The sequence below is a fragment of the Roseateles sp. genome (assembly GCF_019237615.1).
GTDB lineage: Bacteria > Pseudomonadota > Gammaproteobacteria > Burkholderiales > Burkholderiaceae_C > Pelomonas.
In genome coordinates, this window is record NZ_JAFAGT010000066.1 from 1 (window position 1) to 55609 (window position 55609).

Below are 55609 nucleotides of genomic sequence, written 5' to 3' on the forward strand. Positions count from 1 at the left end.
TGCTGCTGGCCGAGCGCATGAGCCCTAAGCAACTGGCCACTTCCAAGCGCGCGCCCAAGGCGGCACAAGCCAGGGGCTATGTCGAAGGCTCCATTGCTCGCTCCCATGTCTCCACCGCCCGTGTGCTCAAACTAGCCCTCGGGAAAAGACCTTGAAAGGGATGGTCCTCATGAGCAAGATCAGACAAGCACTTCAGCTACTGGCCGATGCCAGCCTGAGCGCGCGGCAGGTGGCCGCCGCCCTGGGGATCAGCAAGTCCACCGTCGGCGACATCGCGATGTACGCGCGCGATGCCGGTGTGGACTGGGCGCTGGCCCGCACCCTCGGCGACGATGAGCTGCAGGCCAGGCATACCCGCCGTCGCGTCCGCGCAGCAGTACCCGGCGCGAGCCCGACTACGCAGCGTTGCACCAGGAGCTCAAGCGCCCGGGCGTGACGCTGCAGTTGCTGTGGGAGGAGTACCCGATCTCGGCCCAGTCCAGCAACTCGTGCAACTTCATCGTCGGGGTCGGCGAGCCCTGGACCAGCGGCTTCGCACCCATCAGGAAGAAGCTTTCCATGCGGCAATTGCACCGCAGTCACCGATTTCGCGCATCCGGGAAGTTATTGGGCGCCTCCCTCCGGCACCGATAGGCGTCGCGGTGGGGGCACCCAATGCGGGAATCGATGTGCCAGAGTAAATGGCCCTCAATCCACTGGCGGAGGCTTCACCATGGACGTCAACGTGATCGCAATCGATAAGGTGTTCCAGTTGCACTGGGTCGAACCGGACAGCGGCTGCATGGAGCAGGCGAAGCTCCGACGTGCTCAGGTTCTGTCCTGGTTCGCCAACCGCTCGCCGGCAATTGTCGTGCTGGAGCCGCGCGCTGTCGAAGCTTGGGCATGACGCGCGCCTGGTGCTGCCCAAGAAAGTTCGCCCCTTCGTTCATGGCAACAAGGCCGATGCCGCCGACGCGCAGGCCATCTGGACGGCCAGCCAGCAACCGGGGATGCGCTTCGTCCCCGTCAAGAACGAGGCGCACTGGCGCTGCATCGGCTGCGCGCGCAACTGATGAAGGCGCGCATCATGCAGACCAACGAGCTGCGTGGAATCCTTTACGAGTTCGGCATCGTGCTGCCGGAAGGCCATCGCGCCTTGCTCAAGGAACTGCCGGCAGCTCTGCGGGAGGCACAAGAGCGACTGCCAGCGATGCTGATCGACAGGACGAGGACACTCCGACGAGACCGCCGAGCATCAAGCTCGCTCTGCAGATGGGAGCCTCGTCGGCGAATGCCATCAGGGCCGGCAGGCTTGTTCGCCTGCACTACAGGCCGGATATAAGACTGCAGCCCTGACTCCTGCTCAGATCGCCAAAAGCTGCTTGCAATGTAATAGTCCGACGAACACCCCTGGTCGGCCCCGCGTCGATCAGACGTCAACGAGATGTCGGAGCAATCCGAAGGCGACTCGCCATTTCTGGCCGTCGCTGTCCAGTGTGGCGGTGTGTTGATTGACGCGCACGATCAGGCCAACGCGGTGCTGCAGATTCGTGTCGGTGAAGGTCACGCGGTTGCCGACGCGGAAGTCGGTACGACCGGCGATCTCGGGTGGCGGACGCGGCTTGTCAGGTTTGACTTCCGCCGCTGAGGCCGAGTCACTCCCGGTCGATGTCGCGCCAGGGTCGGCGATGATCGCCCCGTAGTGGACCTTGAAGGGCTTGCTGTAGGCCGCATCATGGATGGCCACGTGGTCCCCGTGCATGCCGACGACTCGTCCCGAGTGCAGCTTCCCGTCTGCCCACTGCAGGTATTGGACCTGCTGGCCGGTGTGCAACTGCGCACGCGCCTGGACGATGCGTCTTGGGTCGGCCAGCAGTTGCTCGATGACCCAACTGAGCTGGTACAGCTCGGCGCTGCTCGCCATGGGCAGCTCTTCGATCAGTTTGATGCGCATGCGCACATTCTGCCGATGCCCGCTGGGCTTGCGCTCAGGCCGCCAGCGGCATGTCCTTCGCGCTGGCTTCGTCCGCCCACTGTGCCGCAACCACCCACGGCAGCAACTCGTGAGTGTCCGAACATCCCCGTCATTGCGGCGCCGGGCCTGATGGGCGAAGGCGGAACTTCAGGCTAAAGGACGTTTTCGGACGGTGGCTGCGGGTCAACGACCCGAACGCCATGAGTCTGAGCCAGTTCGGCCCGGATCGACATGGTGGGGAGATCGCCAACACGGAGATGGACCGCCTTGCAGCCGAGCGCCGGCGCCAAGGGCTTGCCTAGTAGCTGCTACTGCCTCTGTTCGGTAGCGGCCGCCAGGCCCTCACCGACCCGGGGCCAGGTGCGCTGCAAGGCCTCCAGCCCCACGTCCAAGGCCTTGCGCCAGGCCGGTCCGCGGGCGCGCGTCTGGGCGACTATCTCCACGATGCTGTCGGGATCGCGCTGCAGGAAGTAGTCGATCAGCGCGGCAGCCTGGGCGATGTCCTTCTTGGTTTTGGACCGACTGTCCCCGGTGCGCTCGGCGGCCACGAGCAGCTTGCCCGCGGCGTAGGTGGCCGGCGCCGGCAGGTTGACGACGATGGCCGAGGTACCGCCCAGCAGTGCCGCGGGGATGGGCGCCTCGAGCGCCAGCTCCATGAAGCGCCGCGGCTGCAGCGTCACGTTGAGCGCGCGGCAGTCGACCGGTTCATCGCCCGTGCGCGTCCTGGAGGTCAGCCAGTCCAGATCGAAGTCCAGCTCGTCCGGCTTGACGTAGCGCGTTCCCGAGTTCACCGGCACGAATCCCATCTGCAGCGACTCGATGGCCGAGTGGGCGTCGACACGGGCGTCAGGCGCCAGAGCCAGCGAGAGATTGCGGCCCGCATGGGCGAAGTCCAGGTCGACCGTCTGGCCCGGATCCCCCCAGATCACCCCGAGCACGTTCTGGTAGGCCAGGAAGGCATGCGTGCCCACTACGAGCGCGCCTGCAGAAAACACCCCGTGATCAGCCAGCCGCTTGAGAACTCGAAAATGCTTAGGCGCCACCGTGTAGCAGCCCAGTGCCGCGGCCGCGTTGGCCAGCTTGCGCAAGTGCTCCTGGTTTGCGCTCGCGGTCTCGTTGCGACCGGCTTCGATCAGCGTGCGGGTTGCTACGTCGTCCGGCCCGACGTAGATCTGCTCGAGGCCGGCCGGGCCCTTGCGCTGGTAATACCAGTACTGCTTGCCGTGGATCCGCTTGGACGTGAATCCGCCCGGCAGATCCGCCGGCGAGCGATTGAGCTGCGCCATGCGAGCTGCCGACAGCACGGAGGAGTAGGCGGCCTGGGCTGCCAGGCTGTTGTCGATGAACATGTTTCTATACTACCTTTTTAAGTTTGGTAGTACAGCGATTTCTCACCACAAAACCCCTCGTCACCCCACCCGCGCCGCTCACTCCACCGTCACAGACTTCGCCAGGTTTCTCGGCTTGTCCACATCCGTCCCCCGCGCGCAAGCCGTGTGGTACGCCAGCAGTTGCAGCGGCACGACGTGCAGGATGGGTGACAGCGCACCGTAATGCTCGGGCATGCGAATGACGTGCAGGCCTGCCTCGCTCTCGATGGCCGTGTCGCCGTCGGCGAACACATAGAGCTGGCCGCCGCGGGCGCGGACTTCCTGCATGTTGCTCTTGAGCTTCTCCAGCAGCGCGTCGTTGGGCGCCACGGTAACGACCGGCATCTCGGCCGTCACCAGCGCCAGTGGGCCATGCTTGAGTTCGCCGGCCGGGTAGGCCTCGGCATGGATGTAGCTGATCTCCTTGAGCTTCAGCGCACCCTCGAGCGCGATCGGGTAGTGCAGGCCGCGGCCCAGGAACAGCGCGTTCTCCTTGCGCGCGAACTCCTCGCTCCAGGCGATGACCTGCGGCTCCAGCGCCAGCACGGCCTGCACGGCGACGGGCAGGTGGCGCAGCGCCTTCAGGTGCGCGGCCTCGTCGGCCTCGCTGAGCCTGCCGCGCGTCTGCGCCAGCGCCAGCGTCAGCAGGAACAGGCCGACTAGCTGGGTCGTGAAGGCCTTGGTGGAAGCCACGCCGATCTCTGCCCCGGCGCGCGTGATGTAGGCCAGCTCGCATTCGCGCACCATGGCGCTGGTGGCCACGTTGCAGATGGTCAGCGTGTGCTGCATGCCCAGCGCGCGGGCATGCTTGAGCGCGGCGATGGTGTCGGCCGTCTCGCCGCTCTGGCTGATGGTGACGACCAGCGTGCGCTCATTCGGAACGCTGTCCCTGTAGCGGTACTCGCTGGCGATCTCGACGCTGGTCGGGATCTTGGCAATGCTCTCCAGCCAGTACTTGGCCGTGGAGCCGGAGTAGTAGCTGGTGCCGCAAGCCAGGATGAGGACGTTGTCCACCTCCTTGAAGACGCGGTAGGCGCCGTCGCCGAAGAGTTCGGGGCTGATGCCGGCCACCGCGTCCAGCGTGTTGGCAATGGCCACCGGCTGCTCGAAGATCTCCTTCTGCATGTAGTGGCGGTAGGGCCCCAGCTCGGCGGCGCCGCTGTGGGCGTGCACGGTCTTCACCTCGCGCTGCACGGCACCGTAGCGGCCCGTGGTCGTGTCCTGGCGGCTGATCCAGTAGCGGCCCAGCTGCAGGTCGACGACGTCGCCCTCCTCCAGGTAGACGATCTGGTCGGTCACGCCGGCCAGCGCCATCGCGTCGGAGGCGACGAAGTTCTCCTGCTCGCCCACGCCCAGCACCAGCGGCGAGCCCTCGCGGGCGGCGACGACGCGGTGCGGCTCGTCGCGGCAGAACACCGCCACGGCATAGGCGCCCTTCAGGCGCGGCAGGGCCTGCTGCACGGCGTCCAGCAGGTCGCCGTCGTAGAGATGGTCGATCAGATGGGCGATGACCTCGGTGTCGGTCTGGCTGGCGAAGGCATAGCCGCGGCCCGTCAGCTCGGCGCGCAGCTCGTCATGGTTCTCGATGATGCCGTTGTGGACCAGCGCAATGCGACCGACGCCGTCCGTGCCGGCGTTCGGGCCGGCCGAGAAATGCGGATGGGCGTTGTGCACCGCCGGCGCGCCATGCGTGGCCCAGCGGGTGTGGGCGATGCCGGTGCCGGCCGAGATGCCGTCCTGGTCCGCCTGGGCCTGCAACTCGGCCACGCGCGAGGTGGAGCGGGCACGCTTCAGGCCGCCGTCCTGGTGCACGGCCACGCCGCAGGAGTCGTAGCCGCGGTACTCGAGGCGCTTCAGGCCCTCGACGAGGATGGGGACGATGTTGCGCTGACTGACCGCGCCGACGATGCCGCACATGGGTGACTCTCCTTGAGGAAGGGCCCATGCTAGGCAAGCCAGCATGGCATATGCATGCAAATTTCATTAACAAATGATGGAAAATTTCTTGCATCATTCGAGATGAAACTTTCTTTCGCATTCAAGCCATGAATGAAGAGTTTGACGCCATAGACCTGCGCTTGCTGGACGCCTTGCAGGCCGATGCCTCGCTGAGCAACCAGGACCTGGCCGCCCGCGTGGCGGTGTCGCCAGCCACCTGCCTGCGGCGCGTGAAGCGCCTCGTCGATGCCGGCGTCATCGAGCGGCGCGTGGCCATCCTGTCGGCGGACCGGCTGGGCGTCGGCCTGCATGCACTGCTGGAGATCACGCTGGACCGCCAGGGCGCCGAGCACCTGGACGCCTTCGAGGCCCGGGCCGTGCAGGAGGCGGCCGTGCAGCAATGCTGGCGCGTGTCGCCGGGGCCGGATTTCGTCCTCGTCGTGCAGGTGGCCGACATGCCGGCCTATCACGCCCTCACCCAGCGCTTGCTGACCCAGGACGCCAACGTGCGCAACATCAAGGCCTTCTTCAGCGTGAAGCGGGCCAAGTTCGACACGCGGCTGGGCCTGCCCGGCGCGCGCTGACGCCGCTCAGCGCCGCAGGATGCCCAGGCCCTTCAGGTAGTCGCCCTCGGGGAAGCGCACGGTCTGCGGGTGGTCGGCCGCAGCCGACAGCCGCTCGACGATGTAGCCGTCCACACCCGCGTCCAGGCCCGCGCCGGCAACGATCTTGTGGAACAGGTCCGGCGCGATGCCGCCCGAGCAGGAGAAGGTGTAGAGCAGGCCGCCGTCGTTCAGCAGCATGAAGGCCAGGCGGTTGATGTCCTTGTAGGCGCGCGCGGCGCGCTCGGCATGGGCGGCCGTGGGCGCGAACTTGGGCGGATCCAGCACGATGGCGTCGAAGCGCCGGCCCTCGGCCAGGCAGCGGCGCAGCGTCGCGTTGACGTCGGCGTCCCAGGCCTCGTGGCGGGCCGCGTCGAAGCCGTTCAGCGCGACATGGGCCTTGGCCCGCTCCAGCGCCGGGCCGGACGAATCCACGCTGACGACCTGCCCCGCGCCGCCGGCCAGCGCCGCGACCGAGAAGCCGCCGGTGTAGCTGAAGCAGTTCAGCACGGTCTGGCAGCCGTACTGCTTCACCGCGTCGGCGAAGCGGCGGCGGCTGTCGCGCTGGTCCAGGTAGTACCCGGTCTTGTGGCCCTGGGCCACGTCCAGCGTCAACCGCCAGTCGTGCTCGCGGATGGTGATCGCGGTCTCGCCTTCGCCGCGCAGCCAGCCCGTCTGCACCGGCAGGCCTTCCCACTCGCGGGCCTGGGCGTCGGAGCGCTCGTACAGGCGCGTGAGGCCGGTTGCCGCCAGCAGCGCGTCGGCGATCACGCCCTTCCAGCGCTCGACGCCGGCGCTGGTGAACTGCGCGACCAGCGTGTCGACATAGCGGTCCACGATGAGCCCGGGCAGGCCGTCGGCCTCGCCGTGGATGAGGCGCACCGCGTCGGACGCGACCGCCAGCCGCGCCCGCATCGCCAGCGCCTGGGCGATGCGGCGCTGGAAGAAGGCGGCGTCGATGCGCTCCGCCTCGTCGAAGCTCCAGGCGCGCAGGCGGATCTGCGACTGCGGGCTGAACGCCGCCCAGCACAGGAAGGCGCCGTCGGCCGACTCCACGCGCACCGTCTCGCCCGAGTCGCCGCCGCCGCGCGCGACGGAGCTCTCGAACACCCAGGGATGGCGCTTGACGAGGGAGCGCTCCTTGCCCGTCCGAAGCGTGATCTTCTTCATCGCTGCAATGTCCCGTAGGCGTAGCTGAGCGCCAGATGGAGCAGCGGCGTGGACTGGTCGGCACCGCGCATCGTGCGGAACTCGCCGACACCGGCGCGCAGCCGCAGCCGCTCGCCGACGGGCCATTGCGCCCACAGCTCGGCCTGGGTCACGGCGCCGCCGCCCACCTTGACGCCGCCGCCGCCGGCCGCGCCCACCAGCCATTCCGCGCCGACGCGCATGTCCCCCAGCAGCGGGCGACTCTGCAGGCCCAGGCCGAACAGGCCGAAGGAGTAGGCGCCCGCGCTGCCGGCCGCCGCGCTGCCGGCCTGGGCCGCACCGTAGAGCCAGGGCGAGAACTCGCGCGACAGGTTCACGGCCAGGTGGCTGACGGCCTCGCGCCGCCCGTCCTTGAAGCGCACGCGCGGCAGGTGCATGACGCTGGCGCCCAGCTGCTGCACGCGCACCGTGCCGCCGGCGTCGTCGCCCACCGTCCAGTTGGGACGCTGGTCCAGCGGCATGCTCAGCGCGGCGCGCAGGAAGTTGGCGCTGTAGCTGCCACTGGGCGCATGGGTGCGGCCCACGTCTATGCGCAGGCTGGGGCCCCAGGGCGTGATCCAGCGCAGCGTGGGGCCGGCGCGCAGCAGCCAGCCGTTGCCGGTGTCCACATTGCCGCCGCCGCCCAGGCCCAGGCCCAGTTGCCCGCCCACGCGCAGCCGCGGCGAGCCGAACAGGCCCCAGTCCTGGCCGATCTGGCCCAGCACTTCCATGTAGCCGTCGACACCGCCCTTAGCCGCGCCGGCGGCCTCGAAGCCCCACCAGCTGCCTTCGGCGATGTATTGGCGCAGGTCTGCGCCGGCCTTGCCGACCTTGCCCGCATAGGGCGCGCCGCTGCGGGTCAGGCTGGACCCGCTCGGGCTCTCGAAGCCGCCGACCAGCGAGATCTCGTCGAAGCCCAGGCCGGTGCGCCGCGTCGCGCGCCCCGGCTGGCCGGCATCGGCGGGCGAGAAGCTGGAGAAGTCCATGGCCCGGCCCAGCGTGAACGCAAGGCCCACGCCGCTCTTCACGTTGCCGCTGGGGAAGCGGATCTGCGAGATGCCGACGCCGGAGTACCAGGCGCCGGCCTCGGTGCGCAGCGACAGCTCGGGCCTGAGCATCAGCCCGCCACCGAAGCGCATCTGCTCGTTCGACAGCCCGCCGCCGGCACCGACGTAGAGGCTGGCCGCCAGATGCGTGTTGCTCGACAGCCGCCAGCGCCGCTGGCCTGTGAAGCCGACGGTGAAGATGCCGCCGTAACTGCCCTTGGCCGCGCCGTAGAAGCCGGGGCCGAAGCCCCAGTCGTCGTCCAGCGCCATCAGGTAGCTGATGGACGCGAACGCGGTGCGCCCGCCGTCGGGCATCTTCATCCTGGTCCAGTTGCCCTCGATCGCGGCGGGGCGCACGGTCTGGATGCGCGCGAAGGGTGCGTCGTCGGGCGTGGCCCAGGTCGTCGTCGGCAGCAGGGCCACCAGCGCGGCAAGTCGGAATCTCATTTTTTGGCTCGGGGGTGCGCCGCGTCGTAGATGCGCGCCAGGTGCTGGTGGTCCAGCTGCGTGTAGACCTGGGTCGTGGTGATGTGGGCATGGCCCAGCAGCTCCTGCACCGCACGCAGGTCGCCGCTGGACTGCAGCAGGTGGGAGGCGAAGCTGTGGCGCAGCATGTGCGGGTGCACGTGGGCCGGCATGCCGGCCTGCACGGCGCGCGTGGACAGCATCGCGCGCAGCGTGGAGCCGGCCACGCGATGGCCGCGCGCGCCGACGAACAGTGCCGGCTCGCCGGCCGCCGCCAGCTGGCCGCGCACGGCCAGCCAGGCCTGCAGCGCGTCAGCCGCGGCGCGGCCCAGCGGCGTGCTGCGGCGCTTGCCGCCCTTGCCCAGCACATGCACTTCGGCGGACTCCAGGTCCACCCAGCCGGCCGCATGGCCGCTGGCCCGGACGTCCAGGCCCATCAGTTCGGCCGCGCGCAGGCCGGCGCCGTACAGCAGCTCCACGATGGCGCGGTCACGCGCCTCCAGCCGCGAGTCGGCGATCTCGTCGGGCACATGGCTGGCCAGTTGCACCGCATCGTCCACGCCCAGCGCCTTGGGCAGGGGCTTGGGCGCCTTCGGCGCGCGCAGGCCGTCGAAGGGGTTGAGCGCGACGCGGCCCTGCAGGCCCAGCCAGCGGTAGGCGCTGCGCCAGACCGACAGCAGCAGCGCGATGGACTTGGGCGCCAGGCCCTCGCGGTGCAGCAGCGCCGCCAGGCGTCGCGCCTGCGCGATGCTCAGGGAGCGCGCCTCGATGGCGCCCTCGGCCAGCATGGCCTGCAGGCGCGCCAGACCGTCGGTGTAGAGGCGCAGCGTGCGCGGACTCAGGCGCTGCTGCACGCGGGCGTGCTGCAGGAAGTCCTGGAAGTCCTGCGCAAGCTCCGTCATGCGGCGAGCAGCCCCGCCAGGCCCGCGCTGGCGATCTCGCCGACGCGGGTCAGGAAGTCCGTGCCCATCTCGGCCGTGTAGCGCGTCGGGTCGGGCGAGCCCAGCACCAGCAGGCCGAAGGGCTTGCCCTCGTGGACGCCCGGCTGGCACAGCGGGATCAGCGCCAGCGAGGTCGCCGTGCCGCCGCTCTCGCTCAGGCCCAGCCAGCGCGCCGCCTCGAAGCCCGAGTTGACGCCGCAATAGGGCTGGCTCAGGCTGGACGCGAAGCTGCGCACGTCGGCGCTGACCGAGGCGGCGAACTCCGAGGTCGCGTGCGCGGGCGCCACGCCCCACAGGCGCAGGCCGGCCTGCGGGATCAGGAACTGGTGGCGCAGCTCGGCCAGCAGCACATGCGGCAGCTCGGCCGGCGTGCCGGCGGCGCGCATGACGGCCAGCGTCCAGCGGTGCAGGCGGTCGGCGATGGCGACGTTGTCCTGGCCGTTGCGGATCATGTCGACGATGCGCAGCTCCAGGCCCTTGATCTTGTCGCGCAGCATCTCGGCCTGGCGCTCCTGCAGCGACACGGCGCGCGCGCCATGCGGGTGCTGCAGCTGCACCGTGGCCAGCAGCGCCGCGTGGCGCTCGAAGAAGCCCGGCGTGGCCGCCAGGTAGTTCGCGATGTCGGTTTCGGTGATGCCTTGCACCGCATCGGCGGCGGGGTTGGAACTCACAGCTCGATTTCTCCGTCAAAAACTTGGGTGGCCGGGCCGGTCATCAGCACGGGGTTCTGGCCGCCGGCCCATTCGATGCGCAGCTGGCCGCCACGTGTCTGCACCTCGACCGCGGCATCCAGCCAGCCGAGGCGGATGCCGGCGACGACGGCCGCGCAGGCGCCGGTGCCGCAGGCCAGCGTCTCGCCAGCGTCACGTTCGTAGACGCGCAGCGCGATGCGGTCGCGGGCCAGGACCTGCATGAAGCCGGCGTTCACGCGCCGCGAGAAGCTCGCGTGGTGCTCGATGCGCGGCCCCTGGGTCAGCACCGGCGCGGCCTCGACATCGGCCACGCGCTGCACCGCATGCGGGTTGCCCATGGACAGCACGGCCAGTTCGGCGCCCTCGATGGGCCACAGCTCGAAGCCGTTGACGACGCGAGGCTCGAGCCCGCTCGCATCGAAAGGCAGGGCGGCATGCTCGAACACCGGCGTCCCCATGTCCACCGTCACCCGGCCATCGTCCTGCAGCGTCAGCCGCAGACGGCGGTTCAACGTGTCGACCTGGATCTCGCGCTTGTCCGTCAGGCCGGCGTCGACCACATAGCGCACGAAGCAGCGCGCGCCGTTGCCGCAATGCTCCACCTCGTCGCCGGTGTTGTTGAAGATGCGGTAGCGGAAATCCGCGCCGGCATCCGTGCCGGGCTCGATCACCAGGATCTGGTCACAGCCGACGCCGAAGCGGCGGTCGCCGAGGCGCCGCATCTGCTCGGGCGTCAGGCTGAAGGGCTCTTTCGTCGCGTCGATGACGACGAAGTCGTTGCCCGCGCCCTGCATCTTGGTGAACCGCACTCTCATGGGGCCGGATTATCCGGTGCCGCCCCGATGTCCAGGCCACGTGGCTGCTTGTAACGGTGATAGCCCCACAGGTATTGGCCCGGCGCGCGCCGGATCAGGCCCTCCATCGCGGCGTTCACCGTCGTGGCGGCGTCCTCGGCGGACGCCTCCTTCGCGATCTCGGGGGCGGGCAGCACGTGCACGACGAAGCCCGCGCCGCCGGGCAGCCGCTCGCCCCAGATCAGCAGCAGCGCCGCCCCCGTCTGCTGTACCAGGCGGGCCGCCAGCGTCATCGTGTAGGCGGGCTTGCCGAAGAAGGGGGCCCAGACCCCCAGGCCGTCCGGCGGCACCTGGTCGGGCAGCAGGCCGATGACCTCGCCGCGGCGCAGCGCGCGGATCATCTGGCGCACGCCGGCCAGCGAGGCCGGCGCCGTGGCCAGGCCCGGTCGCTCGCGCGATCCGGCCATCACGTCGCGCAGGCTGGCCTGGCGCGCCGGCCGGTAGAGCACGGTGATGGGCGCCTCGGGCGTCGTGAAGCGCTCGGCGATGGCCTGCGCGCAGATCTCGAAACAGCCCATGTGCGGCGTCAGCATGACCAGGCCGCGCTTCTCGGCCAGGGCCTGCGCGATCAGCTCACCGCCGTCCCATCTCAGCTTGTCGCCCAGGGGCTTGGCACGGGTGCCCACCCACAGCCAGGGCAGCTCCGCCGTCATTCGCCCGGCCGCCGCGATCGCCGGCCGCGCATCCGCCCAGGCCACCCCGGCCTGGGCCACATTGGCCTGGAAACGGCGCCGGTAGACGCCCGAGGCGGCATAGACGACCCAGCCCAGGCCGGCACCCAAAGCGTGCAGAAAAGCCAGGGGCAAGCGGGACAGCAAGCGAAAGACCCAACCCATTTCCTATAATTGGCACATCGCCGAGTTATTGAACTACTTGCGGGGCGATTCACAAATCCTGCTAAAGCGTTCGCCGCACCCTCTGGAGCAACGGCGATCGCCGTCAACCAAGCAACCGGAGTTTAAAAGTGGCGAACGACTTCCTCTTCACGTCTGAATCTGTTTCCGAAGGGCACCCCGACAAGGTGGCCGACCAGATCTCCGACGCCATCCTGGACGCGATCTTCGAGCAGGACCCGCGCAGCCGCGTGGCCGCCGAGACGCTGTGCAACACCGGCCTCGTCGTGCTGGCCGGTGAGATCACGACCAACGCCCACGTCGACTACATCCAGGTCGCGCGCGACACCATCAAGCGCATCGGCTACGACAACACCGAATACGGCATCGACTACAAGGGCTGCGCCGTCCTCGTCGCCTACGACAAGCAGAGCAACGACATCGCCCAGGGCGTGGACCACGCGTCCGACGACCACCTGAACACCGGTGCCGGCGACCAGGGCCTGATGTTCGGCTACGCCTGCGACGAGACGCCCGAGCTGATGCCCGCGCCGATCTACTACGCGCACCGCCTCGTCGAGCGCCAGGCCCAGCTCCGCAAGGACGGCCGCCTGCCCTTCCTGCGCCCGGACGCCAAGAGCCAGGTCACGATGCGCTACGTGGACGGCAAGCCGCACAGCATCGACACCGTCGTGCTGTCCACCCAGCACGCGCCCGAGTACTCGCTGGGCGACCGCATGACGGACGCCTTCTACGAGGCCATCCGCGAGGAGCTGATCAAGCCCGTGCTGCCCAAGGAATGGCTGACGGCCGAGACCCAGTACCTGATCAACCCGACCGGCCGCTTCGTCATCGGCGGCCCGCAGGGCGACTGCGGTCTGACCGGCCGCAAGATCATCGTCGACACCTATGGCGGCGCCTGCCCGCATGGCGGCGGCGCGTTCTCGGGCAAGGACCCGTCCAAGGTCGACCGCTCGGCCGCCTACGCCGCGCGCTACGTGGCCAAGAACATCGTCGCCGCCGGCCTGGCCCGCCAATGCCAGATCCAGGTCGCCTACGCCATCGGCGTGGCCCGCCCGATGAACGTGACTGTCTACACCGAGGGCACCGGCGTCATCCCCGACGAGCAGATCGCCAAGCTCGTCAACGAGCATTTCGACCTGCGCCCCAAGGGCATCATCCAGATGCTGGACCTGCTGCGCCCCATCTACGCCAAGACGGCCGCCTACGGCCACTTCGGCCGCGAGGAGCCGGAGTTCACGTGGGAGCGCACGGACAAGGCGGCAGCACTGCGCGCTGCGGCCGGGCTGTAAGGCCCTGCCGCCGTCGCCTGGGCGACCAGGCCGCCTTGGGCTGGAGTTCATGTCGCGCGGCGACGTGAGCGAGAACCACAAGGCCTCCCCCTTCCGACACCGCCCTACGGGGCGGTGTTTTTCTTGGCCCTGCGCCTGCGCTGCGACATGTAGAGTCAGCGCACCGACAGGGTGCGCGCGACGCTGCCCGCCGTCGTCAAGGAATCACGGAGGTGACGATGAAGATTCAGTCCTTGCGGATCGGAACCCGGCTGGTGCTGGGATTCGGCATCGTGCTGCTGCTGCTGGTGATCGCGGTGGGGCTGAGCTATCGCCAGATCGGCGCGGTCGGACCTCACATCGACCTGCTGATGTCGCTGCAACGCCGCCAGGAGATGGCGCAGGACTGGCGCACGCTGACCCAGCTCAACGTGACCCGCACCGATGCGGTCGCGCGCGCCGGGGGCGCCGGCCCCGTGGCCGACTTCTTCTCGCCGCAGATCAAGACCACCAGCGCCCGCATCAACGAGCTGCAGGAGGGCCTGACCCAGCTCATCGACAGCACGCGCGGCAAGGCCTTGCTGACGGAAATCGCGGCGGCCCGCAAGGCCTACATCGACATCCGCAACCAGGTCTTCACCCAGCTCAAGGCCGGCGAGGCCGACGCCGCGCTGCAGACGCTGGAGACCAGGATGCGTCCGGCGGCCGAGACCTATGTCAGCGCGATCAGCCGCATCGCCGACTTCCAGGGCGAGCGCGTGCGCACCGAGACTGGCCAGATCATGGAGGAGTCCCGCCGCACCCAGCTGACGATGCTGGGCCTGGCCGTGGCCTGCCTGGCCGTGGGCATCGTGGCGGCCTGGCTGATCACGCGCTCGGTCGTGGGTCCGCTGCGCGCCGCCATCCACGAGGCGGAGGAGGTCGGGCGCGGCGACCTGTCGCGCGAGATCCGCGCCAACGGCCGTGACGAGACGGCCCAGCTCACGCACGCGCTGGCGCGCATGCAGCAGGCGCTGCGCGGCCTGGTCGGCTCGGTGCGGCACAACGCCGACAGCGTGGCCACGGCCAGCTCCGAGATCGCCACCGGCAACAACGACCTGTCGGCCCGCACCGAGGCCCAGGCCAGCGCGCTGGAGCAGACGGCCGCGTCGATGGAGCAGCTGTCGGCCACGGTGCGCCAGAACGCCGACAACGCCGAGCAGGCCGACCGCCTCGCCCAGGACGCCAGCCGCGTCGCTCAGCAGGGCGGCGCGGTGGTGGGCGAGGCCGTCGAGCGCATGCGCGGCATCGAGGAGAGCTCGCGCAGGATCGGCGACATCATCGGCACCATTGACGCGATCGCTTTCCAGACCAACATCCTCGCGCTGAACGCCGCCGTCGAGGCGGCCCGCGCCGGCGAGCAGGGCCGCGGCTTCGCGGTCGTGGCCAGCGAGGTGCGCATGCTGGCGCAGCGCAGCGCGGAGGCGGCGCGCGAGATCAAGGGCCTGATCGGCGACAGCGTGGAGCGCATCGAGGAGGGCGCCGGCCTCGTCAACCGCGCTGGCGAGACCATGGAGGAGGTCGTCTCGGCAATCGGCCGCGTGGCCGGCATCGTGCGCGAGATCAGCTCGGCCAGCCGCGAGCAGAGCGCGGGCGTGGCCCAGGTCGGCGAGGCCATCACGCAGATGGACCAGGCCACGCAGCAGAACGCGGCGCTGGTCGAGCAGAGCGCGGCTGCGGCCGAGAGCCTGCGCCAGCAGGCCGACGAGCTGGTCCGGCTGGTCTCGACCTTCAGGACTTGAGCGGCCGCGCATTGCGTGCCCCGTCCGCCCTGCGGGCGGGATAGGAAAACCTCAAGGTTGAAGGAGACGAGACGTGCAGCCATCTCAAGCCCCGTCGTGGGCGTCGCCCCTGGCTCTCGCGCGGGCGGCCGCGGCAGCGCTGGCAGCCAGCGCCCTGCTCTGCCCGGGGGCGCAGGCCCAGGACACGGCCTCCACCGAGGCTTCGACCCTGCGGCGCAACGAGGCGCGGCTGATGCTGGACTACCAGACCGTGCGCGTGCAGGGCGACAGCGCCATCGACCTGGCCGGCTTCCACGTCTATCTGCCGGTGGCCGAGGGCATCGCCGTCGGGGCCGGCCTGATGGCGCCGCTCGTCTCAGGCCGCTATGGCGGCTTCATGGGAGCCAGCGTCGGCGTGCAGGGCCGCTGGCGCCTCGGCGGCCCGGTCGTGGCGCTGGCGACGCTGTCGGCGGGCGGCGGCGCCGGCGGGCGCAGCCCGGAGCATGCCAAGCGGCTGTCCGGCACCGGCAGCTTCGTGCGCGGGCAACTGGCACTGGGCTATGACGCCGGCGACTACACGCTTGGCGCCGGCATTTCACGGATCAATTTCCGCCAGTCGCTCATCGACGGCAGCCAGCTGAACCTGTTCCTGGAGCTGCCCTTCAGCTACCTCAGCGGCTCCTATGCCCGGCGCGGCCAGCCTCTGTCGGCGACCGACGACGAGCGCGCCGCCCGCGAGATGGGCGAAAGCATGCTGAGCTTCTCGCTCGACAACTACCGCCAGCTCAACGCCACGGGCAGCTACGCCGGCACGGTGCGCACGGGCGAGTTCCAGTTCAGCCACTTCCTGACGCCGCAGCTGTACTGGTTCGCCAGCTTCGCCAGCGCCTACAGCGGGCTGCCCACCTACAACCAGCTGCTGGGCGGCGCGGGCTGGCGCTGGCGCGTCTCGCCGTCCTGGCGGCTCTACGCACAGCTGGGCCTGGGCTCCGGCGGTTATGCGCCGGAGCAGATCGACACCGGGCCCGGGCTGCTCGTGTATCCCAAGCTCGCGGCCGAGTATGCGCCGAACCCGACCCTGGGCGTGGCGCTGTCGGCGGGCTACCTGACGGCGCCCAAGGGCAGCTCGCGCAACCCCACGTACGGGCTGACGCTGACCCGCCATCTGCGCTCCGGCCAGGGCGGCGATGCCGGCGCGCCGCCGGCCCACTACGAAGGCCTGCGCATCACGCTGCTGCACCAGACGGACGCGCAGCTGCGCTATCGCGGCATCGAGCGGCCGGCGCTGCACATGATCGGCCTGCAGATCGACATGCCGGTCAGCGAACGCTTCTACCTGCCGCTGCAGGCGTCCGCGGCCTACACGTCCTACCTGGGCTACCCTGGCTACGCCGAGATCTTCGCGGGCCTGGGCGTGCAGACGCGGCTGGCGCCGGGCGAGCGCGTGCAGGCCTTCGGGCAGCTGATGGGCGGCGCGAACGTGCATGGCAAGGGCGGCAAGATCAACGCCGGCCTGCGCTATGTGCTCGACGACCGTCTGGCCATGAGCGTGAGCGGCGGCCGCATCGAGGCCCGCAGCGCCGGCGGTGGCCGCTATGGCGCCAACAACCTGGTGCTGGGACTGGACTACCGCTTCGCCGTGCCGGCGCGCTGAGCCGCGCCCCGGCCGCCCGTTCAGGCCGCCGTGCCGACCCCGCGCAGCGCATCGTCCAGCACCTCCACCCAATGCCGCACGGGCTGGGTGGTGCCGCTCTGCAGGTGCTGGATGCAGCCGATGTTGGCCGACACGATCTGCGCGGCCTGCAGCGGCGCCAGTGCGGCGAGCTTGCGGTCACGCAGCTGCTTGGACAGCTCGGGCTGCAGCACCGAGTAGGTGCCGGCCGAGCCGCAGCACAGGTGGCTGTCGGTCGGCGCGCAGGCAATCTGCAGCCCCAGCTCGCGCAGCGCGGTCTCGACGCCGCCCTTGAGCTGCTGGCCATGCTGCAGCGTGCAGGGCGGGTGATAGGCCAGCGGGCCCGGCCTGGCCTTGAGCCTGGCCTTGAGCTGCGGCACCAGCTCGGGCAGCAGCTCGCTCAGGTCCCTGGTCAGCTCGCTGATGCGACGGGCCTTGTCGGCATAGGCGGGATCGTGGGCCAGGGCATGGGCATAGTCCTTGACCGTGACGCCGCAGCCCGACGCGTTCATCACCAGCGCCTCCACGCGCTCGCCGCGGCCCGACACCAGCGGCCACCAGGCGTCGATGTTGCGGCGCATGTCGTCCAGCGCGGCCTCGTGGTCGCCCAGGTGCTCGCGGATCGCGCCGCAGCAGCCGGCGCCGTCGGCCACCACGGTCTGGATGCCGGCCGCGTCCAGCACCCGGGCTGTCGCGCTGTTGATGTTGGGCGCCATGGCCGGCTGCACGCAGCCCAGCAGCAGCGCCACCTTGCGGTTGAGCTGGCGCGTGGGCCAGTCGTGCGCCGTCACGGGCGGCTTGGCCGGCACCTTGTCCTTCAACGAGTCGGGCACCAGCGGCCGCAAGACCTGGCCCAGCTTCATCGCCGGCTTGAAGAGGGGCGAGGTCAGCCCCTCCTTCAGCAGCCAGCGCACGCGCTTCTCGCCGCCCGGGCGCGCCACCTTGGCGTCGACGACGCGCCGGCCGATGTCCACGAGGCGGCCGTACTCGACGCCCGAGGGGCAGGTCGTCTCGCAGTTGCGGCAGGTCAGGCAGCGGTCCAGGTGCAGCTGCGTCTCGCGCGTGGGCGTGGCGCCCTCCATGACCTGCTTGATCAGGTAGATGCGGCCGCGCGGGCCATCCAGCTCGTCGCCGAGCAGCTGGTAGGTCGGGCAGGTGGCCGTGCAGAAGCCGCAGTGCACGCAGCGCCGCAGGATGGCCTCGGCCTCGGCGCCCTCGCGGGTGCCGGCGAATTCGGGGGCAAGCGTCGTCTGCATTCAGAGGTGGGGGTAGAGGCGGCCGGGGTTGAAGACGCCATGCGGGTCGAAGGACGCCTTCAGGCGCTTGTGGATGGCCGCCAGCGGCGCAGAAAGCGGCGCAAAGGCGCCGCAGCCCTTGTCCAGCGCGCGGAACAGCGTCGCATGCCCGCCCGCGCCGGCCGCGGCCTCGCGCACCGCAGCGGGCTCCAGCGGCGTGACGACCCAGCGCTGCGCGCCACCCCATTCGATCAGCTGCTCGCCGTGCAGCTTCAGCTCGGGCGCCGTGCTGGGCAGGCTCAGCCGCCACAGCCGGGCGCCGCCAGCCACGGCACGTTCGGCGCCGACGAAGAACTCGTCGGACTGGTCGCGCAGGCCGGTCCAGAAGGGCTCGGCCAGCTCGGCCGGGATGAGGTCGCCGCCCAGCCTGGCGGTCGCCGCCTCGACGGCCGCCTGCGCACCCGCGAGGCGCAGCACCAGGGCACCGTCCCACCAGGCACTGGCCTCGATGGGCAGGGGCTGGCCGCCCCAGGCGTTCAAGGCCTGCAGCGCCGCGGACTGGGCCAGGTCGAAGCGCAACGTCGCCCCGGCCGCCGGCAGCGGCAACACCTTCAGCGTGACTTCGGCAATCAGGCCCAGCTGGCCCATCGAGCCGGCCAGCGCGCGGCTGACGTCGAAGCCGGCGACGTTCTTCATCACCGTGCCACCGAAGTTCAGCAGCTCGCCGCGGCCGTTGATGAGGACGGCCCCCAGCAGGTGGTCACGCACCGAGCCCAGCGCCGCGCGGCTGGGGCCGGACAGGCCGGCCGCCACCATGCCGCCCACGGTACCGCTGCCGCCCGGACCTCCCGCAAAGCGCGGCGGCTCGAAGGCGAAGCGCTGGCGCTGTTGCGCCAGCCGCGCCTCCACGTCGGCCAACGGCGTGCCGGCCAGCACGCTGATGAAGAGCTCGCTGGGCTCGTAGGCCGTGATGCCGTTCAGCGCCAGCGTCGACAGCACCTCGCCCCGCGGCGCCTCGCCGTAGAAGTCCTTGCTGCCGTGGCCCGTGACGCGCAGCGGCGTGCCGGCCTTCCCTGCTTCTTGCAGGCGTGCCTGCAGATCGTCGAAATTCAAAACCGCTCCAGCTCGGGAAAGGCCAGCAGGCCGCGCCTGACATGCATGCGGCCGTACTCGGCGCAGCGGCTCAGCGTCGGGATCTGCTTGCCGGGGTTCAGCGTGCCGGCCGGGTCGAAGGCGCTCTTCAGCGCCAGCATCTGCTCGCGCTCCGCGGCGCTGAACTGCACGCACATCGAGTTGAGCTTCTCGACGCCCACGCCATGCTCGCCCGTCACCGTGCCGCCCAGGGCGACGCTGCGCTCCAGGATCTCGGCGCCGAACTGCTCGCAGCGCTGCAGCTGGTCGGGATCGTTGGCGTCGAACAGGATCAGCGGATGCAGGTTGCCGTCGCCGGCATGGAAGACGTTGGCGCAGCGCAGGCCGTACTTCTTCTCCATCTGCTGGATGTCCAGCAGGATGGTGGCCAGGTGCTTGCGCGGGATGGTGGAGTCCATGCACATGTAGTCGGGGCTGATGCGCCCGGACGCCGGGAAGGCGTTCTTGCGGCCGCTCCAGAAGCGCAGCCGCTGCGCCTCATCGGCGCTGACCTGGCAGCGCGTCGCGCCGCTGGCCTGCAGCACCGCCTCCATCTTGGCGACCTCCTCGGCCACCTCCTCCGGCGTGCCATCGCTCTCGCACAGCAGGATGGCCTCGGCGTCGAGGTCGTAGCCGGCGTGCACGAAGTCCTCCACCGCCGCCGTCATCGGCTTGTCCATCATCTCCAGGCCGGCCGGGATGATGCCCGCCGCGATGATGGCCGCGACCGCGTCGCCGGCCTTGCGCACGTCGTCGAAGCTGGCCATGATGCAGCGCGCCAGCATGGGCTTGGGCACCAGCTTCACGGTGACCTCGGTGACGACGGCCAGCATGCCCTCGCTACCCACCACCAGCGCCAGCAGATCCAGGCCCGCCGCATCCAGCGCCTCGCTGCCGAACTCGATGGCCTCGCCCTCCACCGTGAAGCCGCGCACGCGCAGCACGTTGTGCAGCGTCAGCCCGTACTTCAGGCAGTGCACGCCGCCGCTGTTCTCGGCGATGTTGCCGCCTATGGTGCAGGCGATCTGGCTGCTGGGGTCGGGCGCGTAGTACAGGCCATGGGCGGCAGCCGCCTCGCTGATCGCGAGGTTGCGCACGCCGCACTGCACGCGTGCCGTGCGGGCCAGCGGGTCGATCTGCAGGATCTGGTTGAACTTGCCCAGCGCCAGCGTGAGGCCGGCCGCATGCGGCATCGCGCCTCCCGACAGGCCCGTGCCCGCGCCGCGCGCAACGACCGGCACGGCCAGCGCGTGGCAGGCCTTCAGCACGGCGGCCACCTGGGCCTCGGTCTCGGGCAGGGCCACGGCCAGCGGCCGCTGGCGGTAGGCGGTGAGCCCGTCGCACTCGTAGGGCGTGGTGCTCTCGGTGGTCCACAGCAGCGCGTGCGGCGGCAGCAGCGGCTCGAGGGCCTGCACCAGCCGGGCTTGCGCGGCGGGGTCGGCGGCGACGGATTCAGCAATCATGACGGCCCGGACTTTAGCGGCCCGCACCGCCTGCCAGGGGCCGGGCGCGAGCCGCTGACGGCGGCGTCAGGCCTTGCCGCGCTTGGCGGCGACTGCCTTGGACGCCGGCTTGCGCGCCGCGGGCTTGGGCGCGACGCCGGCCGACAAGCCCTTGGCGACGCTGCCCACCACCGCACCGGGCATGGTGGCCGCGCGCTTGAGCGTGTCGCTGGCGGCGTCGAAGCTCTGCTTGACCAGCGTGCCGGCGAGGTTCTTGGCCGCGTCGGTGGCGGTGTCCTTCATCGCCGTGGTGGCGAGCTGCGTGAACTGCTGGCTCAGCGCAGTCCACCACTGCGTCGGGTCCACGACGCCGACCGGCGCCGCCTTGGCGGCCACGCTCTTGACGGCCTTGGCGGGGGTCTTGGCCGCCGTCTTCACGGCCGCCTTGGCCACGGGCGCCGCGGCGGCCGCGACCTCGGACGGGACGCCGGGCCAGGCCGGCGCGTCGACGGGCAGCTTGAGGCTGTCGCGCAGGTCGGCCAGCGGCACGTTCATGGACTTCAGCGTGGACAGCGTCATGCGCTGCACCTCCAGCGCCTGGATGGTGGCGCCCAGCATGCGGGCGTTCTGCTCCAGCCAGAACTGCACGGTGCGCAGCTCCTCGATGCGCTTGGCCAGCTCCTCGGGGTTGATCGTGGGCGCCACCCACTGGCCTATGCCCGGCAGCGCCGAGCCGGCGTTCTTGACCAGGCTCTGCAGGAACTCGAAACCGGGCACGAACTTGGTGAAGCTGTTGTCGGTCATGGTGTGTCTCCTGTGATGGGCCATCCTACTTGCTGGGCCACAGGGCTTCGACGTCGAAGCCCTCGGCCGCCAGCAGCCGGGGCAAGGCCTGCGGCCCGCTCATGTGCAGCGCGCCGACGGCCACCAGCAGGCGCTGGCCGGCACCGTGCAGCGCGGTGATGCGGGCGGCCAGCAGCACGTTGCGGTCGTCGTTGACGCGCTTGAGCCAGGCACGCTCGGCGGCGGTGTCCGCGCAGGCGCACCAGCGCGGGTAGTCCGCCAGCGTCTTCAGGTCGCCGCGCGACCAGGCCGTGGCGAGCTTGCGCAGCGGCGCCCGCACCTGGCCGCCACGCAGCTGGCGCAGCGTGCCGTCGACGACGGCCGGCAGCTCGGCCGCCTCCGGCGCCAGCGCATCCAGCTGCTCCTCCACGCTCTCCAGCGACTGCACCGGCCGCCCCTCGCGCCGCGCCCAGGCCAGCAGCATCTGCTCCTGGCCGAAGCCGGGGTCGAAGCCGTCGCGGCGCGCCTCCAGCAGCGTCAGCGTGGCGAGCTGCAGCATCACCGGCAGCGCGCTCAGGGCCCCCGGCGGCAGGCAGGCGGCGCGGGCCTGGGCCTCGATCTGGCGGGCCTGGGCCGGCGCCGGTGCCTCGTCCTGAGGCCGGGTGGCCAGCGCGGCACCGACGTCGGCGGGGTCCAGCTCGACGGCCAGCACCTCGGTCGCCGCCCAGGCGGCACGCAGCGCCGGGCCGGGGTAGGCCCAGTCGGCCTTGCCGACATGCAGGCTGCCGAACAGATAGCTGCTGTGGCCGCCGCGGCTGATGCGCCACAGCAGGCCGCGGTCGGGCGCGCCGGTGGCCCAGGCCGCCGCCTGCCCGGCGTCGGGCAGGGTCGGCACCGGCGGGCAGGCCGCGTGGGCGCCGCCGGCCAGCAGCGCAAGAGAAAGCAGCAGGGGTCGGATCATTCTTTGGGCTCGATGCGGAGTTCGCCGGGTTTCTGGGAGAAATGCAGCCGGCCCAGCACGTCCATGCCCAGCAGTGGCGCCTCGAGGTCGGGCAGCACGGTCACAGGCAGCTTGTCGGCGCGCACGCCGCCGTCCAGCGCGATGTCGGCCCGCGCGACGAAGCCACGGGCGGTGCCGCCGGCCGTCTGCGTGCGCACCGCGCCCAGCGGCTTGAGGCCGGCGCGCTCGGCCAGGCGCTGCGGCAGGGCCGTCGACGTGGCGCCGGTGTCGACGAGGAAGTCCACTTCGATGTCGCCCACGCGGCCGGGCCAGTGGAAATGGCCGTCGTCCGCGCGCGTCAGCACGATGGCCGTGCCGGCCAGCCTGAAGCGGCTGGCCTCGCGCTCGCGCTCCCAGGCCTTGAAGCCCAGGAACAGCACGAGGAACACGAGCAGCCAGATCGTGAGCAGCTTGAAGCTGTGGGAGAGGTCTTGTTGCGCCACGGTGCGACGATGCCACAAGCCGGCCGGCGCCGGTTTGCGCGGGCCCCTGCGGCAGCCCAGAATCGCCGGCATGAAGCCCCTCATCGCCGTTCTGCTGTCGGCGGCCTGCGCCGCGGCCCAGGCCGACCCCTTCGCCCCCGTTGCCTGGCTGGCCGGCTGCTGGAGCCAGCAGGGGCGCGAGGCCGGCTCGGTCGAGCACTGGATGGCGCCGGCCGGCGGCGTCATGCTGGGCATGGCGCGCATGCTGAAGAACGGGCGCGTCGTCGAGTTCGAGTTCATGCAGATCCGCGCCGATGCCGATGGCCGGCTCAGCTTCGTCGCCCAGCCGCAGGGCCGGCCGCCGACGGCGTTCCCGCTGTTGCGCCAGGCCGAGGCCGAGGCCGTGTTCGAGAATCCGGCGCACGACTTCCCGCAGCGCGTGCTGTACCGCCGCGAGGCGGCCGACCGGCTGGTGGCCCGCATCGAGGGCCGGAGCAACGGCCAGGAGCGCGGCATCGACTTCCCCATGCAGCGCACGGCCTGCCCGTGAAGGCACTGCTCGCCGCGCTGCTGCTGGCCGGTGCTGCCGACGACGAGCGGCTGCTGAACCGCTTCGACGATCCCTTCGAGGCGGTGTCGGCCGACATCGCCGACTGCCCGGAGCCGCGCGGCCCGCGGATCACGGCCGCCGAGGCGCGCGTGCAGGCCCACCACCGCGCCGAGCGCGGCACCACCTGCTGGCTCGCCGGCCGGTGCAGCGAACCCAACGCCTACCGGTTCGACGCCGCGATCGCCGCCACGCTGCGCGAGGCGCTGCGGGACACGCCGGCCCTGCACCCCAGCAGCCTGTGGTTCACCGTGCAGGGTCGCATCGTCTACCTGGAAGGCTGCGTCGATGGCGCGGCGCAGGCGGTGGCGCTGGAGGTCCGGGCGCGCGGACTGCCGGACGTCCAGCAGGCCCTGGCCCTGGTACGGGTCGGCCCCGGCGGCCCCCTGCCCTACCGGCGCATGCCGTGAGCCTGCCGGAACGGCTCGCCAACGCCAACGCCGGCGCGGACGGCCGACGCGTCAGCGGCTGCCGAAGTCCCGGGCCGGCAGCGTCAGCAGGAAGGCGTGCAGGCCGCGCAGATCGACGTCGTTCATCTGCGACAGCGACGCAAAGGGCATGACGGCGATGGCGCCGCCGTCCGGGCGCTTGCCGCTCTTGATCATCGCGATGAAGGCATCGGCGCTGGGATAGCGCGCCATCGCACTGCCGCTGCCGGGCGTCAGGTTGGCGGCGGCCGGCCAGTCCGGCGGGCCGCCGGGGATCTTGCCGCCGCCAAAGCCCTGGCCATGACAGCCCACGCACATCTGCGCGACGTAGCGCCCATGCACCGCCGTCGGCCCCTCAGGCACCGGCGCGGGCGGCGGCAGGCCGTGGTCGATCTTGGCGGCTGCATCCTGGATCAGGCCAAGGCCGTAGAGCACGCGCACCGGCGGCGGCAGCCGGATGAGCGTCGTCTCGCCGCTGACCGCGGGCATCTGCTTCACGTAGGCGATCAGCGCGCCGAGGTCGGCGTCGGTGAAGCGGTTGTAGTCCTCGCTGGGCATGACCAGCAGCGGCCGGCCTTCGGTACTGAGGCCGTGGCGGATGGCGCGCACCCAGTCCTCGACGCGGTAGGCCGCCGTCGCCGAGCCGGGCCCGGCGCTGATGTGGGGCGTGACGACCAGCATGCCGCCGCTGTCGATGGCCTTGCGCCCGGCGCCCTCGGCGCCATGGCAGTCCGCGCAGCCGCGCGAGTTGAAGAGGTAGCGGCCGCGCTCGATGGCGGCCACGTCCGTGGGCAGGGCCAGGGGCGCGATGCTGACATCGACGCGGCGAGCCATCTTGCGCTCGGCCTGCAGCCAGCCTATGGCAGCCAGGGCGGCGGCGGCGATCAGCAGCAACCCGACGGCGATGCCCAGCCACTTGAGGAGCCTGTTCATAACCTCTCCTTGCCGCACGGCGGCGCCGCGCGCTCGGACTATGGCTCAGGCCCGGAGCGCCGCCACTGCGGACAAACGCGCAGCCCGGCGGGCCGGCACCCAGACGGCCAGCTGGCCCAGGATCCACAGCGCCAGCGCGCCGGCGGGCAAGTAGATCCAGGGCAGGCGCGGCAGCTCGTAGCTCTGCATCAGCAACTGGCTCAGGCCCCAGGCGCCACCCAGGCCGATGACGATGCCGGTCGTCGTCAGCAACAGGTTCTCGAGCTGGAAGTAGCGCAGGATCTGGCCCTCGGTGGCGCCCAGCGCGCGGCGCGTGCCGATCATGCGTGTGCGCTGCTGCACCCAGAAGCTGGCCAGGCCCACGATGCCCATGGCCGTGACGAGCAGCAGCGCCACGCAGACGCCGCCCATCAGCCATGCCATCGCACGGTCCTGGGCGTAGAAGCTGGCGCGCATGCTGGCCAGCGGCTGGCCCTGCGTCACGACGCGGCCACGGCCGCCATCCTCCAGCACGGTCGTCGCGGCCTTGATCAGCGCATCCAGCCGGCCCGGCTCGGTGCGGATGACGTAGGCGCCGCCACCGCGCAGCGGCAGGATCATCGCGCCGCCGCCGCCGTCGCCGCCGCGGGCGCGGTGCAACTGGGTGTGCGTCAGCGTGTCGACGACGCCGACGACGGTCGACGGCGAGCTGCCGAAGATATAGATGGTCTTGCCCACCGCCGAGCGGCCGGGGAAGAGTTTGTCCGCCATCACCCTGTTGATGATGATCTGGCCGATCTTGGGCTCGGCGACGCTGAAGGCCTGGAAGTTGTCCAGGATCTCGTCGGCCGTGAAATTGCGGCCCTCCAGCAGCTTCAGGCCAAAGGTCGGCAGCATCTGCTCGTCGGCCGCGTACTGCGCCGCGACGACTCGGATGCCCTTGTTGTCCGGTTCCAGCGAGACGCCGCTGTTGTTGCTGTTGTTGCCATAGACGATCTGGTTGACGACCGTGGCGGACTTGACGCCGGGCAGCGCGCGCACCCGCGCCAGATCCTCGGCCACGATGCCCGCGGTGCGCTCGGGCGGCTGTGGCTTGCTGGCACGCAGGTTCAGCACGGCGAGCTCGGACTCCACCAGGCCGCTGTCGGTGTTCAGCGCCTGGACGCGGGTCTGGATCAGGTGCAGCGCATTGGTGACGATGGCGCAGGAGAGCGCCACCTCCAGCACGATGAGGCCGGCCGCGATCTTGTGGCGACGCAGCGTCGACAGGATGGGCATCAGGTCGGCCAGCGGCCGCGCGGCCGGCCGGGGGGCGGAGATCGGGGCGGGCATGGGGATCGTAGTCATCACTGCACCTTCAGTTGGACCGCGGGGGTGACGAGGGCCGCACGCCAGGCCGGCAACAGGCCCGCAAGCAGGCTGGCCAGCAGGGACAGGGCCAAAGTCAGGGCCAGCATGCCGGCGTCCAGCTCGGCCAGGCGGGCGTATTCGTTGGGGCTCTGGCGCACCAGCCACAGCCCGCCCTGGGCGAACAGCAGGCCCAGGAGCGCACCGGCCATGCCCAGCAGGCCGGCCTCGACGACGAACTGCTTGAAGATGTCGCCTCGCGTCGCGCCCAGGGCGCGGCGCACGCCGATCTCGCCGCTGCGGCGCAGCGTCTTGGCCAGCAGCAGGCCCACCATGTTGACGACGCAGACGGCCAGGAAGCCGAAGGCCAGCCAGGTCTGCAGGCGCACGTCGGCGGGCAGCACCTTCTGCGCACCCAGCCAGTCCATCACGTTGCGCAGGCGCACATTGGTCGGGCGCTCGAAGCGGCCGGCCTTGCGCTGGGCCTCGGAGTAGGCGACGAGGTAGTCGCGGTAGGCGGCAGCGTCCTCGGGCTTGGCGAACTCGACCCAGTACTGGATCCACGAGCAGCTCGCGTTCAGGTCCAGCGAGGTGCCGCCGTTGGCGCCGCGGCCCCAGCAGTTGATGTTGCCCCAATGGCCCATCTTGATGGCCATCGCGGTCGAGAACGGCAGGTAGAAGTCCTCGGTCTCGGTGTAGCTGCCCAGCGTCAGGTCCCAGAAGTGGGGCTGCACCTTCCAGGGCTTGAGCACGCCGACGACGCGCAGCGGCTGGCCGCGCACGATGACCTCGCGTCCCACGCTGTTGGCGCCGCCGAACAACTTGTCGTTCAGCGCCGCCGAGATGACGGCGACACGCGCCTCGCCCTCGTCGTCCGCGGCCGTCCACGGGCCGCCATGCGACCAGGGCGCGTCGAACATCGCGAAGAAGTCGGCCGAGGTATAGCGCACGCTGGAGAAGATGGGCTTGATCTGCGCATCGGGCAGCGACACGGCCGTGTTGAAGCCGCTGGACATGGCCTGGCGCAGCGCCTTGCGGTCGCGCAGCAGCGCCGTCGCGTCGAAGCGGGCCAGGTCGAAGTTGGGCTCCTCGCCGGCCTTCCAGCCGATCATGTCGCCGGCATCGAGCTGCACGTTGAACAGCCGCGTGCTCTTGTGCGGGATCGGGTCGCCGGACAGCACGTGGTACACGGTCAGCGTCGTCATGCAGGCGCCGATGCCCAGGGCCAGGGCCAGCACCATCAGCGCGGACAGGCCCTTGGCGGCCAGCGTGTTGCGCCAGGCGAGTTCGAGGTAGTGGAGGAACATCAGCGGGTCTCCAGGAGGGCGTTGACGGTGGCGAGCTCGGCGTCGCCGAGCGAGCCGGCGGCCTGGTGCAGGGACAACAGGGCCAGCACATGGCGGTGGCGGGCCTGGGTCTGGGCGTTCTGCGAGCCGGCCAGGGTCTGGATGGCCAGCAGCAGGTCGGTGGTGCTGCGCGTGCCCAGCGTCAGGCCGGTGCGCGTGGCCTCCAGCGCGCGCTCGGCGGCCTCGACGGCAAGCTGCGTGGAGCGCAGCTGGATCGCGCCCTGGCCGACGGCCAGGTGCCGGGTGTGCACCTCGCGCAGCACGGCGCGGCGGCCGGCCTCGAGCTGCTCGCGCGCGGCATCGCGCTGGAAGCCGGCGCGGTCGGCCGCGGCGGCGACCGCGCCGCCGGCGAACAGCGGCACGGTCAGGCGCAGCCCGATCACGGTCGGCGTTCGACCGGCATCCTGCGCGGCCACGCCGTCGCCGCGGCGCTGCGTCGTGTCCACGCCCAGGCTCAGCGTCGGCAGATGGCCGGCGCGCGCGGCGTCGAGGCGCTGCCCGCTGGCCTGCAAGTCCAGCTGCAGCGCCTGCAGCTCGGGGTTGGCCTGCAGCGCGCGCCGGGCCCAGGCCTCGGCGTCGTCGGGCAGGGTCTGCGCATCGAGCCCGCGGCGCAGCGGCTGCAGCGCCGCGGGCGCGGCGCCGGTCAGCTGGGCCAGCGCTTCGCGGGCGTCGGCCAGGGTGAGCTCGGCGCCAAGCGTGCTGCCGCGCGCCAGCTCGCGGTAGGCGCGCGACTGGTCGACCTCGACCTGGGCGGACAGCCCGGCCTTGAAGCGCGCGTCGGCCTCGCCGACCTGGCGGTCGAAGGCCTCCTCGTTGGCACGCGCCGTGGCCAGCTGGGCCTCGGCCGACAGCAGCCCGAAATAGGCCTCGGCGACGCGGGCGCGCGCCGCCTGCTCGGCGGCCGACAGCCGGGCAGACTGGGCCGAGGCCTGGCTGCGGCTGGCATCCCATTCGCGCAGCGCGGCAAGGTCGACCAGCGTCTGGCTGAGGCTGCTCGTCGTCGTGCGTGAACGGCCGCCACTGTTCTCGCGCTGCTCGCTGCTCTGCAGGCTCCATTGCGGCAGCAGGGCCGCGCGGACGCCGCGGCTGGCGGCCTCCTGCGCACCGTTGTAGGCCGCCGCCTGGCGCAGCAGCGGGTCGGCCGCGCGGGCCTGGGCCCAGACCTGCAGCAAGTCATCGGCGCGGGCCGCGGTGGCGGCCAGCAGCGCGAGGAAAAGGATCGAAACGCGCATGAATCTCAGGCGGCCAGGGCCGTGTTGAGCTCCGCCGTCAGGTCGACGACCTGGCCGTCGATGACATGGACGTTGCGCTGCGCGCGCGCGGCCAGCTGCGGGTCGTGCGTGACCATGACGATGGTGGCGCCGTCGCGGTGCAGCTCCTCCAGCAGCTCCATGACGCTGCGCGCCATCGCGCTGTCGAGGTTGCCGGTGGGCTCGTCGGCCAGCAGCAGGCGCGGCTCGCCGGCAAGGGCCCGGGCGATGGCCACGCGCTGCTGCTGACCGCCCGAGAGCTCGTTGGGGTAATGGCGGCCGCGCGCTGACAGACCCACGCGGGCCAGCGCGTCGGCAGCGCGCTTCTTGCGCTCGGCGCCACCGAAACCGCGGTAGCGCAGCGGCACCTCGATGTTGTCCAGCACGTTGAGGTCGGGGATCAGGTTGAAGGCCTGGAAGATGAAGCCGATCTTCTGGTTGCGGATGCGCGAGCGCTCGGCGTCGCCCATGCGGCTGACGTCGATGCCGTCGAGCCGGTAGCTGCCCGCGCTGAAGGCCTCCAGCAGGCCCGCGATGGTCAGGAAGGTCGTCTTGCCGGAGCCGGACGGGCCGGTCACGGCGACGAACTCGCCCTCGTTGACGGTCAGGTTGAAGTCACGCAGCGCGTAGGTCTCGACCATCTCTGTGCGGTAGACCTTCTGCAGTTTTTCCATCTGGAGCATCGTGTTTCCCTTGCTTAATCCGCGATCAGGACGCGCTCCGCGCCCTTGAAGTTGTCCGACCCGGAGATGACGACCCGGTCGCCTGCGACCAGGCCCGAGACCACCTCCACCCGTTCCAGAGAGCGCGCGCCCAGCTTGACGGCGACCTTCTCCGCCACGCCGTTGCGCACCACGTAGGCCTGGCTGCCGCCGCCTTCGTCGACGAAGCTGCCGTTGGCCACGCCCAGCACCTTGTCGCGGCGGTCCAGCAGCACGCGCACCGACAGGCGCTGGTTCTGGCGCAGCTGCTCGGGCTGCCTGCCGTCAAATCGCAGCCGCGCGCTGACCTCGCCGTTGACGACCTCCGGCGACACCGAGCTGACCTGGCCGGCCCAGCGCTGGCCGTTGCCGCTGATCTCGCCGGGCATGCCGGGTTGCAGCTCGCGGGCGAAGCTCTCCGCCACCTGCATCTGCACCTCCAGCGCCGACAGGTCGATGACCGACAGCAGCTTGGCGTCGCGGGCGACGTTGGTGCGGTCGGCGATGAAGAGCTGGCCCACCTGGCCGTCCACCGGCGAGCGCACCTGAAGCTCGGCCACCTGGCGCTCCAGGTCGGCCACCAGCAGCTGCTGGCGCGCCAGCGCGCTCTGCTTTGCCTGCACGTCGAGCTTGAGGCTGTCGGTCTTGAGGCCGCGCAGGTCGCGGGCCTGATCCAGCGCCAGCTTGGCCTTGGCCAGCGCGTCCTGGGCGCGCTCGACCTGCATGCGCGCCGTCGCGCCGGCCTCGAAGGCCTGGGTCTGGCGGGTCAGGTCGTTGGCGGCGGTCTGCTGGTCGATGCGGGCGTTCTCGTAGGCGCTCTGCAGCGCGGCGGTCTGCTGGCGGGCCTCGACCTCGGCGCGGGCCAGGTCGGCCTTCAGCGCGTCGACATGGCTGCGCTCCTGGGCCAGGCGATTGGTCAGCTCGGGCGAGTCGACGCGGGCCAGCACCTGGTCGCGCTTGACGGGGTCGCCGGCCTGCACGACGAGCGTCACGGTGCCGGCGCCCTGGGCATAGAGCGTGGGACTCTGCGCGGCGACGACGCGGCCCTCGCCGGCGACGTCGCGCGTCAGCGGCGCGACGTCGACGGTGGCCAGCGACAGCCGGCCGGCGCTGACGGCCGATTCTGCGGACAGTGCCTGGCGCAGGCGCCCCCCGCCGAGCAGCAGGCCGGCGGCAACGATGGCCGCGCCGCCGGCCAGCAGCAGCGGCCAGCGCCGGGACTTGGGAGCGAGCGTGCGGTCCTGCTCGGAGGTGTCGCGAAAGCCAGTTTTCATGCCCGGCTTCTTGCAAGCCGTATGCCAGCGCCACCACCTAGAAGAATCAACGACTTAGAAGCGAAACCACTGTCCGCGGACAGCGCGCGGACAGTCCGAGTGGCGGCCGCGGCGGGCCGCCGCGGCGCGCACAAGCCCTAACCGGTCAGCCCACCGCGACCAGGAAGCAATAGGCCAGCACGGCCATCGACAGGCAAGCACCGAACAAGGGGAACGTGGTTCTGATCATCATCTCGTTCTCCATCCGTCCGAACAGTGCCGCGCGCCTTCAGGTGCGCAGCAGCTTGTCCGCATAGCGCCAACTTTGCGGGCCTTGTGGAAACACTGCGGCCAGCGCGGTCTCAGACAGGCCCAGGTGCCGCTGCAGCAGCGGCGCCAGCACCTGGCGGAAGTCCGTCCGCACGGCCAGGTCGCGGCCGTCGGCCAGCGCGCCGGCATCCAGGCCCGGCCATTCGCCCAGCACCTGGCCGCCGGCCACCGGACCGCCCAGCAGCCAGATGACGTTGCCGCGGCCATGGTCGGTGCCGCCGTTGCCGTTCTGGCGCAGCGTGCGGCCGAACTCGCTGGCGACGACGATGACGGTGTCCTGCAGCGCATCGCCCAGGCCCTGGCCCAGCGCATCCAGGCCCTCGCCCAGACTGGCCAGGCGGTTGGCCAGCTGGCCGCGGGCGGCGCCCTGGTTGACATGGGTGTCCCAGCCGCCCACGGCCGTGAAGGCGAGCTGGGTGTGGGGGTCGTTGCGGATCAGCTGGCCCAGGCGGCGCGCATCGGCCGCGAAGCTGCGCGCGGACGGCGCACCGGCGTCGGCGCTGGGGTCCATGGCACGCGGCTCGGCCGCCGCCATGCTGCGCGCCATCTCGCCACGGCCCTCCGTGGTCTCGCGCAGCGTGCCGCTGAGCGGCGCGTCGCCGGCGTAGAGCCGTGCCAGGCTGGCCTGCATCTGCGGGTTGTCGATGGCGCGGCGCTGCATCGCGCCGGGCCCCAGGCCCAGGCTGGCGACGCTGGCCGGGCCGGCGAAGATGCGCGGCGGCGTCTGCCCCATGCTGATGGCCCGCGTGGGCGTGGGCTCGCCGGGCAGCGCGGTCAGCAGCCGGTTCATCCAGCCGTCGGGCGTGGACTTGCGGCCCGGCGTGCCGGATTCGAAATAGTCCTGCGCGTCGAAGTGGGATCGCGTCGGGTCGGGCGAGCCGCTGGCGTGCACGAAGGCGAGCTGGCCGCCGTCCCATCGGCGCTTCAGAGGGGCCAGCGCCGGGTGCAGGCCGAACAGCGAGTCAAGCTTGAGCAGGCCGTCCTCGGCGCCGGGCGGCGCGATGGCGATCTGCGGGCGGTTGGCGGCGTACTCGCGCTCGCCATAGGGCGCGACGACCGAGAGGCCGTCGACCGCGCCGCGCAGCATGACGACGATGAGCTTGCGCTGGGTGATCTCGCCCTGCGCATGCAGCAGGGCCGGCGGCAGGCCGGCGAGCGTGAAGGCACCGAAGTGCAGGAGTTGGCGGCGCAGCATGTCGGGTCACCTTCTCATGAAGTCGGGGCTGGCCAGCAGCAGCGCGACCTGCTGCGCCGGCGGCTCGGCGGCCAGCGTGCGGCGCGTGGGCTCGCTGAGCGAGGCGCCCAGCGTGGCGCCCAGCCGCTCCGGGCTGACGCCGCTGCGCTGGCCCAGCGTCGTCGCGAGCTGCACGCGCTGCGTCAGCGCCTCGGGGTTGCGCCAGGCGGCGGCCGTGTTCTTGTAGCCGTCGGGCGTGGCCGCGCCATACAGCGGCTGGCCGGCCTGGCTCAGCGCCGCCAGCAGGCTCTGCGGGTTGGCCAGCGGCAGGTCCAGCGCGCGCAGGCTGGACAGCAGGTACTGATAGGGCGTCTTGAACTTGGCCTGGTAGGCCTCGCGGCTCCAGAACTCGTCGGCGCGCAGCAGCGTGCGCGTGAACTCGCGCAGGTCGCCGCCGCTGGCCCTGAAGTTGTCGGCCAGCCGGGCGACGAGGGCCGGCGGCGGTTCGTCCGCGACGAAGGCCTGGGCGAACTTGAAGGCCAGGTGGCGGGCCGTGGCCGGGTGGGCGGCCAGCACGTCCAGCGCGCGCTCGCCCTCGGCCTGGCCGGCGCCCCTGACCGTCTGGCCCAGCCAGGTCTTGACGCCGGCGTCATGCTTGCGCGCATCGAAGGCAAAGAGGTCGCCGGAGCCACCGGCCAGGACCTTGCGCGAATCCAGGCCCCAGCCGGTCAGCATGCGCGCCAGCTCGGTCACGTCGCGCTGGGTGTAGCCGCCGTCCACACCCAGCGTGTGCAGCTCCATCAGCTCGCGGGCGTAGTTCTCGTTCAGCCCGTGGGGCACGCCGGCCTTGAGCTCGGGGTTGGCCTCGAGCAGCCGGCGCGCGCGCTGCGGTGGCTCGTAGCCGGCGACGACGCTCTGGGCGTTGTCGAGGTAGATCAGCATCGCCGGATGCTTGGCGGTCGCGCCCAGCATGTCGCGGAAGCGCCCCAGCACATGCGGCCGGATGGCCCGCTGCTCGTAGTCGGCCACCAGCACGCCGACCGCGTTCTTGCCGGCAAAGACGTTGAAATGGTTGAACCAGAACTCGGCCAGCACCTCCTCCAGCTGGGCGGGGCTCTGAAGCGCTCGCGACAGGCGGGCCGTCGCGGCCTGGACGACGAGGGGGCGCACCTTGTCGCGCACGGCGTTCAGCGCGTCGGCGTCGGGCGTCATGCCCCGGGCCTGCTCGCGGCGGGCCTCGCGCGCCGCCCTGACGGCCTCGCGGTAGCGGCCCAGCAACTCGGCCTGGCCGAGTTGCAGCACATCGAGGCCGGCCAGCGTACTGCTCAGGCCGTCCGGCTGCGGCAGGCGGCGCGGGTCCAGCTGCTCGCTCAGGAAGCGCTCCAGCCAGGGGCCGGCACCCTGCGCGGCAATGGCCGCCGCGTCACCGGGGCGCGGGCCGTAGCCCAGGCGGTTCAACGCATGCAGGGCGCGCTCGTCCGCGCTCAGCGGCGCCAGCGCCGCTGCCGGCGCGCGCCGGGCCAGCATCATGGCCCCGGCGAGCGCGGCGCCGCTGCCGAGCAAGAAGCGACGGTTCATCATGAGCGGTCTCCGGTGTCTTGCACCGAAGAATCGCCCGGCTCGCGCAAGGCCTTGTGGCCGATGCGCAAAGATTTGTATCGACCCCTTGGACTGGCGCTAGCCGATCCAGCGTTCCAGGCTGCGCAGCGTGGCGGCCACGTCCAGCGGCTTGGTCCAGTAGCCGTCGTAGCCATGGCTGCGCGCCAGCTGGTCAGCCACGGACTCGGACTCGGCAGTCACCAGCAGGGCCGGCACGCTGCCGGGCAGGCCGTCGGCGCGCAACTGGGCCAGCAGCTCCTCGCCGCCCACGTCGGGCAGGTGCAGGTCGCACAGCAGCAGGTCAATGCGGCCCTGCATGGCCAGGCGCCGCGCCTCCGCGCCGCTGCGCGCCACCTGCAGGCTGCAGCCGGGCCGCAGCTCGAGGATGCCCTGCATCAGCATCGCATTGACCGGGTCGTCCTCCACATACAAGACCTGGCGCGTCGTCATGCCCCCCTCCTTCAGCGGCATGCGACGGCCCGCATGGGGTGAAGACGGGTGCTGGGGCGTTCTCGGCGGACGATGGGCATGACGGTCAATCGGTAATTTCTGACGTAATTGTCAAATCTATTGACCGCGCCGATCAATACACCCGCCCCCAAGCGAGGGGGCCTGTGGCAAGTCCTGACGCCCGCGGCGAAACCCGCGGGCCTCGGGCCGAGCCGTCAGAATCCGGGGCATCACCGCCCACCCCGCCCGCATGCGCCTGCTCCTCGTTGAAGACGACCCCATGATCGGCGAAAGCCTGCGCGAGGCCCTGCGCCGCCAGGGCTTCGCGGCCGACTGGGTGCGCGACGGCCAGGCCGCCGACGCGGTGCTGGCCAGCGGCGAGCGCTTCGACGCCGTGCTGCTGGACCTGGGCCTGCCCAAGCGCGGCGGGCTGGACGTGCTGAGGAGCCTGCGCGCCCGCGGCGACGCGACGCCCGTGCTCGTGATGACGGCGCGCGACGCACTGACCGACAAGGTCGCCGGCCTGGACGCCGGCGCGGACGACTACCTCGTCAAGCCCTTCGAGCTGGACGAGCTGCTTGCCCGGCTGCGCGCCGTCACGCGCCGCCACGGCGGCCGCACCGACACCGCCCTGGCCGTGGCCGACCTGCGGCTGGACCCGGCCACCCGGGAGGTCAGCCGCGCGGGGCGCCCCATCCTGCTGTCGGCGCGCGAGTTCGCGCTGCTGCAGGCGCTGCTGGAGCGGCCCGGCGCCATCGTGTCGCGCGCCCAGCTGGAGGACCGCCTCTACGGCTGGGGCGAAGAGCTGGAGAGCAACGCCATCAGCGTCTACATGCACCAGCTGCGCAAGAAGCTCGGCGCCGATCTGCTGCACACGGTGCGCGGCCTGGGCTACTACGCCGGTCCCGAGAAGGGCGGTGCGGCATGAAGCTGCTCGGCACCCTGCGCGGGCGCCTGTTCGCGCTGCTCGCCGTGCTCGGCGCCGTGACGGCGCTGGCCGTGGGCGGCGCCACCTATTTCAGCGTGCGCGCCGAGGCCGACGAGCTGTTCGACTACCAGCTGCGCCAGACGGCGCTGTCGCTGCGCGACCAGGGCCGTATCGCCGGCGACGAGGCCGCCGCGCTGGCAGACCCGAGCTTCGACTACGTCGTGCAGATCTGGTCCCTGCAAGGGCTCGAGCTGTATTCCAGCCGCCCGCAGGGCCTGACCGAGCCGCTGCCGGCGCGCGCCGTGCTGGGCTTCTCCAACCTGCGGCTGGGCGGGCGGGACTGGCGCGTGTTCAGCGCCGCCACGCCGCTGCGCGTGGTGCAGGTAGCCCAGCCGCTGGCCGTGCGGCAGAAGCTCGCGGCACTGGCCGCGCTGCGCAGCATCGCACCGGTGGCCCTGGCCCTGCCACTGGTGGCGGCGGCCGTCTGGTGGCTGATCGGCATCTCGCTCGCGCCGCTGGCGCGCGTCGTCCACGCGGCCCAGGCCGGCGGTGCCAACGCGCTGCACGCGCTGCCCACGGCCGGCCTGCCCGGCGAGATCGCGCCGCTGGTGGAGTCCTTCAACGGCCTGCTGGCGCGGCTGGCGACGGCCTTCGACGCGCAGCGCAGCTTCGTCGCGGATGCCGCCCACGAGCTGCGCTCGCCGCTGACGGCGCTGAAGCTGCAGCTGGGCCTGCTGCGCGACTCGGCGCCCGGCGAGCAGCAGGATGCCGCCATCGCGCGGCTGCGCGGCGGCATCGACCGCGCCGTGCGCCTCGTCGAGCAGTTGCTGGCCCTGGCCCGCGCCGAGCCCGACAGCAGCGCGGCCGAGCTGCCGCTGGACCTCGCCGAGCTGGCCCGCCAAGCCGTGACCGACGCCCAGCCGCTGGCGGAGCGGGCCGGCGTCGCCCTTGGCGTGACGGCGCCCGACGCGCTGCCACTGACCGGCGACCCCCAGGCCCTGCAGGGCGCGCTGCGCAACCTCATCGACAACGCGCTGAAATACGGCGCGCGCACGGTGCAGGTGAGTGCACTGCGCGGCAGCAACGGCGCACCGCTACTGCGCGTGGACGACGACGGCCCGGGCATTCCGCTGGAGGCGCGCGAACGCGTCTTTGATCGCTTCCAGCGCGGCGAGGGCGCGGGCGTGGAGGGCAGCGGCCTGGGTCTGGCCATCGTGCGTGCTGCCGCGCGGCAGCAGGGCGCGCAGGCGCGGCTGGCGGACTCGCCGCTGGGCGGGCTGCGCGCCGAGATGGCCTGGCCGGCCTAGGAAGCCAGGCGACCGGCGAAGGCGTGCGACGCGCGGCGCTGCCAGCACTCGACGTCGTCGACGACCCGGTCCCAGGCCGCGCGGTCGTAGGTCACCGGGGCGAAGAGGTTGTCCTGGGTCGGTCGCTGCCTCACGGCCGTGCCGGCGAGCGCCTCCAACCCCTCATGCGCCGCGGCGACACAGCCCTTCAGGTCGGCGAAGGTCGAGGCCACGCGATGGAACAGCACGCCGCGGTGCAGCTCCGTGGCTTTCAGCGACGGCGCCTCCACGGCCCGCAGGAAGATGCGCGCCTGGCCGTCGCCAAGCAACTCGACGCAGAACTCGCGGCGCCAGCCGGTCAAGGTCTGCTCGATGGTCAGGGTGGGGGAGGTCTCGTCAACTTGCAGGGTCATCCCGTCAGTCTGCACGAAGCCCGCGCCCCGGCGCGGGCGGATGTATCGCGATGCTTCAGGCTCCACCGGGCAGCCGGCCCCGCCCGTTCACCCAAGTTGGCGACAAGTTGCGTGCTGTTTCCTGCCAAGATGCCCGCATGACATCCCTGAGCACCTCGTTGCGGCGCCTCGCCGCCCTCGCGCTGATCGCCGTCGTCGGCGCCGCCCATGCCGGCACGGCCATCGTCATCGGCGGCGCGCTGAGGCCCGACAACGACGCCGTCTGGCAGCGCATCGTCGATGAATCCGGCGGCGCCGGCGCGCGCATCGCCGTGTTCGCGACGGCCGCCGCCAACCCCGAGCGCAGCGCCGGCCTCATCGTCGCCGCGCTGAACCGTCACGGCGCCCAGGCCGAGGCCATCCCGGTCGCGCCGCGCCTGGCCGGCGCTGACCTGCAGGCCAACCTCAACGACCCGGCCCTGATCGCCAAGGTCACCGCGTCGCGCGGCGTGTTCTTCTCCGGCGGCGCCCAGGAGTACATCGTCGACACGCTTCAGCCGGACGGCGAGCCCACGGCCATGCTGAAGGCCATACGCCAGGTCTTCGACGGCGGCGGCGTCGTGGCCGGCACCAGCGCAGGCGCGGCCATCATGAGCCGCATGATGTTCCGCGACGCACCGGACAACATGCAGATCCTCAAGGGCCAGTGGCGCGACAAGCGCGAGTACGACCGCGGCCTGGGCCTGGTGGGGGCCGAGCTGTTCGTGGAGCAGCATTTCCTCAAGCGCGGCCGCATCGGCCGCATGCTGCCGGCCATGCGCGCCTTCGGCTACACGCTGGGCCTGGGCGTGGAAGAGAACACGGCGGCCGTCGTCAAGGGCCGTGAGATCGAGATCATCGGCGCGCACGGCGCCCTGCTGGTGGATCTGTCCGAGGCCAGCACCGACGGCAAGCTGCCGGCCTTCAACCTGCGCGGCGCGCTGCTCAGCTACCTGGACCGCGGCGACCGCCACGACCTCAAGACCAGCCTCACGACGCCCGCCGCGCACAAGCTGCGCGAGCCCCGCATCGACCCGGCCGCCAGCGACTACAAGCCCGCAAGGCACTTCGACAACTACTTCCTCGACATCCTCGGCGACGGCAGCATCGTCACGGCCATGGCGCAGCTGCTGGAGGGCCCCACGACCGAGGTGCGCGGCCTGGCCTACCGGGTCAGGCCCCGGCCCGGCGACCTGTCGCCCGAGCTGGGCTTCGAGTTCCGCCTCTACAGGGAGCCTGGCATGGTCGGCTGGCTCAGCAGCGCGCTGGGCAGCGACGACTACACGGTGCTGAAGGTGCGCCTGGACGTGATCCCGGTGCGCATGGCCAGCCCGCTGTTCACGCCGCTGGCCCCCGCGCCTTAATCTTCGCCTCACCTTGGCCTCATCGGCCCCTCATGCTGGCTCTCTAGAGTGGCTGGCAACCGGCTGCACCGCAGCCCGCATGAGGAGTGAACGATGACCCGCACCGCCAAGACCGCCCTGACCGCCACGGCCGCCGCCCTGCTCGCCGCCGGCGTGACGATCACCACCGGCGCCTCGGGCTGGACGGCGCCCGCCTGGCTCAAGGACAAGGCCTCCAGCGACGCCCCGGCCAGTGCGACGCCCACCGCCCTGGCCGCGGCCGCCGCCGTCGCGGCCGCGCCCGCCGTCGCGCTGCCGCCGGCCCAGCTGCCCAACTACCGCGCCATCGTGCAGACCCAGGGGCCGGCCGTCGTCGGCATCACCGTGGCCGGCCTGCACAAGGCCAGCGCCGAGGATGGCACCGACACGTCGGGCCTGGAGGACGATCCCTTCTTCCGCTTCTTCCGCGGCGTACCGGGCCTGCGCATGCAGCCGCGCGGCGCCCAGCCCTTCCGCGGCCAGGGCTCGGGCTTCATCATCAGCAGCGACGGCCTGGTGCTGACCAATGCCCACGTCGTGCGCGACGCCAAGCAGGTCACCGTCAAGCTCAGCGACCGCCGCGAGTTCTCGGCCCAGGTGCTGGGCAGCGACCCGGCCACCGACATCGCCGTACTGCGCATCGACGCCAAGGGCCTGCCCGCCGTGCAGCTGGGCGACCCGCGCCAGGTGCAGGTGGGTGACTACGTGCTGGCCATAGGCGCACCCTACGGTTTCGAGCAGACGGCCACGCAGGGCATCGTCAGCGCCAAGAGCCGTTCGCTGCCGGGCGACAGCGTCGTGCCCTTCATCCAGACCGACGCGGCCGTGAACCCCGGCAACTCCGGCGGCCCGCTGTTCGACGCGTCGGGCCGCGTCGTCGGCGTCAATGCGCAGATCTACTCGCAGAGCGGCGGCTTCCAGGGCCTGGCCTTCGCCATCCCCGTGGACGTGGCGCTGCGCGTGAAGGACCAGATCGTCACCCACGGCAAGGTCGAGCATGCCCGGCTGGGCGTCACGCTGCAGGACCTGTCGGCGCCGCTGGCCGCGTCATTCGGCCTGGGCTCGCCGGACGGTGCGCTGGTGTCCAGCGTCACGCCCGACAGCGCCGCCGCCAAGGCGGGGCTGAAGGCGGGCGACGTCATCACGGCCGTCGACGGCGAGGCGGTGCATGTGGCGGGCGACGTGTCCAGCCGCGTGGGCCTGGCCCGCCCCGGCGACAAGCTCAAGCTGGAGCTGTGGCGCGACAAGGGCCGCCTCAGCGAGACCGTGGCCCTGGGCCGTGCCGACAAGGACCAGCAGGAGGCCAGCGCCGCGCCCGAGCGCGGCTCGCTGGGCCTGGCGCTGCGGCCGCTGGAGCGCCAGGAGCTGCGCGGCTCCGGGCTGGACCATGGCCTGCTGATCGAGCGCGTGACCGGACCGGCGCAGCTGGCCGGCGTGCAGCCGGGCGACGTGCTGCTGGCGCTGAACGGCAAGCCGGTGCAGGACATCGATCAGGTGCGCGCCGCGATGAAGGGCAACCCCAAGCAGGTCGCGCTGCTGGTGTCGCGCGACGGGCAGCAGATCTTCGTGCCCGTGCGCCTCGGCTGACCTTCCGGGCCGGCGCAGCCGGCCCGCCCTGTGCCCGGCGGCCGCGCCGCCGGGACTCACTCCCCAAGGAGTACATGATGACGACACACCGCTTCTCCCCCGCCTTCCTGCTGGCCCTGGCCGCGATGGCCGGTTCCGCGCAGGCCGCCACGGTGGCCGCGCATGCCCGGGCCACCCCGCCCGCCGTGGCGCGCTCGCTGGCCCAGGGCCAGCGCATCGACGCCGAGCTGCGCCATGGCCGGCTGACGCTGATGCAGGCCAACGCGCTGCAGGACGCCCGTGCCATGCAGGAACAGCAGGCCCGCAGCCTGGCCGCCGGCCCGTCCGGCGTCGCGGCCGCGCTGGTGCTGAGCCACGAGCAGGACCGCCTGGACTGGGCCATCCATAGCGGCAACACGCAGTTCCTGTCGACGCACGGTTCCTGACCCGCACCTGGTAGCGCCCGCCTCACCCGGTGGGCCGGGCGCCACCTCAGAGCCGAATGTCCAGCGATAGATGCAGGGCTTGCGTGGAGCCCCGCCGCGGATCGGGGAAATAGCTCAGCCTCAGGCTGGTGGTTTCGCCCAGGCTGAAGCGCACGCTGGGAACGATGAGCGGCACCACGGGGCGGTCGTTGGAATAGGTCACCGTCCGCTCGAACTGGTAGCCCGAGCCATCCGGCAGCGGCACGGGCGCCGAGTCCTCGACGCTCAGCACCCGCCGCCCATAGCCGTTGACCAGGCCCAGCAGCAGCGAGAAGCGCTTCCGGTCGTCGATCTCCCACAGCCAGCCGCCGTAGGCGCTGGTACTGCGGTAGCTGTTGCGATACGCCCCCGCCACCCAGCCACTGCGCCAGTGCAGATAGAGGCCGGGATTGACGTTTTCGTAGCCTGAACGCGAGTGCAGGCTGACCATATGCAGGCCTATCAGGTCAGGCCTCAGATCCGAGGGGCCTTCCGTCGCCTGGGCACTGCCGGCCAGCATGGGAATCAACAGCGCCGCCGCCCGGACCGGGTGCAGCAATGGCAGGAGACAGGGAACCCACATTGAAATCGGCATCGTCAGAAAAGCAGGTAGGTCGAGTAGAGGAATCAGTGCCGGCCGGCAACACCGGTCCGCGGATCAGTATTTCGGCCAGCAGGCGCGGGCAGCCTCCGGCCCAGGGTGCGGCGCTGTCGCCGGGCCGTTCCCGTTAGGCCAGCATACGGCCCGCGACGGTCGCCCGCCGCTGTCGGCGAGGTCGATCAGCTGGGTACGGGACATCTGCTCGGCGCGTACGGCTGGCTGGCGACATGGCTTCGTGCGGGGCCGGCTTGCCAGATGACGGCTCGCCCCTTGAAACGACATCTGCCGCCACTAACCATGAAGTTATGAAGCGGCGCAATTCTGGGCAGCAGGCATTCACTTTCCACAAGGGAAAACAGCATGAGAACCTGTAAGTAGTTCACGCAAATGTTCAGCCAATGTTCAATGCCGAATGCTCGATATGCTCGCCGCAACTCGACAAGGAACCCCCGACTGACCATTGCCCGGCCTCAGGAGTGAAGCCGGCGATAGGACTGCCCGCAAGGACGCCCCAGCTAGGTTGGTTGAGCTCGTTGCGAGGACGACAACTCTCGACACTTGGCACTATCGGCCGTTCGGCCGCGAGTGCCGGCCGCATCGACCGCTTCGCCTACGGCTATTTGTTCGCGCTGGCGGTGGTGAGATTCAATTTCGCGGACTGAGCCCGATGACCCACCCCCGCTGGACCCTGCTGCTCGCCGCGCTGGCCGGCACCGCCGGCGTGGTCTACACGCTGCACGAGCCCGCCGAGCGCGCACCGGCCGCGGACCCGGCGCCCGGCGTGGCCGCGTTGCCGCTGCCCACGCCATTGCAGGTCAGTGCCGCCGGGACAGTCGCCCAGCCCTGGCCCGCGGCCGGCCCGCTCGCAGGCCGGCCCGCGCCGGCGGCCCCGCCGCCCCGCATCGGCTCGGAAGGCTACGGCCCGCACATCGAGCGCGCCCAGGCCAACGGTGACGCGGCCGCAGCCTGGGAGGCCGTGCAATGGCTGCGGCAATGCGCCTCGAACGAGGAGCGGCGCCAAAGCTACGAACTCGCGCGCGGCGAACGCATTCCGCAAGAAATGCTGACCCAGCTGATGCTTGAGGCCGACGCCGAAGGGCGCCTCTGCCAGACCGTCACCGCCCGGCACCGGGCCATGCTGCCGGACCTTGCCCTGCGGGCGATCCGGGGCGAAGTGCCGCATGCGGCCGTCGCCTTTGCGACGTTGGTCAGCCCCGGCGACATCGCGCCGGCTCTTCGCCAGGAAGTGGCCGACGCGCTGCGGCGCGATGCGAACGCCGGTCGACCGGAGAGCCTGCTCGGCGCATCGACGGACGGTGCCGCCTGGGGTCTGAGCGACGAAGAGAGGCTCGGCTATCTCGTCGCCTTCAGTGAAATGGACGGCAATGGCGGGCAAGCCTTGGTCAGGCAGTGGATCGCGCAGCGCACCATCCGGCTCAAAGCCGAACCCACGGCGCAGCAGCTATCCGCTGCGCAGGTCGCCGGCCAGCAGATCGTCGGCCGCGCGCGCGCCGGCAAGCCGCCCTGACGCCTGCTCAGGGCATCCCGTTCCCGACGTAGTCCGCGAACCCCGGTCGCCGGCCCAGCCGCTGCAGCCAGGCCTCAACGGCCGGCAGCTCGACGCGCGCGATGGGCGCGTTCTTCCAGCGCTGGGCGGACAGGCCAAGCACGATGTCGGCAAGGGTGAAGTCCGGTCCCGTGACGAAGGCACCCGTCCCGGCGAGTTGCCGGTCCAGCAGGCCCATGTGGCGGTTCCAGCTGTCGACGCTGGCGGCGATGGCCTCCGGCGTGGCGGGCTGGCCGCGCACCAGGGCCATGAAGGCCGTGCGCCAGGCGTTGTTCAGCTCGCCGGCCTGCCAGTCCATCCATTGCTCGACCCGGGCGCGAGCCTGCGCCTCGGCGGGCAGCAGCGCCGTTGCGCCGTGCCGGGCGGCCAGGTAGCGGCAGATGGCGTTGCTCTCCCACAGCACGAAGTCGCCGTCGATGAGGACGGGCACCAGGCCGTTGGGGTTCATCGCGAGGTACTCAGGCTCGCGGGGCGAGCGGAAACCCGCGCCCCAGTCCTCGCGGTCCAGGTCGAGGCCGAGTTGCGCGGCGGTCCACATGACCTTGCGCACGTTGATGGAGGTGAGGCGGCCGAGGAGTTTCAGCATGGCGGGCGCGCGGTGGGTGAGTGGGTCCGGCGATTGTGGCCGCGCCCGTCCAGATGCCATGCAGAATCGCAGCCCTTGCAGCCTCCTGCGCCGACAAAGGGTTCGCCATGTTCCAGATGGTCAAGGATGTGTTGACGGCCGCCGAGCTCCACGAGCTGACCCGGATCGCCGGCGCTCTGCAGTTCGTGGATGGCCGCGTCTCCAATCCGCACAGCCTGGCCAAGAACAACCTGCAGGTGGACATCGGCCAGCCCGAGGCGGGTCGCGCCGCGCAGATCGCCAACGCGGCCATCATGCGCAACGAGGAGATCCGCAACTTCGTCTTCCCCAAGCGGGTCGCCGCGCCGCTGCTGTGCAGGTACGACCCCGGCATGACCTACGGCGTGCACGCCGACTCGGCCTTGCTGCCCGTGCCGGGCGGGCCGCTGCGCTCTGACGTGTCGGGCACGCTGTGGCTCGGCGACCCCTCGAGCTACGATGGCGGCGAGTTACGCATCCACCTCGGCACCGAGGCCGTGACGATCAAGGGCGAGCCGGGCTCGATGAGCCTGTACCCGTCGACCACGCTGCACGAGGTCACGCCGGTGCGCTCGGGCCGGCGGCTGGTGATGATCACCTTCATCGAGAGCTATATCCCCGACCAGACCCAGCGCGAGCTGCTGTGGACGCTGAACGAGGTGAACGCGCTGGAGGGCTACAACATCACCTGGGAGAACCGCACGCGGCTGAACTTCATCAGCGCCAGCCTGCACCGCATGTGGTCGGCCTGAGGAAAAGCCGCCGGCAGCGCCGCTAGACGACCAGCCGCACCGTCCAGCGGCCCGCGTCGTCGCAGGCCAGCCGCACGAGGCCGGGACCGGCGACGCCGCCTATGCTGGCATCGGTCAGCCCGCTCAGCTCGCGCAGCAGCACGCTGACGCGCTGGTCCAGCCGCTTGGCGAGCCGCGCGAGCGCCACCGGCTCGCCGTCGGGCGCCAGCTCACGCAGCGTCTGCAGCAGCCGGGCTTGCATGCGCAACGAGCATGACCGGGATGGACTTCGACGTCGGCGTGCGCGCCACCCGCGAGAAGCTCTCCAGCGGCACGAGCGGATTCGTCTCGGGGTAATAGCTGGCGAGGCAGCCGCGCGGGATGTCGTAGGCGACCAGCAGGAAGCGCTCGGCGCGGCGCTGCTGCACTTCGGCGCCGCCCTCGGCGATGTAGAGGCTGGTGATGTCCACCCAGTCTCCGGCCTTCATGCCGAGATCCTCGATGTCGTCGGCATGGATGAAGACGACGCGGCGGTGGCCGTAGACGCCGCGGTAGCGGTCGTCGTGGCCGTAGATGGTGGTGTTGTACTGGTCGTGGGAGCGCAGCGTCGTCAGCGTGAAGACCCGCGCGTCGCGCTGGCGCTCGGCAACGCGTCGCTCGACCAGGTCGGTGGGCAGCGCGTGCGTGCTGAAGCTGGCCTTGCCGCCGGGCGTGGCCCAGACGCGCTCGCTGGCCGTGTTGCGCAGGCGGAAGCCGCCAGGCTGTCTGATCTTGTCGTTGAAGCCGGCGAAGTCCGGCAGCACGGCCTCGATCTTGTCGCGGATGGCGGCGTAGTCTCCGGCGAGCGCCAGCCAGGGCGTGCGGCTTTTCGTCAGGGTGGCGGCGGCCATGCGCGCGACCAGCATGGGCTCGGAGAGCAGGTGCTCGCTGGCCGGCGCGTTCATGCCCGAGGACAGGTGCACCATGCTCATCGAGTCCTCCACCGTGACGCCCTGCGGCCCGCCGGCCTGCACGTCGATCTCGGTGCGCCCCAGCACCGGCAGCACCAGGGCCTTGCGGCCATGCACGACATGGCTGCGGTTGAACTTGGTCGTGATGTGCACGGTCAGCTCGCACTGGCGCAGCGCCCGCCACGTCGCGGCGGTGTCGGGGGTGGCGGCGGCGAAGTTGCCGCCCATCGCGATGAAGACCTTGCCCTTGCCGTCCAGCATGGCCTGGATGGCGCCGACGGTGTCGTAGCCCGGTTCGCGCGGCGGCTCGAAGCCGAAGACCTCGCCCAGGCGGTCCAGGAAGGCCGGCGCGGGCCTCTCGTAGATGCCCATGGTGCGGTCACCCTGCACGTTGCTGTGGCCGCGCACCGGGCAGGCCCCGGCACCCTCGCGGCCCAGGTTGCCGCGCAGCAGCAGCAGGTTGACGATCATCTGGATGGTCGCCACCGAATGCCGGTGCTGGGTGATGCCCATGCCCCAGCAGGCGATGACGCGCTCGCTGCCCGCGTAGAGGTCGGCGGCCTGCACGATCTGCGCGTGCGTCAGGCCCGAGGCCTCGACCAGCGGCTCCCAGGGCTGCTCGCGCAGCTCGGCCGCGAAGGCGTCGAAGCCTTGCGTGTGCTCGGCGATGAAGGCCCGGTCCAGCGCACCGGTCTCGACGACGCGCTTGCACATGCCCTTGAGCAGCGCGAAGTCGCCGCCCACCTTGAGCTGGAAGTAGTGGCTGCTGATCGGCGAGTCGCCCAGCGTGGTCATCTCCAGCGCGTTCTGCGGGTCGGCGAAGCGCTCCAGGCCGCGCTCGCGCAGCGGGTTGAAGCTGAGGATGCGCGCGCCGCGCTTGCGGGCCGCGCGCAGCTCGCCCAGCATGCGCGGATGGTTGGTGCCCGGGTTCTGGCCGAACACGAGGATGCAGTCCGCCCGCTCGAAGTCCGCCAAGGTCACCGTGCCCTTGGCTACGCCGATGGTGGGCTTGAGCCCCGCGCCGCTGGGCTCGTGGCACATGTTGGAGCAGTCGGGGAAGTTGTTGGTGCCGTACTCGCGCACGAACAGCTGGTAGAGGAACGCCGCCTCGTTGCTGGTGCGGCCCGAGGTGTAGAAGATGGCCTGGTTGGGGTCGGGCAGCGCCTGCAGCTCGCGCGCGACCAGCGCAAAGGCGTCGTCCCAGGTGGTACGCCGATAGCGATCCGTCTCGGCGTCGTAGACCATGGGCTCGGTGAGGCGCCCCGTCGCCTCCAGCTCGTAGTCCGACGCCTCCGCCCATTCGCTCAGGGTCTTCGCGCCGATCACCTCCGGCGTCGCACGCCGCGCCGTCGCCTCGGCCGCGACGGCCTTGGCGCCGTTCTCGCAGAACTCGAAGGTGGAGCGGTGGTCGCGGTCGGGCCAGGCGCAGCCCGGGCAGTCGAAGCCGTCGGCCTGGTTGGCGTGCAGCAAGGTCTTCGCCCCCTTCACGGCCACGCCCTGCTCGTTCAGATGCCTGGCGACGCTCTTCAGCGCGCCCCAGCCACCGGCGGGGCCGTCGTACAGCTCGATCTTTTGTTCGCTCATCTTCCAGTCATCCATTCCGCCAGGTCCAGCGCGGCGCGACTGGGCGAGGGCTTCAGTATCCTGCGCGCCATGCGACGAGTTCTGATCATCGACGACCACCCCGGCGTGGGCCAGGCACTGGAGCTGCTGCTGTCCCTGCACGACATCGAGGCCAGCGTGGCCACCAGCCCCGAGGAAGGCCTGGCGCTGCTGGAGGCGCGGCCCTTCGGCCTCGTCATCCAGGACATGAACTTCACGGCCGACACGACGTCGGGCGAGGAAGGCGAGCAGCTGTTCCGCGCCATCCGCGCCAGGCGCCCCGACCTGCCGGTCATCCTGCTGACGGCCTGGACGCGGCTGGACGCCGCCGTCGCCCTCGTCAAGGCCGGCGCGGCGGACTACCTCGCCAAGCCCTGGGACGACGCCAAGCTTCTGGCCACGGTGGAGAACCTGCTGGAACTGGGCGAGGTGAACGGCGAGATCGCCCAGCTGCGCGAGGCCCGGCGCGAACGGCATGCGGCGCTGCTGCGCCGCCACGACCTGGCCGGCCTGGTGTTCGGCTCGGACGCGATGCTGAGCCTGCTGGAGCTGTCCGGCCAGATCGCCGCGGCGCCGGTGCCGGTGCTGATCACCGGGCCCAACGGCGCGGGCAAGGAGCGCGTCGCGGCCTTCGTCCATGCCAACTCGGCCGCCAGGGACGGCCCCTTCGTCGCGCTGAACTGCGGCGCGCTGCCGGCCGACCTCATCGAGGCCGAGCTGTTCGGCAGCGACAGCGGCGCCTACACCGGCGCGGCCAAGGCGCGCATGGGCCGCTTCGAGGCGGCGGACGGCGGCACGCTGTTCCTGGACGAGATCGGCAACCTGCCGCTGGCCGGCCAGGTCAAACTGCTGCGCGTGCTGGAGACGGGCCAGTTCGAGCGCCTGGGCTCCAGCAAGACGCGCCAGACCCGCGTGCGCGTGCTCAGCGCCACCAACGCGGACCTGCGCGCCATGGTCAAGGCGGGGACCTTTCGCGAGGACTTGTTCTACCGCCTCAACCTCATCGAGCTGAAGCTGCCCGCCCTGGCCGAGCGCCGCGACGACGTGCTGCCGCTGGCCGAGCACTTTCTGGCCGGCCGCGCGCGGCTGGGCGAGGCGGCGCGCGAGGCGCTGCTGGCCCACCGCTGGCCGGGCAATGTGCGCGAGCTGAAGAACGCACTGGAGCGTGCAGCCCTGCTGTGCCAGGGCAGCGAGATCACGCCAGCGCTGCTGGGGCTGGAGGACGCTGGCGGCAACGGCGCCTGGCGAAACCTCGACGAGCCCAGCCGCGAGGCCGTCACCGCGGCGCTGGCCGCGGCCGGCGGCATCGTCAGCCGCGCGGCCAGCCAGCTGGGGCTGTCGCGCCAGGCCCTGTACCGGCGACTGGAACGCTACGGGATCGCGCCGTGAGCTGGCTGCAGCCGCTGTCGCTGCGCACGCGGGCCATGCTGGCGCTGGCGCTGGCGGCGGTCGTGCCGCCACTGGTCATCCTCGGCGTGCGCAAGGTGGGGCTGGATGCGGGCGTCGCCCTCGCCGCCGCGGTGCTGGTGATGCTGCCGCTGATCGGCTGGCTGGCGGCGTTCTGGCTGGCGCCGCTGCTGCGGCTGACGCGCGCGCTGGAAGGCGCCGTGCTGAGCTACCGCGACGGCGACTTCAGCCTCAACCTGGCACCCAACGGCCCGCAGGAGCTGGCCGGGCTGACGCGGCTGCACGCAGAACTGGGCCTGGCCCTGCGCGAGCAGCGCCAGCACCTGACGCAGCGCGAGCTGCTGCTGGACACCATCGTGCAGAACACGCCGGTCGCGCTGGTGCTGACCGCGGCGAGCGAACGCATCGCCATCGCCAACCTGGCCGCGCGCCAACTGCTGGGGGACGGCCGCAGCCTGACCGGGCTGGACTTCCCCAGCGTCATCGCGGCCCAGCCGGAGACGCTGCGCGAGGCCCTCGCCGGCGACGGCGACCGGCTGTTCGCGGTGACACTGCCCGACGGCTCCGAGGAAACCTTCCACCACAGCACCCGGGCGTTCCGGCTGCAGGGCCAGCCGCACCGGCTGCGGCTGCTGCGGCGCATGACGCGGGAACTGTCGCGCGCCGAGGTGGCGACGTGGAAGCGCGTCATCCGCGTGCTCAGCCATGAGCTGAACAACTCGCTGGCTCCGATCTCGTCGCTGGCCCACAGCGGCGCCGAGCTGGCGCGGCGCGGCAACATCGAGCGCCTGCCCCAGGTGCTGGCCAGCATCGGCGAGCGCGCGGAGCATCTGCACGGCTTCCTGTCGGGCTATGCGCGCTTCGCCAAGCTGCCGGCGCCGCGCCGCCAGGCGGTGGACTGGTCGGCCTTCCTGGCCCGCATGGCCACGCTGGGCGAATTCCGCATCGACGGCCCGCTGCCCGAGCAGCCCGGCTGGTTCGACCCAGCGCAGATCGAGCAGGCCTTGCTCAACCTGATCAAGAACGCCCACGAATCGGGCAGCGACCCCGACGAGGTGGCGCTGCGCCTGCGCATGGAGGGCAGCGAGCTGCGCATCGAGGTGCTGGACCGCGGCCCCGGCATGAGCGAGGCGGTGCTTGCCCAGGCCCTGCTGCCGTTCTATTCCACCAAGCGCTCGGAGCCCGGCTCCCAGGGCGGCGCCGGCCTGGGCCTGGCGCTGGTGCGCGAGATCGCCGAGGCCCACGACGGCCGTATCGCGCTGGCCAACCGTGACAACGGCGGGCTGCGCGTGGCCATCCGGCTGCCCAGCGTCCCGCCGACCGGGGATGGCAGGCCCGGCAGTCCGTGAAAGACTGGCCGTCTTCAGCAACGGCCAATCGACGAACTCCGGCGGCAAAGGTCCGCCGACGATCAACAAGACGTCATCGGCGGCTACAGCTTCAGCTATGGCACGGCGCTCTATCTGAGGTCGGGGCTGGTCACCAGCATCTCCGGCAACGGCGCGGCCGACTTCTCCGACGCCGCGCAGTTCACCGGCATGAGCCTGCCGCAGGACGCCACGGTCCATGTGATGTCCGGCGTCAGCGCGGCGGACTACGGGCATGGCCTTCGCGGGCAACGGCAACGGCACGATCTGCGAGAACCTGGCCTGCGCCGACGGCGGCTTGCCGCCCATCCCGGAGGCCGGGACCTATGCGCTGCTGCGGCCCGGCCTCGGCGTCATCGCCTGGGTGGTGCGGCGCCGCCGCTGAGCCCCGGCGGGCCGGCGCCGGTCGGCTGGCGCCGTGAGCGAATGCGCGGCGGAGCCCGGTTTGCGGCGCAGGGGGGATGGTGGCACCCTGGGGCCACCCCTAATATGCTGCGCCATGCGCATGCCCAACCTGTCACTGCCGCCGCCGGCCGCCGCCGCTCCGCTGGAGGAAGGGCAGGCCCTGGGCGTGTGGCGGCTGATCCGGCCGCTGCTCGACGGCGAGCTGGCGCATGCGGGCCAGTGGTACAGCGCCCACCATGCGCTGGCCACCGAGCAGCAGGCCGCCGTCCTGGTGCTGGACCGCAGCGACCAGGGCGCCGGCGTCATGCTGCGCTACGCCGACCAGGCCGGCGACCTCGCCAAGCTGCAGCACCCGCACATCGCGGTGCCCAGCGACAGCGGCGTGACGCCCGACGCCCACCCTTATCTGATCCTCGAAGGCATGCATGGCGAGCCGCTGCTCCCTCGGCTGCAGCAGCTCGACCTGCGCAAGCGCGTCGAGCTGCTCGTGCAGCTGTGCGAGGCGCTGCGCACGGCCCACCAGCAGGGCTGGCTGCTGGCCGAGATCGACCCGTCCATGATCTGGCTGGACCCCGACGGCAACGTGCGCCTGATGGGCCTGGGTCTGGCCCGCATCCCCGACCCGACCGACCCCTTCGACCGCGGCCTGAGCCTGGGGGCCTCGCCGGCCTTCATCGCGCCCGAGCGCCGCAACGGCGAACCACCCAGCCTGGCCAGCGAGGTCTACGGCCTCGGCGCGCTGTGCCGCGTCTTGGTCTGCGGCTGGGAAGACACGCCCAGGGGCCTGGCGCCGCTGCGCAGCGGCGCCGGCCAGCAGTGGCCCCTGCTGAAGGAGGCCCAGCAGGCCAGGCTCGACACGCTGCTGCGCGCCGCCATGGCCGAGTCGCCCGAGCTGCGCACGCGCGGCGCCGAGGGCCTGGCCGACGAATTGCGCGAATGGCTGGGACTGAGCCCGCCGCGCAGCGCACTGGCGCCGGCCGAGCCGGCGGCGCCCAAGCCTGCGGCCTGGTGGCGGCGCTGGCTTTGGCTGGGCGCCGCGCTAGGCCTGGGCCTGCTGGCCATGGCCGCGCGCATCGTCGAGCCGACCGAGCCGACCGCCAGCTCCCAGCACCAGCCCCGCGGCTGAGCGCCGTCCCCGGCGTGGCACCGGCAAACGACCGGCACCGCCGGGTTGGGGGGATTGTGTGGGGATGCACGCCGCGCGGGCCTCGGCAACAATGCGAGCCCCCATCCCGGAGGTCCTCATGGCCCCTTCGCTGCGCGCGATGCCGATTGCCGCCTGCAACGCCCCGCCCCCGGCCGCCGCGGCCACCGGCGACATGACGACCACGGTCGTCCCCGGCCCGCGGTGGCAACACTGATGGCGGCCGTCGGTACCCAACCCGCGCGCACGGGCCTGCTGGGCCTCGGCGAACTCAGGATCATCCTGCCGGGCACGCGGCTGCAGTGGCTGGCCCTGGCGGCGGGCCTGGGCCTGGGCTGCATCGGCGCCGAGCTGGCCTGGCACCATCCGCTGTCCGGCTCGCTGGCGCTCGCGGCCTGGAGCGCCATGGTGCTGCTGGCGGCGCTGTTCTGGATCAAGACGCCCCTGCTGCTGCTGGCACCGCTGCCGCTGCTCGGGTTGGCGCCGTGGAGCGGCTGGATCACCTTCGAGGAAATGGACCTGCTCGTCACGGCCTGCGGCTGTGGCGGCTACCTCGCCTACGCGCTGCAGCTGAATGCGCGCGACCGGGCGCCCGCCTGGCGCCATGCCCTGGCCTACTCGCCGGTCGTCGTCGTGCTCATCCTCGCGCTGGCGCTGTCCGCCGCCTGGAGCATGAAGCGCGGCTTCGCCGACGCCGGCGGCTTCACCTTCGGCTGGTTCCAGGGCTACCACGAGGCGATGAACTCGGTGCGCAATGCCAAGGCCATCTTCCTCGTGCTGGCCCTGCTGCCGCTGTGGATGGCCGCCGCGGCCGCGCGGCCGCGGGGCTTCTCGCGCGGCCTGCTGCTGGGCCTGGTGCTGGCGCTGGCCGGCGGCAGCGCCGCGGCACTGTGGGAGCGCCTGGCCTACACGGAGCTGCTGGACTTCTCCACCGACTACCGCACGACGGCGCTCTTCTGGGAGATGCATGTCGGCGGCGCCGCGCTGGACGGTTTCCTCGTGCTGACCCTGCCCTTCGCGCTGCTGGCGCTGCTGCGCACGCGCTCGCCCTGGCACTTCGGGGCCGGCCTGGCCATCGTGCTGCTGGCGGCCTATGCGATCCTCACGACCTTCTCGCGCGGCGTCTACCTGGCGCTGCCGCTGGCGCTGATCCCCATGGTGCTGCTGGCCGACGCCCAGCGCCGCCGCGCGGCGGCCTCGGGGCCGGAAAGCAGCCACATCGACGGCGAGCAGGGCGCCGTCGACGCCCCCATGTCGCGCCCGGCCAAGCTCGGCGCCCTGGCCATGGCTGCGGCCTTCGCGCTCGCGGCGGCCCTGGTCTTCGGTGGCGGCGGCTACCGCGGCCTGCTGGCGCTGTTCTTCGTCATGGTGGTCTTGCTGAGCATGCCGGCCAGCCTGTGGCTGCCGCCGCTGGGCCAGCGGTTGACGGCACTGCTGATGGGCGGCCTGCTGGCCCTGCTGCTCGGCGGCGCGAGCTGGGCGCTGTCGCTGGCCGTGCCCAAGGCGGCCTATGTGCTGCATGCCGTCGCCCTGGCGTGCTGCGCGCTGCTGCGCTGGCGCGACGCGCCGGGCCAGGCGCGCCCCATCTACGTGCTGCTGGTGTCGACCTGCTGGTTCTGGCTGCTCGCGACCATGGTCATCGTCGCCGACTACTGGGGCGGCACGGCCGGCCGCTGGACGGCCCTGGCCGCCGGTTTCGCGCTGGCGGCCATCTGGGCCGCCATGCTGCTGGAGCCGCGGCTGTGGCCGCTGCAGGGCGCCGGCAGCGCCGGCAAGGCCGGCTGGCGCAAGCGCGCCCTGCTGGTGGCCGGCCTGCTGCTGGTCATGGCCGTCGTCGCGGCCCTGGGCGGCGGCGCCTACCTGCGCGACCGCGTCGCCAGCTGGAAGGAAGACGGCCAGACCCGGCTGACGCATTGGCATGAAGGCCTGGGGCTGCTGCATGGCGGGCGGCAATGGCTGCTCGGCAAGGGCTCGGGTCGTTTCGTGTCCAGCAATTTCTATGAGGGTCCGGCCAGCGCCCAGATCGGCGACTACCGACTGCGCACCGGGGAGGCCGAGAGCTATCTCGCGATGGCCGCCGGCAAGCATTTGCTGGGCCAGGGCGAGCAGTTCCGCATCAGCCAGCGCATCGCCGCCCCCGCGCCCGGCCCGGTGACGCTGCAGGTCGTCAGCCGCACGGCGGCGGACGCCCACCTGATGATGCAGATCTGCGAGAAGAACCTGATCTATCCGGACAACTGCAGCACCCTGGAGGTGCTGCTCAAGCCGCTGCGGCCCGAGGGCACGGCCGAGGACGCGCCCGCGCCGACCGGCATGGGCGCGTGGCAGACCGGCCAGTACCAGCTCGGCCCCGTGCCCGCCCTCGGCGGCGACTGGTGGGCACCCCGCTTCGTGACCTTCTCCATGGCCCTGGACACGCGCGGTGCGCGCGTCGACATCGGCCGCATCGCCATGAAGGACGCCCAGGGCCGCCAGCTGCTGCAGAACGGCGACTTCAGCCACGAGATGGCGCACTGGTTCTTCTCCAGCGACCGCAACCACCTGCCCTGGCACATCAAGAACGCGGCCCTGCACGTGTTGTTCGAGCAAGGCCTCGTCGGCCTCGCGCTGCTGGGCGGCGCCTACCTGCTGGCCCTGGTGCGCCTGAGCTTCGGCCGCGGCCGCGACCATCCGCTCGCGCCGGCCATCGTCGCCGGGCTGATCGGCTTCGGCGCGGTGGGCGCCTTCGACAGCCTGCTGGATGCGCCGCGCATCGGCTTCCTGTTCTTCACGCTGCTGCTGCTGGGCCTGGGCCTGAGGGCCTTGCCCGGGGAGGGCGTGGCAAGGGTGGCATGATGCGCCCCCCATGTCTGCCGCCCCGCCGTCCGCCGGCCTGAACCCGGCCCAGCTCGCCGCCGTCCACCACCTGAGCGGCCCCTGCCTCGTCATCGCCGGCGCGGGCTCGGGCAAGACGCGCGTCATCACGACCAAGATCTGGCAGCTGCTTCAGTCGGGCTACCGGCCCGGCCAGATCGCCGCCATCACGTTCACGAACAAGGCCGCGCAGGAGATGCGCGAGCGCGCCAAGGCGCTGGTGGGCAACAAGGCGGCCAAGGACCTGGCAATCTCGACCTTCCATTCGCTGGGCGTGCGCCTGCTGCGCGAGGAAGGCACGCGGCTCGGGTTGAAGGAGCAGTTCTCCATCCTCGACAGCGACGACGTGCTCAACGTGCTGAAGGATGCCGGCGGCACGACGGACATGAACCAGGCGCGGCGCTGGCAATGGACCATCTCGCTGTGGAAGAACCAGGGCCTGAACGCGGCCCAGGCCGCGCAGGTCGCCCAGGACGATGACGAGCGCGCGGCCGCCGCCGTCATGGTGCGCTATCAGGAGCGCCTCGCGGCCTACCAGGCGGTGGACTTCGACGACCTCATCACGCTGCCGCTGAAGCTGCTGACCACCGATGACGAGGCCCGCGCCAAGTGGCAGGCCAAGCTGCGCTACGTGCTGGTGGACGAATACCAGGACACCAACGCCGTGCAGTACGAGCTGCTGAAGGCCCTCGTCGGCGAGCGCGGCATGTTCACGGCGGTGGGCGACGACGACCAGTCCATCTACGGCTGGCGCGGCGCCACCATCGAGAACCTGAAGCGGCTGCCGACCGACTACCCGGCGCTCAAGGTCATCCCGCTGGAGCAGAACTACCGCTCCACCGGCGCCATCCTGCGCGCGGCCAACCATGTCATCGCCGGCAACCCCAAGCTGTTCGAGAAGAAGCTGTGGAGCGAGTACGGCGACGGCGAGCCCATCGCGCTGCTGGAGGCCGACGGCGAGGAGCACGAGGCCGAGCGCGCCGTGGCCCGCATCCAGCAACTGCGCGCCGACGGCAAGGGCCCGGCCTTCAAGGACTTCGCCATCCTCTACCGCGCCAACCACCAGGCCCGCGTCTTCGAGCAGGCGCTGCGCCGCGCGCAGATCCCCTACAAGGTCTCGGGCGGCCAGAGCTTCTTCGACAAGGCCGAGATCAAGGACTTGTGCGCCTGGCTGCGCCTGCTGGTGAACCCCGACGACGACCCCGCCTTCCTGCGCGCCGTCACCACCCCGAAGCGCGGCATCGGCCACACGACGCTGGGTGCGCTCAGCACCTTCTCGGCGCAGTGGAAGTGCAGCATGTTCGAGGCCCTCTTCTCCGAGAGCCTGGCCACGGCCGTCACGCCCCGCGCGCTGGCGCAGCTGCACGAGTTCGGCCGCGCGGTGAACGAGCTGCAGTACCGCGCCAAGCACACCGAGGGCCACACCGCCGCGCACGCGCTGCTGACGGAGTGGCTGAAGGACATCGCCTACGAGGCCCACCTCGTCGACAACGAGGAGAACGAGAAGGTCGCCCAGGCGCGCTGGGGCAATGTGCTGGACTTCGTCGACTGGGTGTCCAAGCGCTGCGGCGGCCAGCACAGCGAGGAGGACGGCGTCAGCTTCACCGAGCCCAAGCAGAGCGTGCTGGACGTGGCCCAGACCATCTCCGTCATCCTGTCGCTGGCCGAGCGCGGCGACGAGCAGGACCAGGTCACGCTGACGACGCTGCATGCCTCCAAGGGCCTGGAATGGCCGCACGTCGTGCTGGCCGGTGTCAACGAGGGCCTGCTGCCCTTCAAGCGCGAGGAGGCCGAGCTGACGCCCGAGGCGCTGCAGGAGGAGCGGCGGCTGATGTACGTGGGCATCACCCGCGCGCGCACGACGCTGGCTGTTTCAACTTTGCGCAGACGTAAAAAAGGCCGGGACACCGTCGTGGGCATTCCCAGCCGCTTCCTGGCCGAGATGAAGCTCAACGAGGGCGGCACACGCGAGGATCCCAGGGAAAAGCTCAAGCGCATGCGCGAAGAGCTGGCCGCCAAGGCCGCCGCACGCGCATCCGCACAAGATCAAGCCTGATCGCCCATTCGCGGGGGTCCCCCCCTGGTGCGTGAAGTCTTCACATCTCAGTCGCGCTAGGCTGCGAACAATGCGATCAGCCCCTTATTCCTCATGGTGAGCCGCATGAAAGCCCTGGTCCTTGCCGTCGCCCTCGCTGCCCTCAGTTCCTCCGCCCTGGCCGGTGCCACGCGCGAGGCACACCCCAAGGCCGCGGTGGACAAAACGGCGACCAGCGTGATGGCCGACGCCAGCCGCCTGGGCTCGGC

Annotated in this window: 52 protein-coding genes (1 of these 52 cut by a window edge); 23 read left to right on the forward strand and 29 right to left on the reverse strand. The window is 71.4% G+C overall.

The genetic code is table 11. The annotated features are described in order from the left end of the window. Positions 1–169: 169 nt before the first annotated feature. From JOY88_RS13080 to JOY88_RS13090, 3 genes are all read left to right on the forward strand, one after another. Positions 170–436, forward strand: a complete 267-nt coding sequence (locus JOY88_RS13080; protein ID WP_293503065.1) for a helix-turn-helix domain-containing protein — start codon at positions 170–172, stop codon at positions 434–436. Positions 437–712: 276 nt separating this feature from the next. Then, positions 713–886: a hypothetical protein gene (locus JOY88_RS13085; protein ID WP_293503066.1), complete on the forward strand. Its 174-nt coding sequence runs from the start codon at positions 713–715 to the stop codon at positions 884–886. 10 nt (positions 887–896) lie between these two features. Beyond that, complete coding sequence (locus JOY88_RS13090; protein ID WP_293503067.1) at positions 897–1052, forward strand: hypothetical protein; 156 nt, start codon at positions 897–899, stop codon at positions 1050–1052. Positions 1053–1408: 356 nt separating this feature from the next. Here the strand turns inward: JOY88_RS13090 and JOY88_RS13095 are convergent, their stop codons facing one another. From JOY88_RS13095 to glmS, 3 genes are all read right to left on the reverse strand, one after another. Further along, a complete protein-coding gene (locus JOY88_RS13095; RefSeq protein ID WP_293503068.1) occupies positions 1409–1933 on the reverse strand; it encodes a hypothetical protein in 525 nt (174 codons plus the stop codon). Between the two features lie 329 nt (positions 1934–2262). Continuing rightward, positions 2263–3303, reverse strand: coding sequence for a GSU2403 family nucleotidyltransferase fold protein (locus tag JOY88_RS13100; protein WP_293503069.1), 1041 nt, complete (start codon positions 3301–3303; stop codon positions 2263–2265). Positions 3304–3381: 78 nt separating this feature from the next. After that, complete coding sequence (glmS, locus tag JOY88_RS13105; protein WP_293503070.1) at positions 3382–5241, reverse strand: glutamine--fructose-6-phosphate transaminase (isomerizing); 1860 nt, start codon at positions 5239–5241, stop codon at positions 3382–3384. Positions 5242–5369: 128 nt separating this feature from the next. On the opposite strand from glmS, the gene JOY88_RS13110 reads away from it, so the two are divergent. Continuing rightward, positions 5370–5846 (forward strand): Lrp/AsnC family transcriptional regulator, encoded by a 477-nt coding sequence (locus tag JOY88_RS13110; RefSeq protein WP_293503071.1) that lies wholly within the window; start codon positions 5370–5372, stop codon positions 5844–5846. A 6-nt stretch (positions 5847–5852) separates the two neighbouring features. Here JOY88_RS13110 and JOY88_RS13115 read toward each other — a convergent pair whose 3' ends face one another. Genes JOY88_RS13115 through JOY88_RS13140 form a run of 6 tightly spaced genes read right to left on the reverse strand, consistent with a single transcriptional unit; the run spans position 5853 to position 11886 of the window. Then, positions 5853–7034 (reverse strand): class I SAM-dependent rRNA methyltransferase, encoded by a 1182-nt coding sequence (locus JOY88_RS13115; protein ID WP_293503072.1) that lies wholly within the window; start codon positions 7032–7034, stop codon positions 5853–5855. After that, a complete protein-coding gene (locus tag JOY88_RS13120; RefSeq protein WP_293503073.1) occupies positions 7031–8545 on the reverse strand; it encodes a hypothetical protein in 1515 nt (504 codons plus the stop codon). Before JOY88_RS13120 ends, JOY88_RS13115 begins: the two co-directional genes overlap by 4 nt. Continuing rightward, entirely contained in the window at positions 8542–9465 is a 924-nt protein-coding gene (locus tag JOY88_RS13125) for a tyrosine recombinase XerC (RefSeq protein ID WP_293503074.1), read from the reverse strand. The genes JOY88_RS13120 and JOY88_RS13125 overlap by 4 nt, the downstream gene beginning before the upstream one ends. Next, positions 9462–10175 (reverse strand): DUF484 family protein, encoded by a 714-nt coding sequence (locus tag JOY88_RS13130; RefSeq protein ID WP_293503075.1) that lies wholly within the window; start codon positions 10173–10175, stop codon positions 9462–9464. Before JOY88_RS13130 ends, JOY88_RS13125 begins: the two co-directional genes overlap by 4 nt. Next, entirely contained in the window at positions 10172–11011 is an 840-nt protein-coding gene (gene dapF, locus JOY88_RS13135; RefSeq protein ID WP_293503076.1) for a diaminopimelate epimerase, read from the reverse strand. The genes JOY88_RS13130 and dapF overlap by 4 nt, the downstream gene beginning before the upstream one ends. Then, positions 11008–11886, reverse strand: a complete 879-nt coding sequence (locus tag JOY88_RS13140) for a lysophospholipid acyltransferase family protein (protein ID WP_293503077.1) — start codon at positions 11884–11886, stop codon at positions 11008–11010. Before JOY88_RS13140 ends, dapF begins: the two co-directional genes overlap by 4 nt. 128 nt (positions 11887–12014) lie before the next feature. Between JOY88_RS13140 and metK the strand changes: the two genes are divergently transcribed. The 3 genes from metK (at position 12015) to JOY88_RS13155 (ending at position 16589) form a co-directional block, all read left to right on the forward strand. After that, complete coding sequence (gene metK / locus JOY88_RS13145) at positions 12015–13196, forward strand: methionine adenosyltransferase (RefSeq protein ID WP_293503078.1); 1182 nt, start codon at positions 12015–12017, stop codon at positions 13194–13196. Between the two features lie 218 nt (positions 13197–13414). Beyond that, positions 13415–14956, forward strand: a complete 1542-nt coding sequence (locus tag JOY88_RS13150; protein ID WP_293503079.1) for a methyl-accepting chemotaxis protein — start codon at positions 13415–13417, stop codon at positions 14954–14956. Positions 14957–15029: 73 nt separating this feature from the next. Further along, positions 15030–16589, forward strand: coding sequence for a hypothetical protein (locus JOY88_RS13155; protein ID WP_293503080.1), 1560 nt, complete (start codon positions 15030–15032; stop codon positions 16587–16589). Positions 16590–16609: 20 nt separating this feature from the next. On the opposite strand, the gene glcF is transcribed toward JOY88_RS13155, so the two are convergent. The 6 genes from glcF to JOY88_RS13185 form a co-directional block, all read right to left on the reverse strand. Then, on the reverse strand, positions 16610–17863 hold the full coding sequence (glcF, locus tag JOY88_RS13160; protein WP_293503081.1) for a glycolate oxidase subunit GlcF: 1254 nt from the start codon (positions 17861–17863) through the stop codon (positions 16610–16612). Next, positions 17864–18955 (reverse strand): glycolate oxidase subunit GlcE, encoded by a 1092-nt coding sequence (gene glcE / locus JOY88_RS13165; protein ID WP_293503082.1) that lies wholly within the window; start codon positions 18953–18955, stop codon positions 17864–17866. Then, positions 18952–20436 (reverse strand): FAD-linked oxidase C-terminal domain-containing protein, encoded by a 1485-nt coding sequence (locus JOY88_RS13170; RefSeq protein ID WP_293503083.1) that lies wholly within the window; start codon positions 20434–20436, stop codon positions 18952–18954. Before JOY88_RS13170 ends, glcE begins: the two co-directional genes overlap by 4 nt. A gap of 66 nt (positions 20437–20502) precedes the next feature. Further along, entirely contained in the window at positions 20503–21219 is a 717-nt protein-coding gene (locus JOY88_RS13175; RefSeq protein WP_293503084.1) for a PhaM family polyhydroxyalkanoate granule multifunctional regulatory protein, read from the reverse strand. A 25-nt stretch (positions 21220–21244) separates the two neighbouring features. Further along, the gene (locus JOY88_RS13180) at positions 21245–22159 is read right to left on the reverse strand and encodes a TraB/GumN family protein (RefSeq protein ID WP_293503085.1); all 915 of its coding nucleotides are present in this window, start codon (positions 22157–22159) and stop codon (positions 21245–21247) included. Continuing rightward, positions 22156–22641 carry a retropepsin-like aspartic protease family protein gene (locus JOY88_RS13185; protein WP_293503086.1) on the reverse strand — a complete coding sequence of 162 codons (486 nt, stop codon included), beginning with the start codon at positions 22639–22641 and terminating at the stop codon, positions 22156–22158. The genes JOY88_RS13180 and JOY88_RS13185 overlap by 4 nt, the downstream gene beginning before the upstream one ends. 70 nt (positions 22642–22711) lie before the next feature. Between JOY88_RS13185 and JOY88_RS13190 the strand changes: the two genes are divergently transcribed. Together JOY88_RS13190 and JOY88_RS13195 are read left to right on the forward strand one after the other, a co-directional pair. Next, complete coding sequence (locus tag JOY88_RS13190; protein WP_293503087.1) at positions 22712–23170, forward strand: DUF6265 family protein; 459 nt, start codon at positions 22712–22714, stop codon at positions 23168–23170. Continuing rightward, positions 23167–23637 carry a BON domain-containing protein gene (locus tag JOY88_RS13195; RefSeq protein ID WP_293503088.1) on the forward strand — a complete coding sequence of 157 codons (471 nt, stop codon included), beginning with the start codon at positions 23167–23169 and terminating at the stop codon, positions 23635–23637. The genes JOY88_RS13190 and JOY88_RS13195 overlap by 4 nt, the downstream gene beginning before the upstream one ends. Positions 23638–23688: 51 nt before the next feature. Here the strand turns inward: JOY88_RS13195 and JOY88_RS13200 are convergent, their stop codons facing one another. The 9 genes from JOY88_RS13200 to JOY88_RS13240 all read right to left on the reverse strand — a co-directional run bounded on the left by JOY88_RS13200 (position 23689) and on the right by JOY88_RS13240 (position 34017). Next, on the reverse strand, positions 23689–24588 hold the full coding sequence (locus JOY88_RS13200; RefSeq protein ID WP_293503089.1) for a c-type cytochrome: 900 nt from the start codon (positions 24586–24588) through the stop codon (positions 23689–23691). A gap of 45 nt (positions 24589–24633) precedes the next feature. Further along, positions 24634–25914 carry an ABC transporter permease gene (locus JOY88_RS13205; RefSeq protein ID WP_293503090.1) on the reverse strand — a complete coding sequence of 427 codons (1281 nt, stop codon included), beginning with the start codon at positions 25912–25914 and terminating at the stop codon, positions 24634–24636. Beyond that, positions 25914–27221 (reverse strand): ABC transporter permease, encoded by a 1308-nt coding sequence (locus tag JOY88_RS13210; protein ID WP_293503091.1) that lies wholly within the window; start codon positions 27219–27221, stop codon positions 25914–25916. Before JOY88_RS13210 ends, JOY88_RS13205 begins: the two co-directional genes overlap by 1 nt. Further along, on the reverse strand, positions 27221–28492 hold the full coding sequence (locus tag JOY88_RS13215; RefSeq protein ID WP_293503092.1) for a TolC family outer membrane protein: 1272 nt from the start codon (positions 28490–28492) through the stop codon (positions 27221–27223). Before JOY88_RS13215 ends, JOY88_RS13210 begins: the two co-directional genes overlap by 1 nt. Before the next feature lie 5 nt (positions 28493–28497). Next, a complete protein-coding gene (locus JOY88_RS13220) occupies positions 28498–29193 on the reverse strand; it encodes an ABC transporter ATP-binding protein (RefSeq protein ID WP_293503093.1) in 696 nt (231 codons plus the stop codon). Positions 29194–29207: 14 nt separating this feature from the next. Continuing rightward, on the reverse strand, positions 29208–30485 hold the full coding sequence (locus JOY88_RS13225; RefSeq protein WP_293503094.1) for an efflux RND transporter periplasmic adaptor subunit: 1278 nt from the start codon (positions 30483–30485) through the stop codon (positions 29208–29210). Positions 30486–30753: 268 nt separating this feature from the next. Continuing rightward, positions 30754–31989, reverse strand: a complete 1236-nt coding sequence (locus JOY88_RS13230) for a DUF1501 domain-containing protein (protein ID WP_293503095.1) — start codon at positions 31987–31989, stop codon at positions 30754–30756. Positions 31990–31995: 6 nt separating this feature from the next. After that, positions 31996–33549 carry a DUF1800 domain-containing protein gene (locus JOY88_RS13235; RefSeq protein ID WP_293503096.1) on the reverse strand — a complete coding sequence of 518 codons (1554 nt, stop codon included), beginning with the start codon at positions 33547–33549 and terminating at the stop codon, positions 31996–31998. Positions 33550–33645: 96 nt separating this feature from the next. Next, the gene (locus tag JOY88_RS13240; RefSeq protein WP_293503097.1) at positions 33646–34017 is read right to left on the reverse strand and encodes a response regulator; all 372 of its coding nucleotides are present in this window, start codon (positions 34015–34017) and stop codon (positions 33646–33648) included. Between the two features lie 250 nt (positions 34018–34267). Here JOY88_RS13240 and JOY88_RS13245 point away from each other — a divergent pair, with 250 nt between their 5' ends. Together JOY88_RS13245 and JOY88_RS13250 are read left to right on the forward strand one after the other, a co-directional pair. Next, complete coding sequence (locus tag JOY88_RS13245) at positions 34268–34945, forward strand: response regulator (protein WP_293503098.1); 678 nt, start codon at positions 34268–34270, stop codon at positions 34943–34945. Further along, positions 34942–36252, forward strand: a complete 1311-nt coding sequence (locus JOY88_RS13250) for an ATP-binding protein (protein ID WP_293503099.1) — start codon at positions 34942–34944, stop codon at positions 36250–36252. The genes JOY88_RS13245 and JOY88_RS13250 overlap by 4 nt, the downstream gene beginning before the upstream one ends. On the opposite strand, the gene JOY88_RS13255 is transcribed toward JOY88_RS13250, so the two are convergent. Next, positions 36249–36644 carry a hypothetical protein gene (locus JOY88_RS13255; protein WP_293503100.1) on the reverse strand — a complete coding sequence of 132 codons (396 nt, stop codon included), beginning with the start codon at positions 36642–36644 and terminating at the stop codon, positions 36249–36251. The two genes, JOY88_RS13250 and JOY88_RS13255, sit on opposite strands and share 4 nt — an antisense overlap. A 137-nt stretch (positions 36645–36781) precedes the next feature. On the opposite strand from JOY88_RS13255, the gene JOY88_RS13260 reads away from it, so the two are divergent. From JOY88_RS13260 to JOY88_RS13270, 3 genes are all read left to right on the forward strand, one after another. Beyond that, positions 36782–38026 carry a cyanophycinase gene (locus JOY88_RS13260; RefSeq protein ID WP_293503101.1) on the forward strand — a complete coding sequence of 415 codons (1245 nt, stop codon included), beginning with the start codon at positions 36782–36784 and terminating at the stop codon, positions 38024–38026. 93 nt (positions 38027–38119) lie between these two features. After that, positions 38120–39631: a Do family serine endopeptidase gene (locus tag JOY88_RS13265; RefSeq protein ID WP_293503102.1), complete on the forward strand. Its 1512-nt coding sequence runs from the start codon at positions 38120–38122 to the stop codon at positions 39629–39631. A 77-nt stretch (positions 39632–39708) separates the two neighbouring features. Continuing rightward, complete coding sequence (locus tag JOY88_RS13270) at positions 39709–40056, forward strand: hypothetical protein (protein ID WP_293503103.1); 348 nt, start codon at positions 39709–39711, stop codon at positions 40054–40056. Positions 40057–40102: 46 nt separating this feature from the next. On the opposite strand, the gene JOY88_RS13275 is transcribed toward JOY88_RS13270, so the two are convergent. Next, positions 40103–40657 (reverse strand): hypothetical protein, encoded by a 555-nt coding sequence (locus JOY88_RS13275; RefSeq protein ID WP_293503104.1) that lies wholly within the window; start codon positions 40655–40657, stop codon positions 40103–40105. Between the two features lie 685 nt (positions 40658–41342). On the opposite strand from JOY88_RS13275, the gene JOY88_RS13280 reads away from it, so the two are divergent. Next, entirely contained in the window at positions 41343–42203 is an 861-nt protein-coding gene (locus JOY88_RS13280) for a hypothetical protein (RefSeq protein WP_293503105.1), read from the forward strand. 7 nt (positions 42204–42210) lie between these two features. Here JOY88_RS13280 and JOY88_RS13285 read toward each other — a convergent pair whose 3' ends face one another. Then, complete coding sequence (locus tag JOY88_RS13285) at positions 42211–42828, reverse strand: glutathione S-transferase family protein (protein ID WP_293503106.1); 618 nt, start codon at positions 42826–42828, stop codon at positions 42211–42213. Positions 42829–42935: 107 nt separating this feature from the next. Between JOY88_RS13285 and JOY88_RS13290 the strand changes: the two genes are divergently transcribed. Beyond that, positions 42936–43598, forward strand: coding sequence for a Fe2+-dependent dioxygenase (locus tag JOY88_RS13290; protein ID WP_293503107.1), 663 nt, complete (start codon positions 42936–42938; stop codon positions 43596–43598). Between the two features lie 22 nt (positions 43599–43620). Here the strand turns inward: JOY88_RS13290 and JOY88_RS13295 are convergent, their stop codons facing one another. Continuing rightward, complete coding sequence (locus tag JOY88_RS13295) at positions 43621–43839, reverse strand: hypothetical protein (protein WP_293503108.1); 219 nt, start codon at positions 43837–43839, stop codon at positions 43621–43623. After that, on the reverse strand, positions 43808–46111 hold the full coding sequence (locus JOY88_RS13300; RefSeq protein WP_293503109.1) for an FdhF/YdeP family oxidoreductase: 2304 nt from the start codon (positions 46109–46111) through the stop codon (positions 43808–43810). The genes JOY88_RS13295 and JOY88_RS13300 overlap by 32 nt, the downstream gene beginning before the upstream one ends. A 69-nt stretch (positions 46112–46180) precedes the next feature. Here JOY88_RS13300 and JOY88_RS13305 point away from each other — a divergent pair, with 69 nt between their 5' ends. The 7 genes from JOY88_RS13305 to JOY88_RS13335 form a co-directional block, all read left to right on the forward strand. Next, entirely contained in the window at positions 46181–47518 is a 1338-nt protein-coding gene (locus tag JOY88_RS13305) for a sigma-54-dependent transcriptional regulator (protein ID WP_293503110.1), read from the forward strand. Beyond that, on the forward strand, positions 47515–48885 hold the full coding sequence (locus tag JOY88_RS13310) for a sensor histidine kinase (RefSeq protein WP_293503111.1): 1371 nt from the start codon (positions 47515–47517) through the stop codon (positions 48883–48885). Before JOY88_RS13305 ends, JOY88_RS13310 begins: the two co-directional genes overlap by 4 nt. Positions 48886–49138: 253 nt before the next feature. Next, positions 49139–49288: a PEP-CTERM sorting domain-containing protein gene (locus tag JOY88_RS13315; protein WP_293503112.1), complete on the forward strand. Its 150-nt coding sequence runs from the start codon at positions 49139–49141 to the stop codon at positions 49286–49288. 114 nt (positions 49289–49402) lie between these two features. Next, complete coding sequence (locus JOY88_RS13320) at positions 49403–50434, forward strand: serine/threonine protein kinase (RefSeq protein WP_293503113.1); 1032 nt, start codon at positions 49403–49405, stop codon at positions 50432–50434. Between the two features lie 234 nt (positions 50435–50668). After that, the gene (locus JOY88_RS13325) at positions 50669–53287 is read left to right on the forward strand and encodes an O-antigen ligase family protein (RefSeq protein WP_293503114.1); all 2619 of its coding nucleotides are present in this window, start codon (positions 50669–50671) and stop codon (positions 53285–53287) included. A 10-nt stretch (positions 53288–53297) separates the two neighbouring features. Further along, positions 53298–55361, forward strand: a complete 2064-nt coding sequence (locus JOY88_RS13330; RefSeq protein WP_293503115.1) for an ATP-dependent helicase — start codon at positions 53298–53300, stop codon at positions 55359–55361. A 105-nt stretch (positions 55362–55466) separates the two neighbouring features. Next, positions 55467–55609, forward strand: partial view of a hypothetical protein gene (locus JOY88_RS13335; protein ID WP_293503116.1) — the 5' end (the start) only. Its footprint extends 226 nt past the window's final position; 143 of the gene's 369 nt are visible here — the first part of the coding sequence; its start codon is at positions 55467–55469; its stop codon lies beyond the right edge, outside the window.

Coding starts and splice junctions, on each gene's coding strand:
- JOY88_RS13120 (WP_293503073.1), bottom strand. CDS start 8,545: ATGAGATTCCGACTTGCCGCGCTGGTGGCCCTGCTGCCGACGACGACC.
- JOY88_RS13150 (WP_293503079.1), top strand. CDS start 13,415: ATGAAGATTCAGTCCTTGCGGATCGGAACCCGGCTGGTGCTGGGATTC.
- JOY88_RS13110 (WP_293503071.1), top strand. CDS start 5,370: ATGAATGAAGAGTTTGACGCCATAGACCTGCGCTTGCTGGACGCCTTG.
- JOY88_RS13100 (WP_293503069.1), bottom strand. CDS start 3,303: ATGTTCATCGACAACAGCCTGGCAGCCCAGGCCGCCTACTCCTCCGTG.
- JOY88_RS13080 (WP_293503065.1), top strand. CDS start 170: ATGAGCAAGATCAGACAAGCACTTCAGCTACTGGCCGATGCCAGCCTG.
- JOY88_RS13215 (WP_293503092.1), bottom strand. CDS start 28,492: ATGCGCGTTTCGATCCTTTTCCTCGCGCTGCTGGCCGCCACCGCGGCC.
- JOY88_RS13125 (WP_293503074.1), bottom strand. CDS start 9,465: ATGACGGAGCTTGCGCAGGACTTCCAGGACTTCCTGCAGCACGCCCGC.
- JOY88_RS13290 (WP_293503107.1), top strand. CDS start 42,936: ATGTTCCAGATGGTCAAGGATGTGTTGACGGCCGCCGAGCTCCACGAG.
- JOY88_RS13200 (WP_293503089.1), bottom strand. CDS start 24,588: ATGAACAGGCTCCTCAAGTGGCTGGGCATCGCCGTCGGGTTGCTGCTG.
- JOY88_RS13190 (WP_293503087.1), top strand. CDS start 22,712: ATGAAGCCCCTCATCGCCGTTCTGCTGTCGGCGGCCTGCGCCGCGGCC.
- JOY88_RS13170 (WP_293503083.1), bottom strand. CDS start 20,436: ATGATTGCTGAATCCGTCGCCGCCGACCCCGCCGCGCAAGCCCGGCTG.
- JOY88_RS13260 (WP_293503101.1), top strand. CDS start 36,782: ATGACATCCCTGAGCACCTCGTTGCGGCGCCTCGCCGCCCTCGCGCTG.
- JOY88_RS13085 (WP_293503066.1), top strand. CDS start 713: ATGGACGTCAACGTGATCGCAATCGATAAGGTGTTCCAGTTGCACTGG.
- glcF (WP_293503081.1), bottom strand. CDS start 17,863: ATGCAGACGACGCTTGCCCCCGAATTCGCCGGCACCCGCGAGGGCGCC.
- JOY88_RS13175 (WP_293503084.1), bottom strand. CDS start 21,219: ATGACCGACAACAGCTTCACCAAGTTCGTGCCCGGTTTCGAGTTCCTG.
- JOY88_RS13235 (WP_293503096.1), bottom strand. CDS start 33,549: ATGATGAACCGTCGCTTCTTGCTCGGCAGCGGCGCCGCGCTCGCCGGG.
- JOY88_RS13320 (WP_293503113.1), top strand. CDS start 49,403: ATGCGCATGCCCAACCTGTCACTGCCGCCGCCGGCCGCCGCCGCTCCG.
- JOY88_RS13205 (WP_293503090.1), bottom strand. CDS start 25,914: ATGACTACGATCCCCATGCCCGCCCCGATCTCCGCCCCCCGGCCGGCC.
- JOY88_RS13285 (WP_293503106.1), bottom strand. CDS start 42,828: ATGCTGAAACTCCTCGGCCGCCTCACCTCCATCAACGTGCGCAAGGTC.
- JOY88_RS13325 (WP_293503114.1), top strand. CDS start 50,669: ATGGCGGCCGTCGGTACCCAACCCGCGCGCACGGGCCTGCTGGGCCTC.
- JOY88_RS13220 (WP_293503093.1), bottom strand. CDS start 29,193: ATGCTCCAGATGGAAAAACTGCAGAAGGTCTACCGCACAGAGATGGTC.
- JOY88_RS13280 (WP_293503105.1), top strand. CDS start 41,343: ATGACCCACCCCCGCTGGACCCTGCTGCTCGCCGCGCTGGCCGGCACC.
- JOY88_RS13250 (WP_293503099.1), top strand. CDS start 34,942: ATGAAGCTGCTCGGCACCCTGCGCGGGCGCCTGTTCGCGCTGCTCGCC.
- JOY88_RS13245 (WP_293503098.1), top strand. CDS start 34,268: ATGCGCCTGCTCCTCGTTGAAGACGACCCCATGATCGGCGAAAGCCTG.
- JOY88_RS13275 (WP_293503104.1), bottom strand. CDS start 40,657: ATGTGGGTTCCCTGTCTCCTGCCATTGCTGCACCCGGTCCGGGCGGCG.
- JOY88_RS13330 (WP_293503115.1), top strand. CDS start 53,298: ATGTCTGCCGCCCCGCCGTCCGCCGGCCTGAACCCGGCCCAGCTCGCC.
- glmS (WP_293503070.1), bottom strand. CDS start 5,241: ATGTGCGGCATCGTCGGCGCGGTCAGTCAGCGCAACATCGTCCCCATC.
- JOY88_RS13180 (WP_293503085.1), bottom strand. CDS start 22,159: ATGATCCGACCCCTGCTGCTTTCTCTTGCGCTGCTGGCCGGCGGCGCC.
- JOY88_RS13210 (WP_293503091.1), bottom strand. CDS start 27,221: ATGTTCCTCCACTACCTCGAACTCGCCTGGCGCAACACGCTGGCCGCC.
- JOY88_RS13230 (WP_293503095.1), bottom strand. CDS start 31,989: ATGCTGCGCCGCCAACTCCTGCACTTCGGTGCCTTCACGCTCGCCGGC.
- dapF (WP_293503076.1), bottom strand. CDS start 11,011: ATGAGAGTGCGGTTCACCAAGATGCAGGGCGCGGGCAACGACTTCGTC.
- JOY88_RS13315 (WP_293503112.1), top strand. CDS start 49,139: ATGGCCTTCGCGGGCAACGGCAACGGCACGATCTGCGAGAACCTGGCC.
- JOY88_RS13140 (WP_293503077.1), bottom strand. CDS start 11,886: ATGGGTTGGGTCTTTCGCTTGCTGTCCCGCTTGCCCCTGGCTTTTCTG.
- JOY88_RS13240 (WP_293503097.1), bottom strand. CDS start 34,017: ATGACGACGCGCCAGGTCTTGTATGTGGAGGACGACCCGGTCAATGCG.
- JOY88_RS13305 (WP_293503110.1), top strand. CDS start 46,181: ATGCGACGAGTTCTGATCATCGACGACCACCCCGGCGTGGGCCAGGCA.
- JOY88_RS13295 (WP_293503108.1), bottom strand. CDS start 43,839: ATGCAAGCCCGGCTGCTGCAGACGCTGCGTGAGCTGGCGCCCGACGGC.
- JOY88_RS13115 (WP_293503072.1), bottom strand. CDS start 7,034: ATGAAGAAGATCACGCTTCGGACGGGCAAGGAGCGCTCCCTCGTCAAG.
- JOY88_RS13265 (WP_293503102.1), top strand. CDS start 38,120: ATGACCCGCACCGCCAAGACCGCCCTGACCGCCACGGCCGCCGCCCTG.
- JOY88_RS13225 (WP_293503094.1), bottom strand. CDS start 30,485: ATGAAAACTGGCTTTCGCGACACCTCCGAGCAGGACCGCACGCTCGCT.
- JOY88_RS13095 (WP_293503068.1), bottom strand. CDS start 1,933: ATGCGCATCAAACTGATCGAAGAGCTGCCCATGGCGAGCAGCGCCGAG.
- JOY88_RS13300 (WP_293503109.1), bottom strand. CDS start 46,111: ATGAGCGAACAAAAGATCGAGCTGTACGACGGCCCCGCCGGTGGCTGG.
- JOY88_RS13270 (WP_293503103.1), top strand. CDS start 39,709: ATGACGACACACCGCTTCTCCCCCGCCTTCCTGCTGGCCCTGGCCGCG.
- JOY88_RS13255 (WP_293503100.1), bottom strand. CDS start 36,644: ATGACCCTGCAAGTTGACGAGACCTCCCCCACCCTGACCATCGAGCAG.